The following is a 56586-nucleotide window of genomic DNA, read 5'->3' as shown; positions in this document are numbered from 1 at the left end:
GTGGGCCTCAGCCGTTGCGGGGGCCGGTCCTTCGGATCGCGACGGTGGCCGAGCGGGGGCGGGAGCCCCGCCCGTCCGGCCAGGTGCTGACGGCCCCGGGGTCGTCCGCCGTCGGCGCACCCCAGGCGGAGGTGCGCTGGCCGGGGTGCTGGACGTTGACGAACAGCGTGCGGCCGTCGGCCGAGGCGGCCACGCCGGTCACCTCGGCGCCGCGCGGTGCGGTGAGGAACCGGCGGACCGTTCCGGTGCGGGGGTCCGCCGCCAACAGGGCGTTGTTGCCGAGCGAACGGTAGGGCCCGTCGGGTCCGCCCAGATGGCGGCCGGGTATGCCGGTGGAGATCCACAGCCGCCCCTCGCCGTCGAACCACAGGCCCTTGGGGTGGGCGAAGGCCCCTTCCGGCGCCGCGTCCCGTGCACCGCCGGCGAGGAACCGTTCCCAGCGGAACTCGACCGCCGTCGGGTCGCCGTCCGCGCCGCGCCAGCGCAGGATCTCGCCGTGCGCACCGGTGCCCGGGGCGCCGGCGGCGCAGACCTCGCCACCGCAGACGGTGCCGCCGTCGCCGCCCACCAGGGCGAGGTAGACGTCGCCGTCGCGGGGGTCGACGGCGACCCGTTCGGGCCGCGCCAGCGGGGTCGCACCGAGCGCATCGGCCGCGAGCCGGGCCCGAAGGAGCACATCGCCCTGGTCCCGCCAACCGTTCTCGGACGTCAGCGGCCCCTGTCCGTACGTCAGCGGCAGCCAGGAACCCGTGCCGTCCGCGGCGAACCGGGCCACGTGGAGGGTGCCGTGGTCCAAGGGGTCCCGGCCGGCGGCGCGCAGCTCGCGCCAGGGCGCGGAGCCGACGAAGCGGTACGCGTACTCGCCGTCCTCGGCGTCCGTGCTGTGGACGACGATCCGTCCGGCCGCCTCGGACACCGTGGCGCTGCCGTGCGCGAAGCGCCCGAGCGCGGTCCGCTTGACCGGCTCCGCCGCGGGGTCACGGGCGTCGACCTCCACGATCCACCCGTAGTGCTCGGGGTGGGAGCGCCGGTCGGCCAGGTCGAACCGGGGGTCCTCGGTGTGCCAGGGGTGTCCGAAGCCGTCGGCGCTGAACCCGTGGCGGACGTCGCCCTCGGAGCGGCGCCAACTGCGGTCGTCGGTGCCGAAGAACGCGTTGGCGTTCTCCTCGGCGACCAGCACCGTGCCCCAGGGGGTGACGTCCACCGCGCCGGGGGCCAGTACGCCGCGGGCCGGGGTCCTGCCCGCGGCCGGGCCGGAGAGCCGGACCGGGGTGTGTGCGGTGATCCGTCGGTTGGCCCGGGAGTCCACGGTCCGCCAGGCGTCCGCCGCGGTGCGCCCGGCGGCCACGGCCACCACGGTCACGCCCTGGGCCGTCATGGCGGTGCGCGGTGCGCCCCGGGTGAGCGCGGCGTCGGCGGACTCGTGGGCCAGGACCAGCAGGCCGTGCGGGCGGCCGTCGCCGCCCGGGGCGGCGGGCAGGAACGCGACTCCGTGGTGGTGGCTGCCGACCTGGTGCGCCTGCTCGGTGGCGGCGGCGATGCGTCCGGGGCGCCACGGCGGGGCGGAGGTCGTCAGGGGTTCGCCCCAGCGGGCCACGGGGTCCGCCCGGAAGCCCTCGGGGACGACGAGCGCGTCGGCGTCCCCGGCCGGGACCGGGGTGAAGTCGGGCAGGACGCCCGGGCCGGCGGTCCCGGCGGGGAGCCGCCCGGTGGCCGCCGTGACGCTCGGGGCGGACGCGGCGACCAGACCGGCCGCGACGAGGGCGCCGCCGGCGAGGACGGTCCGCCGGGAAGCGGCGGTCGACGGCTCGACGGACGGCTCCGGACGCTGGTCCGCCGGCGGGTTCAGGTGCTGTCCCATCAGAACTTCTCCAGGTTGAGTGCGGTCTGTAGGGCTCGGTTGGTGGCGGGTCCCCAGGACCCGTCGAGGGGGAGTCCGGCGCGGATCATCGTGTTGAGGTGGGCTTGGAGGGCCTTGACGGTCCCGGGGCCGATGGAGCCGTCGACGACGAGGCCGGCGGCCGACCAGGTGTTGAGGTGGCGTTGGAGCGCCCGCTTGGACTCCGGACCCCAGACGCCGTCCGGGGTGACGCCGATCGCGCGCTGGGTGGCGGAGACGGTGGCCGGGCCGAAGCTGCCGTCCACGACGAGGCGTTCGCCGTCGGCCCACCTGCCGTAGGCGGCTTCGGTGTCCGGGCCCCAGGCGCCGTCGGCGTCCACTCCGATCTTCGTCTGGAGCCAGCGCACCCCGGCGAGGGTCAGCGGGCCGAAGGAGCCGTCCACGACGAGGGCCGGGGTGTGGCCGAGGCCGTTGACCGCGTGCTGTTGGAAGGTGACCGAGCGGATCGTGGTGACCCCGCCCGAGCTGGCGCCCCCGCCCGTGTGGGTGAGGTACGCCTTCTCCGTCGCCGGGCCCCAGTTCCCGTCGGCCGCGACACCGATCTTCGTCTGGAGCCAGCGCACCCCCGCGGAGGTGGCCGGGCCGAAGGAACCGTCGACCGCGAGCGCCGGGGTGTGGCCGAGCGCGTTGACGGCGCGCTGCTGGGCCGCGACGGACCGGTAGAGGGTCACCCCGCCGCCCGTGCCGCCGCCGATGTGGGCCACGTACGCCGCCTCGGTGAGCGGGCCCCAGTTCCCGTCGGCCGCCACGCCGACCTTCCGCTGGAGCCAGCGCACGCCGGCCAGGGTCAGCGGGCCCAGGGAACCGTCGACCACGAGCAGCGGCGTGTGACCGAGGAGGTTCACCGCGTGCTGCTGGGCGGAGGCGGAGCGGACGTGGGTGGTGCCGGCTCCGGTCCCGGGGGTCCCGCCGCCCTCGATGGGCACGTTGTCCCCGGCGAGGCCGCTGATCACCCAGTTGCGCAGATCGGCGCCGGGGCAGGCGGTCGATCCGATGGCACCGTGGTACGTGGCCTGGAGCGTGCGGCCGGTGTGCCGGTTGGCCGCGTGGTAGAGCGCGCGGATGGCGTTCTTGGCCGCCGGGGTGGCGTCCCCGTTGCTGCCGATGAAGCAGACTCCGATGTGCGTGGTGTTGTGGCCGGTGGCGTGGGCGCCGATGCTGAGCCAGCCGCGCCCCTCGTAGATCCGACCGAACCGGTCGACCAGGAAGTTGTAGCCGACGTCCGGCCAACCCCTGCCGTCCATGTGGTAGTTCTGGATGGCCCGCACGGACTGGGTGGGGGGACCGGCCGAGTAGTGCACCGCGAAGCCGGTGCGCTGGGAGAGCGGCACGGGGTACTCGCCCCGCGGCGGACGGGCGCCCCATCCCACGCGCGGGACGATCGACACCGCCTGTTGCGGCGCGGGCCGTCCGGGGTCGATGGCCGAGCCCAGTTTGGCGTACGGGGTGAGGTTGCCGGGGCACTCCGTGTGGTCCCCCTCGGAGTGCGGGAGGATGTGCCCGCCGGCCCGGACCTGGGAGCTGACGTCCCCCTGGAGGTGCCCGATCAGGTTCTTGATCGAGTTCAGCATGGGCTGGGTCGGCTGGTTCCACGCCCTGATCATCCCCAGGACGGAGTAGAAGCCGGCGTTGCGGCCGACCGCGCCGACCCCGTTGACCCAGATCTCGCCCCGCTTGGTGCGGGCGGTGGGGGGCGCGTCGCCGCCGTTCGCCTCGCCGCGGACCAAGCCGCGCCCCTCGTAGATCTTGCCGTGCGGGCAGACGAGGAAGTTGTAGGCGATGTCGCCGTAGCCCTCGCTCATGTGCTTGTGCCAGATCTCGGCGACCCCTTCGATGCAGTCGGCCTCCGAGTTCGGCGAGAAGGAGAGGGGGCCCATGTGGTGGATGAAGACCCCGCCCTTCCAGGGCGACCACTCGCGTCCCTGGACGGGCTCCCGGGTGGCCGCGATGCGTTGCCGCACGACCTCTCCGGCCGTGCGGTGGTCCATGCCGAGTCCGTTGATCAGTTCCAGAGCCTTCAGCTGCCCACTGTTCGTGGCAGCCGCACGCTCCGCCCACGTCGTGCGCGGCCTTATGTCGATCGCCATGGGAGCGACCCTCCTGTCAACGTGGTCCGTAGCCGCGGACAGTAAAGGTCTGGACCATTCAATGGCAAGAAATGACCGCTCGCTGGACGGAGTTGACCGGCACAACACGGGAGTGACCAGGGAGAACGAGACCTAGCGGACGGAGCGGACCCCTGTCCGGTCAGCCACTTGACGCCCACTCGACGGCCAACCGGGCGGGCTGCGCCGCGGAAACGGCCGCCGTGCGACACAGCGCGCTTGACCTGAAGTGGAGTTGAGGTCGGACGATGGAGTCATCCCGTTCGACTCCTGCGGAAGGAACACCCATGCGTGCCGTCGTGCTCCGCCAGTTCGGTCCCCCCGAGAACCTCCGTCTGGAGACCGTGCCCGACCCCGTGCCGGGCCCCGGTCAGGTCCGCATCGCCGTGCGGGCCGCGGGGGTGCACCAGATCGAGACGGCGATGCGGGAGGGACTGCCGATCGGTCCGCCGCTCCCCGAGCTCCCAGCGGTCTTCGGCGGCGAGGTGGCCGGCGTGGTGGAGTCGGTCGGGTCCGGGGTGGACCCGACCTGGGTGGGGGCCCGGGTGGTCACCGCGCACAGCTCGCCGGGGGGTTACGCCGAACTGACCGTCGCCGACGTCGCGGCCCTGCACCGCATCCCGGACGGGCTGGGCCACGAGGCCGCCGTCGCCATGGTCGTCACCGGCACCACCACCGTGGGCCTCCTCGACGCCGCCGCCCTCACCAGCGAGGACGTGCTCGTGGTCACCTCGGCCGCCGGCGGCGTCGGTTATCTGGCCCTCCAGTTCGCCCGCCGGATCGGCACCACCGTCATCGGCGCGGCCGGCGGACCGGCGAAGACGGCGACGGTACGGGAGCTGGGCGTCGACCTGGCCGTCGACTACGAACGTCCCGACTGGCCGGACGTCGTCCGCGAAGCCCTGGGCGATCGCGTCACCGTGGTGCTGGACGGGGTCGAGGGCGAGAAGGGCCGGGCCGCCTTCGGGCTCCTGGTGAAGGGCGGGCGGTACCTCAGCATCGGGGCCTCGTCACGTGAGGAGTTCCGGCCGGACGAGGCGGAACTGCGCGAGCGGGGAGTGAGTTTCACCGATGCCCTGGCGCTGATGCTGGAGGGCGGCCGGGACGCACGCACCGACCAGGCCCGTGCGCTGGCCGCCGCCGCCGACGGGACGGTGACGCCCTCCTTCCACACCTTCCCGCTGTCGCAGGCCGGCGCGGCGCACGCAGCGATCGCGGCGCGGGCGACGACCGGCAAGGTGGTCCTCGTCCCGGACGGCGTCTGAACGCGTCACGACCGTGGAGCCGCGCGGACGGGGGCGGCCGGGCGGGCCGTATGCTCGGCCGGACGCCCGCCCGAAACGCCCGCCAGCCCGCCAGCCCCGAGGAACAGGAGTGACCGCTGTGTCGTCACCGCAGGGAAGCGACGACCGCGGCCACACGCTGAACCTGTGGCGCCACGGGCTCGCGGAGGTGCCCGAGTCGATCTGGCGACGCACCGAACTGCGCGTGCTGATCCTCGCGGAGAACGGACTCAGCACCCTCTCTCCGCAGGTCGGCAGGCTGGACCGACTGCGGACCCTGGACCTGGGCCACAACGCGCTCACCACGGTGCCCGAGGAGCTGGGTGAGCTGTCGGGGCTCACCGACTGCCTCTACCTGCACGACAACCGGCTGTCCCGACTTCCGCAGTCGCTGGGCCGGTTGACCCGACTGCGCTACCTCAACGTCGGCGGGAACCGGCTGGACGCCCTGCCCGAAGCCCTCGGTTCGATGACCGGCCTCGTCGAACTGCGGGCCGAGCACAACCGACTCACCACGGTGCCCGACACGCTCGGCCGACTGCGCGACCTGCGGGAACTCCGGCTCCGCGGAAACGCCGTCGCCCATCTGCCGCCGTCGATCGCCGCACTCCGCTCCCTGCGCCACCTGGACCTCCGGGAGAACGCCCTCGTCGACGTACCGGCGTGTCTGGCCGGACTTCCGCTGCTGCGGCAGCTGGACCTACGGAGCAACCGGCTCGGCGCGCTGCCGGACTGGCTCGCCCAACTGCCCTCGTTGGAACGGCTGGACCTGCGGTGGAACGGGGTCGACCCCGCGCTGCCGCTGCTGTCCCGACTGGAGCGGCAGGGGTGCACCGTCTGGACCTGAGCGGGACTCAGCCGGCGCGCCACTCCGGTTCCGGGTTCCGGTGATCGCTGGGCCGGGTGCCGCGCAGCCGTTTGAAGGCCACGCTCAGGGCGAAGGCACCCGAGTAGCCGACCTTCCTCGCGACGGTGTCCACCGTGTGGTCGGTCTCCCGCAGCAGGTCCGCCGCCAGGGCGACCCGCCAGTTCGCGAGGTAGGACATCGGCGGTTCGCCGACCAGCGCGGTGAACCGCCGGGCGAGCAGCGCCCGTGACACTCCCGCCTCGGCCGCCAGGTCCGCCACCGTCCACGGGCGGGCGGGGGCGTCGTGCAGCGACCGCAGTGCGGTGCCCACGGTCGGGTCGTCCAGGGCGCGGCACCAGGCCGGCGGGCGGGCGTCCGGGTCGTCGAACCAGCTGCGCAGCGCGGAGACCAGCATCAGGTCCAACAGCCGGTCCAGTAGGAGTTGTTGACCCGGTCGGTCCCTGGTGACCTCCTCGGCCAGGGCGGCCACCGACGGGTAGGGGCCGGCGCCGGCCGGTACCACCAGCACGGGGGGCAGGGCCCGGAGCAGTCGTTCGCTGAGTTCCCCCCTGCGCTCGAACGCCCCGCTGACCAGGACGGCGGCCTCCGCGGCCGGTGTTCCGCAGGTCCGGTCGGGCCCGGGGGCGCGTTCCACGCCCGCGGCGCCCGGGCAGTAGTCGGCGCGGGTCACCGTCAGCTCCGGTGCGGTCCGGGGGTCGTCGGCCACCGTGTAGGGCACGTCGCCGCGGACGACGGCGATGTCCCCCACGCCGACGGGGACCGGCTCCTGCCGGTCGGGCACGATCCAGGCCCGGCCGCGCAGCATCGCGGCGAGCGTCAGCGGGGCGCCGCTGGTGATCCGCAGCGCCCAGGGCGGTCGCACGATCGTCCGCCGGAAGACGGCGCCGCGCGCCCGTACCCCCGCCAACACCTCCGACACGGCGTCCATCGCCTCACTGTAGACGCACGGACATCAGTGGGAGCTTTCTTGCCATGGATCGTCCCGGTGTCCGTCGGTTGACTGGGGTCATGTCTGAACAAACAACTCTGGTCACCGGGGCGACCGGCAAGTCCGGTCGCCGTGTCGTCGGTCAACTGCGGGCCGCGGGAGTGCCGGTGCGGGCGGCGGCCCGGCACGGGGAACACCCCTTCGATTGGACCGACCGCACCACCTGGGACCGCGCCTTGGAAGGAGTGCGGTCCGTCTACCTCGTGCCGCTGGACGGCACGAAGCTCGTGCGCCCGTTCGTCGAGCGGGCGGCGCGGCACGGGGTGCGGCGGGTGGTACTGGCCTCCGGGCGCGGCATCGACGATCCGCACTACGCGAAGGACGACAGCGGAATCCTGGACGGCATGCTGGACGGTGAGGCCGCCGTCCGGGAGAGCGGTCTGGAGTGGACGATCAGCAGGCCGGGGTGGTTCGCGCAGAACTTCAGCGAGGGGTTCTTCGCCGATGCGGTGCGCGGCGGTGAGCTGCGGTTGCCCGCCGGTGACGGGGCGGCCAGCTTCGTCGACGCCGAGGACATCGCCGCGGTGGTGGTGGCCGCGCTGACCGAGGACGGGCACGCGGGGCAGGTCTACGAACTGTCCGGGCCACGGGCGTTGACGCTCACCGAGGTGGTCGCCACGATCTCCGGGGCGACCGGCCGGGAGGTCCGTTACGTGCCGCTCTCGGTCGAGGAGCACGTGGCGGAACTCGTCCGGGAGGGGTGGTCGCCGGCGGACGCCGCGGGTTTCGCGGAGATCGTCGGACCGCTCAGGAGGGGCGCGGACGCGTATCTGTCCGACGGGGTGCAGCGTGCTCTCGGTCGTCCGCCGCGGACCTTCGCCGCATTCGCCGGCGCCACGGCCGCAGCGGGAGGTTGGCCGCGCTGAACCGCCGCGCGGCGGGCCCGGTCCGGCTCTGCTCGCCGCGGCGCCCGGTCCGGCACCGTACCCGCGGCGCCCGGTCCGGGGCCGCTCGGCCCCGCGCTCAGTCCGTTGCCGCTCCCCCGGTGCCCAGCCCGGCCGCGACGGAGGTCTCCGCCCCGCCCGGGCGGTCGCCGGCGGCCCGGACGAAGTCGAGGACCATGCCGTGCAGGACCTCGGGGGGGCCGAAGCTGCCGGCGATGTACCCGGCCCGGCCGAGTTGGGCCAGTCCGTGCATCTGGCAGAAGAGTTGGCGGACCAGGAGGTCGGGGTCACCGTCCGCGCGGAAGCGGCCCGCGGCGAGGCAGCGGCGGATGGCGTCCCGGGGCGGGCGCAGTACGTGGATGCCGAGCCTGCGGTCCTCCTCGGTGAGGGCGAACCCGGCGAACGCCGTACCGCCGAACATCACCGCGTAGACGTCGGGTTCGTCGTGCGCGAAGTCCTGGTAGGCGCGGCACAGGGCGGCCAGTTCGGCGACCGGGTCGTCGGGGTGGGCGGCGGCGGCCCGGGCGACCCGTCCGTGGAAGCGGTCGAAGCCCTCCGTCATCAGTGCGCGGACCAGACCGGGCATGGACCCGAAGTGGGTGTAGACGGCCATCGTCGAGGTGTTGACGGCCTTGACCAGGCGCCGCACGCTGAGCGCCGCCGCGCCTTCTTCGGCGAGCACCCGCGCGGCCTGGTCGAGGAGGCGGCGGCGTACGTCGAGGGGGGCCCGGCGATCGTCAGTTGACACAGCCGAACTATAACGCTGTTATGTGGATAACGGTGTTATGGGTGGAGGTGATCACCCGGGACCGGACACGGGCCTGCCCGGGTCCGGAACACCGGCACGTCCTGGACGACCGACACCACACGAGGGGTTTGTCATGCTGACGCGGAGTACGCGGGCCTTCCGCAAGCACCTGACCCGGCTGCCCGAGGCCGGTGGGGAGACCAGCGGGGTCATCGAGGCACCGGCCACCGGGTCCCCGGAACCCGCGCTGCGGATGGCGGTGGTCGGCGACTCCGTCGCCGCCGGCGTGGGCGCCCCCGTGCTGCGCGAGGCGCTGCCCGGTGAACTGGCCGCCGCACTGACGGCGATCACCGGACGGGCCGTTTCCTGGCGGGTGTCCGCCCGCTCGGGCGCCACGCTGTGCACGCTGCGCAAGCACCTGCTGTCCGGACTCACCGACCCGATGACCCGGTGGACACCGGATCTGGTGGTGGTCATGGCGGGCACCAACGACGCGATGCGGCTACGGAGCCCCTGGGCCCTGCGGCGGGAGGCGCAGCGACTGGTCCGGGACATCCGGCTGCGCCTCGGGCCCGAGGTGCCGGTGGTCTTCGCGGGGCTCCCCGACCTGCGGGGGGTCGACGTGCTGCCCCGGTGGGTCCGCGGGCCGCTGCGGCTGTACGTCACCCTGCTGGACCGGCAGCTGCGCGTGGTGGCGCGACGGGGCCGGCGCGTCCACCACCTGCACTCCGGTGGGATGCCCGAGTTCCCCGGGCCCTGGATGTCGTCCGACCGCTTCCACCCCTCGGCGCAGGGCTACCGGGCCTGGGCGCGGGTGCTCGCCGGGAGGCTGTCCACCCTGACCGACCCGCCGGCCGCACCGGCGCCGCCCCTCGGCGGCGCCGGACCGATCAGAATCCGAGCTTGCGCAGCTGGCGCGGGTCGCGCTGCCAGTCCTTGGCGACCTTGACGTGCAGGTCGAGGAAGACGGGCGTGCCGAGCAGCGCCTCGATCTGCTTGCGGGACTTGATGCCGACCTCCTTGAGCCGCTTGCCCTGGGGGCCGATGACGATGCCCTTCTGGCTGGGCCGCTCGATGTAGACGAAGGCGTGGATGTCCAGCAGCGGCTTGTCGGCGGGGCGGTCCTCGCGGGGCAGCATCTCCTCGACGACCACGGCGATGGAGTGCGGCAGCTCGTCGCGGACCCCTTCGAGCGCGGCCTCCCGGATCAGCTCGGCCACCATGACCTGCTCGGGCTCGTCGGTGAGGTCACCCTCCGGGTACAGCAGGGGGCCCTCGGGGAGCAGCGGGACCAGGAGGTCGGCGAGCAGGCCGACCTGCTGGTCCCCGACCGCCGAGACGGGCACGATCTCGGCCCACTCGAAGCCCAGCTCCTTGCCCAGCTGGTCCACGGCGATCAGCTGCTCGGCCAGGGTCTTGGAGTCGACCAGGTCGGTCTTGGTGATGATCGCGACCTTGGGGGTCCGCTTGATCGCCGCGAGCTCCTTGACGATGAAACGGTCGCCGGGGCCGAGCTTCTGGTCGGCGGGCAGGCAGAACCCGATCACGTCGACCTCGGCCCAGGTGGCGCGGACCACGTCGTTGAGCCGCTGTCCGAGGAGCGTCCGGGGCTTGTGCAGTCCCGGGGTGTCCACGAGCACCAGCTGCGCGTCGGGGCGGTGCACGATGCCCCGGACGGTGTGCCGGGTGGTCTGCGGCCGGTTGGAGGTGATCGCGATCTTCTGGCCGACGAGCGCGTTCGTGAGGGTGGACTTGCCCGCGTTGGGCCGCCCCACGAAGCAGGCGAAGCCAGACCGGTGGGTGGCCTCGGCGGGCTCGGATGACGGGGTACGGGCACTCATGACGCCCATTGTCCCCGATCGGCGGGGCGCCGCCGCACCGCACCCGTCCGGCGCGGGCCGACGGCCCCCGGCGGTCCGGGCCCGTGGGCGTCAGACGGTGACCGTGCTGCGCGGCGTCCCGTCCGGCGCGGCGAGGTGGACGGGGGTGCCGGTGCCGCCGAGGTCGCGCACCGCGGCCAGGTCCTCGTCGGGGGCGGTCAGCTCGCCGGTGACCACGGCGGCGGCCTCCAGCGAGGTGGCCCCGGAGGCGACGGCCATGGCGACGGCGGTGCGCAGGGCGCTGAGCCGCAGCGAGGGGAGGTCCACCGGCCCGGCGACGTAGGTCCGGCCGGTCTCGTCCCGTACGGCGGCCCCCTCGGCCACCCCGCCGCGCGCCCGCGCGGAGCGGGCGAGGGTCACGATCTTGCGGTCCTCGGCGCCCAGTTCACTCTCGCTCATGGGCCCCAGCTTAAGGGGCGGATCAAGAGGCCGTCCCGGGTGTCTCAGGGCCGGTCGAGCCGGAGTCGTTCGGCGCGCGGCAGACCCGCGACCACCAGGTCGTAGGAGTCCTCGACCAGCTCCCGCACCGCCGGCACGGGCAGCAGGCCGACGGTCACCGTGTTCCAGTGCCGCTTGTTCATGTGGTAGCCCGGCCGCACGGCCTCGGGGTGCTGCGCGCGCAGCCGCACCGCGTCCTCGGGGTCGCACTTCAGGTTCACGGTCAGCGGGAGCCCGTCGAGCCGGGACAGGGCGAACAGTTTGCCCCGCACCTTGAAGACGGAGGTCTCGGGGCCGAACGGGAACTCCTCGACGGCGGCGTTGAAGGAGAGGCAGAAGGTGCGCAGCTCCTCCGGGCTCACCGGCCGGACTCCCCGGCCGGGCCGACGGTGTCCCCGGGGCCCAGCGGCTCCACCAACACCGTCATGATCTTGTTCCGGCGGCCGGCCGCGGACTCCGCCGTCAACCGCAGGCGCCGCCCGTCCGGGAGGAGGACCGAGGCTTCGGCCCCGGCGATCGGGACCCGGCCGAGCGCCTTGGCGAGGAGCCCGCCGACCGTCTCGACGTCCTCGTCGTCGTACGCCTCCAGCCCGTACAGCTCGCCGAGGTCGCCGATGTCGAGCCGGGAGGTGACCCGGAAGCGGCCGTCGCCGAGCGGTTCCACCGGGGGCAGTTCGCGGTCGTACTCGTCGGTGATCTCCCCGACGATCTCCTCCAGGATGTCCTCGATGGTGACGATCCCGGCGGTGCCCCCGTACTCGTCGATGACGACGGCCACGTGGTTGCGGTCCTGCTGCATCTCGCGCAGCAGGTCGCCGGCGTTCTTCGTGTCGGGGACGAACGCCGCCGGCCGCATCGACGTGGACACCAGCTCCGACTCGGCGTCCCGGCTGATGTGGGTCTTGCGGGCCAGGTCCTTGAGGTAGACGATCCCGACGACGTCGTCCTCGTTCTCCCCGGTGACGGGGATGCGGGAGAACCCGGAGCGCAGGGCGAGCGTGAGGGCCTGCCGGATGGTCTTCCACCGCTCGATGGCGACGAGGTCGGTCCGCGGCACCATGACCTCGCGGACGAGGGTGTCGCCGAGTTCGAAGACGGAGTGCACCATCCGGCGCTCGTCGTCCTCGATCAGGGACTCCTGCTCGGCGAGGTCCACCAGCGCCCGCAGTTCCGCCTCGGAGGCGAACGGCCCGCGCCGGAAGCCCTTGCCGGGGGTGAGGGCGTTGCCGAGGAGGATCAGCAGCGAGGGGATCGGCCCCATGATCCGGGCGAGCGGCACCAGGACGTACGCGGCGACGGTGGCCGTGTTCAGCGGGTGCTGACGTCCGATGGTGCGCGGGGAGACGCCCACCGCGACGTACGAGACCAGGACCATCACGCCGATCGCGAGGAGCAGCGCCTCCCAGGTCTGGTGGAACTCGTTGAGGCAGGCGTAGGTGACGAGCGCCGCCGCGGCCATCTCGCAGGCCACCCGCACCAGCAGGGCGACGTTCAGGTACCGGGTGGGGTCCGCGGTGACCTGGGCGAGCTTCGCCGCGCCGCGCCGTCCGCTGCGGGTCGCCTCTTCGGCGCGGAAGCTGGACACCCGGGCGAGGCCCGCCTCGGCGCAGGCGGCGAGCCACGCCACGACCACCAGCAGGACCGCGCCGAGGATGAGGGGAACGCTCATCGGCTCAGGCGACCGTGGGCGCCGGGGAGGGGCCGGTCAGGCCCTTCTCCTGGCGCCAGCCGTCGACGATCGCGGCCTGGAGCCCGAACATCTCGGCCTTCTCGTCGGGCTCCTCGTGGTCGTAGCCCAGCAGGTGCAGCACTCCGTGGACGGTGAGGAGTTGCAGTTCCTCGTCCATGGTGTGCCCGGTGGGGGCCTCGCGGCCCTGTCGCTCGGCGACCTCGGGGCAGAGCACGATGTCCCCGAGCAGGCCCTGCGGGGGCTCCTCGTCGTCCTTGGACGGGGGTCGCAGCTCGTCCATCGGGAAGGACATGACGTCCGTGGGCCCCGGCAGGTCCATCCACTGGATGTGGAGTTGCTCCATGGCGTCGGCGTCGACGACGATCACGGACAGTTCGGAGAGCGGATGGATGCGCATCCTGGCCAGCGCGTAGCGCGCGATGTCGAGGACCGCATGCTCGTCCACTGCGGTGCCGGATTCGTTGTTGACGTCGATCGCCATGGCTGTGCTGGTCTACTTCCCTCGGCCGCCCCGGCTCGGGCGGGAGCCGCGGTCGGAACCGTTCTCGGTGCCGTTCGCTCGGTCGTACTTCTCGTACGCGTCGACGATACGGCCGACCAGCTTGTGCCGGACGACATCCTGCGAGGTGAGCCGGGAGAAGTGGACGTCGTCGACCCCTTCGAGGATGTCCTGCACCTGACGCAGCCCGGACTTGGTGCCGTTCGGCAGGTCGACCTGGGTCACGTCACCGGTGATGACGATCTTCGACTCGAATCCGAGCCGGGTGAGGAACATCTTCATCTGCTCGGGGCTCGTGTTCTGCGCCTCGTCCAGGATGATGAAGGCGTCATTGAGCGTGTTGTGTGTGAGCAGGTAGTTCTCAGTGACGTAGAGCGAGTCCTCGGCGGCCACCTGGATGCAGACGGCCTCCTCGCGGCCCGCCGGCTCGATCGAGTCGATGAATCGCATCGGGCGACCGCCGCCGGACACCCGGTACTTCTCGGCCTTGCGCTGGAGCCGGAAGGGTTCCATGCCCTCCGGCAGCCGGATGTCCACGATGTGAGCGTCGTGCCGGTGCTCGACGGGGCGACCACCGGCCCAGCCCGGCCGGCGGCCTGCGGCGGCCCGGCGCCGGGTGTAGGCGACCCCACCCAGCGACTGGACGAGGGCGATGACGTCGTCCCGCAACAGGATGGACGTGGTGACGTACTGGATCCGACAGGTGCGGTCGGCCTGCGTGACCGGGCCGCCGTCGGAGTCCAGGAGGCCCTGGAGGAGCGCGAGCCGCACCTCTGGGGTGTTCTGGAGGTAGTCGTCCGGCACCAGCTTCGTGTTCGATCGGCTCCCCCACAGCTCCAGCTTCCGGAGCGCGGCCGTGACCGGGTTCTCCGTGGTGATCACATCACCGGGAGAGGCGATCCGGTTCAGGACGTAGTCCGGGCCGCCCCGGTGGCGAACGGAGACTCCGGGCAGCGCCGCTTCGAGCGCCGTGACGAGTTCAGGGTCCCCGGTCGCAAACGACGGGGTGGTGGAACCGGTGAGGCACCCGTCGCCGAGGAGCAGGCCCAGAGCGTAGGGATCCATGGGCACCGGGCGCTCCGGGAACCGGACCGGGGCGGTGAGGAGCGGCAGTTCGTAGCGGCGGGCGTGCGCCGCGCGGAGGTTGCCGATCATCTCCTTGGTCTCCAGGACCCGCCAGGGCTTGTCGCGCCGACGATCCGACGCCGTGCGCACGGTCCACAGGTGCTCACCGCAGCACAGGGTCCAGGAGCCGTCCTGAGCGGTCACCCGGTAGATGTCCTTCTCCCCCTGGGGGTAGACACCCAGGACCGGGGTCGGCTCGCCGTTCGACCCCACGACGAGGTCTCCCACACGGAGGTCCCCGATGGGCCGCCAGCCGTCGGGGGTCAGCACCCTGGTGAACACTGGCTGCGCCCTACCGCGCATGTAGGCCAGGGGCGCGACCTCGATGGTTCCGGCGGCCATCAGCCGGGGGATCGAGTCGGGGTCGAGCATGTCGTGCAGCGCGTCGTACAGGGGCCGCAGGTACGGGTCGATCTTCTCGTACAGGGTGCCGGGCAGGAAGCCGAGGCGTTCGCCGGCCTCCACCGCGGGACGGGTCAGGATGATGCGGTTGACCTGCTTGGACTGGAGGGCCTGCACGGCCTTGGCCATGGCCAGGTAGGTCTTGCCGGTGCCCGCGGGGCCGATGCCGAAGACGATGGTGTGCTTGTCGATGGCGTCGACGTAGCGCTTCTGGTTGAGGGTCTTGGGGCGGATGGTGCGGCCCCGGGACGAGAGGATGTTCTGGGTCAGGACCTCGGCGGGGGTCTCCTCGCCGTCGCCCTCGCCGTTCTCACTCGCCCTGAGCATGGCGATCGAGCGTTCCACCGCGTCCTCCGTCATCGGCTGCCCGGTGCGGAGCACCAGCATCATCTCGTCGAACAGGCGCTGGATCAGGGCGACTTCACTGGCGTCGCCGACAGCGCTGATCTCGTTGCCCCGGGCGTGGATGTCGACGTCCGGGAATGCCTTCTCGATCACGCGCAGCAGCGAGTCCCCGGAACCGAGCACGGTGACCATCGGGTGCTTGGCCGGAACGGCGAACCGGGCGCGGGCCCGACCCTCCGTCGCTGCGTGGGCTGTGGGTGTCTGCGTCATGGGCCGGCTCTGTGGCCTGCTCGTCCTCCTCGGGCGGGACGCCTCGGGGCGAGGCGCCTCTGTTGCCCAGGGTACGACGCACCACGTGCGGGAACCGAGCCCTTTTCCCGGCACCCGCACCGGACCGTCAGACCGTGCTGCGGAACCCGATGGTGGGGACCGCCCGGCGCAGCGGCCAGGGCCGTGCGGTGGCGGGCAGCGGGGGTTCCAGGGCGTCGAGGAAGGCGTACCGGGCGAGGGCGGCCGGGTTCTGCGGGCCGTAACCGCGCACCTGGCGCCACCAGGCGGCGACCTCCGTCCAACCGGGCGCGGAGAGCGAGCCGCCGAAGTCCTGGACGGAGAGCGCGGCGGTGAGCCCCGCGAAGGCGACCCGGTCGGCGAGCGGCCAGCCGGCGAGGGTGCCGGTGACGAAGCCGGCGACGAACACGTCCCCGGCACCGGTCGGGTCCAGCGCCTCGACCTCGATGGCGGGCACCTCGGCGGTCTCCCCGGTGCGCCCGTCGACGGCGTAGGCCCCTTCGGCACCGAGGGTGACGACCGCTACGGGCACCCGTTCGGTCAGGGCGTGGGCGGCGGCGCGGGGGCAGTCGGTGCGGGTGTAGCGCATGGCCTCCTCGGCGTTGGGCAGGAACGCCTCGCAGTGCGCGAGGTCGGGCAGCGCGTCGAGGTCCCAGCGGCCCGTGTCGTCCCAGCCGACGTCACCGAACAGCCGGGTGCCGGTGCGGGCGGCGGCGCTGATCCACGGGTCCCGGATGCCGGGGGCGAGGGAGGCGACGGCGGCCCGGGCGCGGCACGCGGGGCCGGTGGCGCCAGTGGGGTCAGTGGGGTCAGCGGCGTCGGCGGCCGGGGGCGGCTCGTGGGCGTGCGACACCATGGTGCGCTCGCCCTCGTAGGCCATGGACACGGTGACCGGGGAGTGCCAGCCGGGGACCCGGCGGGAGGGGGTGAGGTCGATCCCCTCGCCTTGGGCGAGGGCGTCCCAGCAGTAGTCGCCGTAGTGGTCGTCGCCGAACGCGGCGGACAGCGAGGTGCGCAGGCCCAGTCGGGCCAGGGCGGTGGCCATGTTGGCGACGCCGCCGGGGCTGGAGCCCATGCCCCGGGCCCAGGACTCGGTGCCGCGCACGGGGGCGGAGCCGAGTCCGGTGAAGATGATGTCGAGGAAGACGGGTCCGGTGAGGTAGACGTCCCAGGGCGGGTCGTCGGGGGCGCGCAGCGCGGCGAGGGGGTCGTGCCGGGGCCGGGGGCGGGGGCGGGTCGCGTTGTCCCGGTGCTCCAGTGCGGCCTCGGCGGAGTCGGGCTCGGGGGTCGGGCCCGGGCTGCCGACCACGGCCGGGAGGGCCCCGGTGGTGCGGACGTCTTCGGCGGTGGCGGGCCGCGGTGCGGCGTTCGTACGGGGTCCCTGCGGCGGCTGTCCGGCGTGCGTGATCACGATGCGCTCCCCTGAATGGTGCGGGTTCAGGCCAGTGTGCCCGAAGGGGCGGCAGGGTCCAGACACCTCAGCGAAACAGCGGTAAATACCCGCGAGTCCTCCACTCAAACACCCAAACACCATGATGTGACCTAGATCACATCGGCTAGGTTTCCCCGCCTCCCCCACCGGCCCCGCACGAATTGATACACATGTCCGCGCGCACCGGCCCCGCACGCCCCGGCCGACCCCCCGCGCGCCCCCTTCCGGGCTCGCCCGCACGCCCACCGGAGCGCCCGTGCACCTGCGCCGCACCGCCCCCACCGCACCGCCGTTCGTCGCCCTGTACACCGCCGGACAGTTGACCTCGTACCTGTTGCCCACCGTCGTCGCCCGCCTCGGCGACGCCTTCGCGCTCTCCCCCGCCCGGGCCGGAGCCCTCGGCAGCGGACTCCTGCTGTGCTCGGCGGGCGCGGGTGTGCTCCTCGCCTCACGGGCCGGCCGGTACGGGCCGCGCCGGATCGCCCGGGCGGGACTCCTGCTGGCCCTGGCGGGTTACGGCACCGCCGCCCTCGCGGACTCCGTGGAGTACGCGGGGCTCGGCGCGCTGGCCGGTGGTCTCGGCTCGGGCACCGCCGCCGCGGTCGCCTCGGCCGGGATCGCCGGCCAGCGCGACCCCCACCGCACCTGCACGCTCGGCCTGCTGAGCCTGTCCGCGCTGGCCGCCGCCGCGTATCTGACGGTCCCGCGGCTCGGGCCCGGCCACACCCCGGTGTTCGCCGTGCTCGCGCTGACCGCCGCCCTGGTGCTGCCCGCCACGGCCCGCCTCACCGACGCGCCCGGCCTCGACTCCGCGCCGGGCGCGACGGACCCGGACCCCTTGCCCTACCGCCACTCGGGGCCGGTGTTGGCGGGCGCGATGGTGTTCTGGGCGATGGCGCAGAACGCGCTGTGGGGGGTCAGCGCCCGGATCGGCGCCGAACAAGCGGGGCTGGACGAGGTCGCGATCGGCGTGGTGTTCGCGGTGGCGCTGGGGGCGGGGCTGCTCGGCGTCGCCGGCGCCGGCGCACTGGGCGCGCGCCCGGGGCGGGCGCTGCCCATCGGGGTGGGCACGGCGCTGATCGCCTGCTGCATCGCCCTGGCCGCCCGGGCCGAGGGGCCGGTGGCCTTCGCGGTCGGGGAGATCGGCTGGAACGCCTGCTACCCGTTCGTCCTCGCCTACCTCACGGGGCTCGCCGCGGCCCTGGACGACCGGGGCCGGTGGGCCGTGCTGGTGGGGGCGGCGAGTTCGCTGGGCATCGCGTGCGGGCCGCTGACCGGGGGGCTGTTGGTGGAGCGGGCCGGGTTCCCCACGATGGGGCTGGTGCTCGGGGCGCTGCTGTTGCTGCTCGTCGTTCCGTTGATGGCGGTGGCGCTGCGGGTGGGCGGCCGGGCGGAGTTCGGCATGGCGCTACGGGTCCGGGCGGCCGACCTCCCGGACGCACCGCACGCAGCGCCCGCACCGCCCGGACCGGACACCCCGGAGGCGCCGGACGCGAGCGTGTCGGTGACCCGGTGAGGGTGCGCCGGAGCGGTGTCCGGTGCGGCGCGACCCTCACCCGCGATCGCGTGCACCGGACACCGCCGGCGGACCCGTGTGGCGCCGGACGGGTCCTACGGCAGCCCGGTGTGCAGGGCGTTCATCAGGGTGCCGTTCGGGGTGTCACCCGACATCTCCCAGACCATCGCCCCGAGCAGGCCCTTGGCTCTGATCCACTCGGCCTTCTTCCCGATCGACCAGGCGTCGTCGAAGGACCACCACTGACCGTTCGGCCCGGTGTACCCGTACGTCGAGACCGACTGTTCGTCGTGGTAGACGGTCATGTTCGGATAGTTGCTGATCAGGTTGTGGTAACCGCGGATTCCCGCCTCCTCCGGGAACTGCCCGGTCGCCGCGCCGTTCGCCGTCTGCCACTCGCCGTTGGTCCCGGCCGGTCCGCTGGCGACGTCCTTCCAGCCGCGACCGTAGAACGGGAACCCGACGGTGAGCTTGCGTGGACTGACCCCCGCGTCGAGATAGGTCTGGATCGCCTTCTCGATGCTGAAGTCGAAGGGGTACGGGTCCTGGGCGTCCTTGCGCAGGTTGGCCTGGTGCCCGGTGCGGCCCGGCTCCCAGGAGTTGTCGCTGCCCGCGCCGTGGAAGTCGTAACCCTGGACGTTGGCGAAGTCGAGGTGCTCGAAGATCTTCGACAGGTCCCAGCCCGCCTGGATCTTCGCCGGGTCGGCGGGCGTGAACGCGGTCAGCAGCCGGTGCTCGCCGCCGAGCGCGTCGAGCTGCTTGCGGAACTCGGCGATCAGCGCGGTGTTGTTTGCCTTGTCGGCGGCGCTCCAGTGGTTTCCGGGGTGCCCTTCGGCGCCCGGCCACTCCCAGTCGAGGTCGATGCCGTCGAAGATCCCGGCGCCGGTGCCGGGGCCGCCCGCGCCGTTGTAGACGGGCAGGTTGCCCTTGATCCAGACGTCGACGCAGGACCGTACGAACTTCTCCCGTGACGCCGGGGTGGCCGCCGCGTCCGCGAAGTACTTGGAGAACGTCCAGCCTCCGAGCGACACGACGAACTTCAGGTGCGGGTACTTGGCCTTCAGCTTCTTGATCTGGTTGAAGTTGCCGCGCAGCTTGCCCCAGCCGTCGTCCGCCACTCCGTCCACGGACTGGGCCGCGGACATGGGACGTGCGTAGTCGGCGTCCGCGTCACCCGCGCCGGTGCCCTCGTTGGGGTCCTGCGGGTTGCCGGAGACGCCCTTGGTCACGCCCGCCTGACAGGTGAAGTTCACCGGATCGATGTTCTGGAAGGCGTAGTTGACGACGTCCAGCTTGGCCGCGGCCCCGGAGGTGTCGAGGTTCTTGATGAAGAACTGACGTCCGTAGATCCCCCATTGGCTGAAGTAGCCGACCTTGTAGTAGTTCCCCGGCCCCGCCACGTCATCGGTGGTGACGCTGAGCGCGTTGGACGCCGGTGACGCGTTGTCCGCGGTGTCACGGGCCTTGACCGTGAAGGTGTACGAGGTGGCCGGCGACAGGCCCTCCACCGTCGCGGTCGTGCCGGCCACCGTCTTGACCAGGGTGGCGCCCCGGTAGACGTCGTACGCGGCGACGGCCACGTTGTCGGTGGAGGCGTTCCACGCGAGGAGCGCGGTGGACGAGGTCTTGCTCGTCAGCCGGAGGTTGCCCGGTGCGGTCGGTGGCGTCGGATCGGACGCCGGATCGACGGTGCGGAAGGTGAACGCCGGGCTGGGCGGCCCGGTGTTGCCCCGGCTGTCCTTCGCCCGGACGGTGACCGTGTAGCTCGCCGCCGGGGTCAGTCCGGTGAGGGTCGCGCTGACGCTGTCGGAGGTGGCGAGCACGGTGCCCCCGCTCACCACCTCGTACGAGGCCACCGGGTAGTCACCCGCGCTCGCGGCCGGCCAGGTCAGCGCGGCGGTGCGGGCGGTGATGGCGGTGGCCGACGGGGTTCCCGGCGCGGTGGGCGGTACGTCCGGGGTGCCGTCGCACTTGTCCCCGTTGACGGTGCACCCGGTGGGCGTGCTGACGGGGCCGCTGGCCACGAACCAGTAGCTCCACGGTTCGCTGGTGCCGCCGGCCGGGATGGTGGCGTTGTAGTACGCGTTCTTGACGGTGACCTTGTTGCCGTTGACCGTCGCGTCACCGTGGTAGTGACCGCTGACGGACACCCCGGCCGGCAGGTCGAAGGCGAGGGTCCACCCGGTGACCGGCGCGGTGCCGGTGTTGCGGATGACGTACGTGCCCTTCCACCAGGAACCGTTGTTCTGCGTGGTGAAGCTGGCGGTGAGGGTCCCGGCCGCCTGCGCGGGGCTGGCGAGTGCGGTCATCGACGCGAGCGGGAGGACCAGTACGGCGAGGACCGCGAGGAGCCGGCGCGGGGGCCGACGGGTGCTCGTACGGTGCGCCGGGCGGGTTCCCGGCCGGGCGGGGGTACAGGTGCGGACGGCCGCGTGCGCGGTGGCACGGAGGCGGCCGAGCACGCGTCTCCTGCCGAGGGCTCTCGTCGCGCCGGTGCGTCTGGGGCGTCTGGTGTGTGGGGTGTCTCCGGTGGGGGTTCGTCTGCGGAACATGTGGCTCTCCCTTGTCGATGTGGGAGGAATCGGGAGCAGCTGAACGTTCGACTCGGACGGGTGCGATGCCTGGCGGCGGTGCCGTGCCGCTGTGGGGTGACGCTGTGGGTAGCGCTGTGGGGTGGCGCTGTACGGGCCGGGTGCCGTGGGGGTCGCACCGCCGCTAGCGCGTGTACATGACACTTCGAAGCTACTTGGTCTGTACCACCTCGGGAACCCATCGCGACGGTACTGATTGCGCCACATGTGGTGCGGGGCCGCGCGGTCGAGTGGCCCCCTACCGGCGCGTCGCGTCGAGCAGATGCCGGAAGTGGGCGTTGCCGAGCAGCGCGTCCTTCTCCCCCACCCGCGCCGTCCAGCTGCGACAAGTCACGTTCACGAACGCTTCGACCGCCGTACGGTCCGCCTCCCGCCAGTGCGGGAGGCCGGACAGCCACGCCAACGCGTCCTCGGGCGCGTGCCCGTAGGTCATCAACCACGTGGCCAGGTACGCGGCGTCCACCCATGCGGGCCCGAGCGCCGGCATGGCCCAATCCACGACGTACGCGTCCCCGGACGCGCCGATCAGGACGTTGTGCGGGTTGGTGTCCGTGTGGAGCAGGTGCGTGCCCCGGAGCGCGTCCGCCTCGCCGGGACGCAGGTGCGCGGCGAACCGGTCCGCCAACCCCGGGAGCGCCACGCGCGGCGCCGGCAGCTCGTACATCCGGCGCGCGGTCCGGGTGAGCGCGTCCAGATCTCCCGTTCCGGGCTCGTAGTCGACGTGCCGCCCCTCGACGTGCGCGAACGCCAGGCACCGCCACCCGTCCGACTCGAAGCGGTGCCGGACGGCCGGGCCGACGCCGCGCACGAGCTCGTTGACCCGCTCCTCGCAGCGCAGCCCGTCCAGCCCGGCGGGGTCGGAGCTGCGGACGCCCTTCAGGAACAGGGGGCCGTCGCCGCGGGTGCGGATCACCACCGCGAGCGAACAGTTCAGCCCTTCGTCCACGGGTGCGATCCCGGTCACCTCACCGGCCCGTTCCTCCACCACTGCCCTCAGTTCGGCGGGCAGTTGGTCCCAGTGGAAGCGTTCGGACACGGTGCACCTCTCGTGGTGAGCAGGGGGCGCCACGGAACGGCGCCCCCCTCGGTTGACGGCTCAGGTGCGCTGCGTGACACCGCACTTACGGCAGCGAAGCTTGCCGCTCCAGCCCACCCACTGGTGGTCACATTCGCCCAGAATCCACGGATCCATCTCTGAACCTTCCTGTCAGGTGCACTGTCCGGGCCCGAGCGACCGACCGGAGTCACAGCGACGGGCCCTCGGGGTGGCTCCCACCGGCGGCACCTCCTGCGAACAGGCGCCGGTACGCGGGGTTGGCCGCCATGAACGCCTCGTGTTCCGGATCGACCAGGTCAAACGAGCACCTTCCCGGGTGGTCGACGAACAGGCCGCACCAGTCGTCCCTGCCGGACGGCACCCGCCTCTCCCCGGGACAATCTCCCAGAACCAGAACCCTGGCCGGAGCCCGCCAGTCCACCCACTGGGTCCACACCGTCTCGGGCCGGGAGCCGTAGAGCAGTCGCACGACGCCGGCGTGGAGCGCCGGGTGGTCCTTCTCGACCTCACAGCGGAGGTCGGTCATCACGTCGACCGGCTCGTCGCCCACGGACGCCGCGGTCAGGGCGTCCAGCACCAGGGTCGGGGGGAGCGACTGGACGGCGCCGCAGATCAGTGGCCGGTGCCGCCTCATGTGGTCACTCCCCCGAGGTTCGTCGGGTCGATGCCCTCGGGCGGATCGCACTGCACGGTGTCGAAGACGACCCGGTCGTACCGCCGGTGACCGGTGGCCCGCATGTGGTCCTCCGCCCATGCGTGGGCGTTGTCCGGGGTCCACTTCCCCGGCCTGATCGGTGGCTCCGCCCCACACTTCGGGGTCCCGGAGACACACTGGACGTGGGCCCGCGCACCGGGGGACTCCACCTGCTTCAGGGTCCACAGGACGTATCGGAACGGCCTGGTCAGCCCCATGTCGTGCCCTCTCGACTGCGCGCGTTCACCTCGGCCAGAGCGGGCCGGAGCTGGTCCGCAACGGTGGCTCGGCGTACGTGGGCGCCGTGGACGTCCCACTCGACACCGCCCCCAGGCGGACGGAGGGAGAAGCGAACCGGCTCCGCCGCCGCGTCCATGTCCATGACCACCCCCAGAGCACCCTTTCGCGTGTCGTAGGCAAGGTCACCGACGTTGAGTTCGTCACGCATCACGCCCTCCCCCTGCCGAATGTCCGCGTGGGCCGCGGCGGCGGTCTGGCGTTGCGAGTCATCGGTCATGACTGCTGTGAAGTCCCTTCCGGTCCCGTCTCACACACTGTGTTCGCTCTAGGCAACTGCCACGTCACGCAGAGCGGTACCGTTGACTCATCAGCAGGGCATTAGCGCGATAAGTACTACTCCGGGCAAGGGAGTTGACTCATGACGACCCGTACGCCGAACGAACGACTGGCGCGACTGCACGCAGAGGCGGGCTGGACGGCGCGCCAGTTCGCGCGGGCGGTCAACCGCGTAGGAACAGAGCGCGGCACTCCCACCAAGTACCAACAACCCTCCGTGAGCCAATGGATCGCCGGCACCAGCACGCCGAAGGAAGCCGCACGCCCCCTCGTCCTGGAAGCCCTGGCCCGAAAGCTACGACGCCCGATCACCCACACCGACGCGGGGTTTCCCCATCCGGGCAATCAATCTGCGCGCGCAGGTACCGTCGACGCCCTGATCGACCTGGGCACCGCCGACATGCTTCCCGGGCGCCGTAGCGTTCTCGGTGCCGTGAGTCTGTTCTCCGTCGCACTGACCATTCCCGGCTGGCCGGACGTCATAGGGAGAATGGAATCCGTACAGTCCGGCGCGACTACGCGCATCGGGATGTCGGATGTCGAGCTGGTCACCGAGATGACCGACCAATTGAACGCGATCTACAACAAGCGCGGCGGCCGACCCTCCCGTCCGATGGCAGCAGCGTTCTTGACCAATACCGTCGTCCCTTATCTTCGCGCAGACGCCCCCGAAGACGTCCGCAAGTCGATGATGACTGCTGCGGCATTCCTCTGTTACATCACCGGGTGGATGGCAGTGGACGAGGGCCTGCACGGACTCGCTCAGACGTATTACACCAAGGCACTGGAACTGGCAGGCGCGAGCAGCGATTACCTCACGTACTGCCATGTCCTCCGAGGAATGTCGGTTCAGGCAGCAGACCTAGGGCACGGATCTACTGCCATCCGGCTGGCGAATTCAGCAGCTGCCGCCGCGCCGAAATCGGGGCCGCTCATGCGTGCTTTCATGGCGGGCCAACAGGCGCACAGCTTCGCCCTCGCAGGGGACCGTTCCGCCGCGCTTCGCAGCATCAAAGAAACGGAAAAGGCAATGGACTCGGCCGGAAGCGGGCGAGTCCAGCTGGGAGGGTACACTCCGGCCACTTTGGCGTACCACACCGCTCAGGTTCGATACTCGTTGGGAGACTTGACCGGTAGCGTCGAATCCCTCAAGTTGCACTTTCAGCTGAGGGCACCGACCGACTCGCGAGTTACCGAACTGCGCTTCCAGTCCATGCTGGCCGAGAGGCAACTTGAGCTAGGTCATGTGGAACTTGCTTGCAGCACATGGAGTCAGGTGCTCTCGAAGCACCCCGAGCTCCAATCGGGTGCGGTGGACAAGTTCGTGGCAGACATCAGCCGTCGCCTCCGCCCCTACCGGACCAACGCGGTCGCTCGCGAGGTGTACGAAGGATCCTTGCGGAGCATCAGGTGAGCGGTACTCGCGCCGACTGAAAACAGACCGGGCGGACGGAGGCAAAGTGTCCGACTTCTCCGAGGAAGCACGTACCCGTAGGGCCCGATCAGGGCTTTCGCCCGCTGAGCTGGCGGCGCGGACGGACTACGACAGGACCCGTCTCTACGCTCTGGAGGAGCTGGACATAGGAGACCTCCACGCGGGCGCTGTGGAGACCGCCGTCAACTACCTCACCACGCCGCCCGCGCCCATGGCGGAGAGAGCTCACGTGCTGCGGGAAGCGACTTTGCAGCGCATCCGTGAAAACCGCTACCGACCCGACGAGTTGGCGGACCTCTACTCGACGGTGGGGCGTCTCTCCGGCGTGCTGGCCTACGCGCTACTCGACCTCGGCGCACCGGCCGAGGCCATGCGACACGCCGAGGCCACCGTCCGCTGTGCCGAGCGGGCCGGAGACCTCGACCTCGCCGCCTGGGCAGCCGGTATGCAGTCGCTCATCGCCCGGTTCCAAGGTGACTACCCGCTGGCCTTGCAGCACGCGCGGCGCGGGTTGCGGTGGACCGGCTCCGGGCACGGTACGGGAGAGGCGCGATTGCGGTGCGGTGAGGCGCAGTGCCTCGCCAACCTGGGCGACGCCCGGGGGCGCGTACGCGTCGCTGAACCTGGCGGAGCACGCACGCGAACACGTGGGCGCGGACGCCCCCGGGCTGTTCGGGTTCAGCGTCGCGAAGCAGTCGTACTACACCGGGTCGTCGCTCATCTGGCTCGACGGCGACCAGGACGCCCGACGCGCCATCGTCTCCGCGACGAGCGCCATCACCGCATGGCGAGCAGCGCCACCCGAAGAACGGGCCCTGAAGGACGAGCGGTTGGCCCAGGTGTACGTGGCCACGGCCCATGCGTTGCTCAGGGACGTGGAGGGCGCGGCGGAGACGGTCCGGCCGCTGCTGTCGCTGTCCGGGGAGGAGCGGATCTCGTGGATCGGCAAACGCATGGGCCGCCTCGCCGACCTGCTCTCCGATCCGCACTACCGCGGCAACCACACCGCCGCAGAGCTGATCGTCGCGATCCGGGACCTGAGCGGAGGAGTGTGACCGTGGCAGAGGCACTGTCCGAGGAACAGATCGAGGCCGGACTCACGGGGTTGGCGGGCTGGTCGACGGACGGCCGCAAGATCGAGCGCACGTACGCGATTCCCCATGTGCCGGGTGCCGCGTTCATCATGCACATCGCTGCGATCCAGGACGACCTCGGGCACCACTCCGAGGTTACACTCGGCTACCGCAGAGTCCACGTCACCATCAGCAGCAGCGACCTGGGCGGATTCGTCGCCGAGCACGACATCGAACTGGCCCGCCGCATCGAAGCCGCCGCCGAGGGCCACGGCGCCCGGTAGCGGAGGTAGACGACCTGTGAGCTAACGCAGAGCCAATCGTCGCGATCCGGGACCTGGGCGGAACGTCCGGATGACCCGTGGGTGGCAGGGCGCGCCCGCTGATCCTCGAAACCCGGCCCGGAAGCTACGGCGCCCGATCACCCACCTTGGAGGGTGCGCGGCCTTCACCGGTGGGGAGTCACACCGGGCCGGGCAGGTCCATGAGCGCGAGTTCGGCCGGGTCGACCAAGGCGGTGATCTCGGTGATGTGACCGTCGGTGACGGTGAAGGCGAGGAGGGAGAGGGGGGTGCCGTCTTCGCGCCAGGAGATGACGCCGGGGCGGCCGTTGACGGTCGCCGCACGTCCTCGTGCCGCGCTGGCGGCCACGCGCGCGCGGGTGGCGACTTCGGTGGCCCCGAGCGTGACGAACGTGCCGTTCGCGGTGTGGGCGGTGAGCTTCACTTCGGGGTGGAGAAGCTGCAACAGCCGCTCGAACCGGCCGTCGCGGGCTGCGGCCAGGAAGGCTTGCACCACCTCGCGTTGTTGTCCTCCGGCGCTTGCCGGCTGCTGGGCGGCCCGTACCTTCCTGCGGGCGCGGCTGGCGAGCATTTTGCTCGCGTCGGCGGATTTGCCGAGAACGGTGCCGATCTCCGCGAAGGGCACGGCGAACACGTCGTGCAGCACGAACGCCAGTCGTTCGTCGGGGCGCAGCGAGTCGAGGACCGTGCGGAGCGCGAGGCCGACGGAGTCCCCGACCACCACGAGGTCTTCCGGAGCGGGAGCGTCGTCGAGCGTCACGGTGAACTCGGCCGGCTGGTCGTCGAAGGAGACCTCTGGACGCGTCCGGCCCGACCGTAGGACATCGAGGCTGATGCGGCCGACCACGGTGGTCAACCAGCCGCCGAGGTTGTCGATGGTGTCGATGTCCTGGCGGGAGAGACGCAGCCACGCCTCTTGGACCACGTCTTCCGCATCGGCATGTGATCCGAGCACGCGGTGGGCGACGGCGCGGAGCCGGGCACGGTGGGACTCGAAGGCCTCGACGATCGGGTCCGCGGGATGGGTGCCGGCCATGTTGTTACCTCCGTGGAAGCTGCTCCGTCATGGGGATGACGCGCACAGGCGCTGCAACGTAACCCGATGAAGGAGAGCACGCCCACATGGAGAACCGGCTCAAGAACAAGAACACGAACAACCGCGAGACGTGGACCGCGGTCCAGCACCTCCAGAAGGCGATCGCCGCCGGGGGCGTCGACCCGAAGCTGCTGGCGCTGGTCCACCTGCGCGTGAGCCAGATCAACGGCTGCTCGGCGTGCGTCTACGCCAGCGTCTCCGGAGGGAAGAAGGCAGGCGACACCGACGAGCGGCTGCACCACGTCGCAGCGTGGCGCGAGGCGCCGTTCTACACCGATGCGGAGCGCGCGGCCCTGGCGCTGGCCGAGGCCGCCACCCGACTCCAGGACGGTGCGCCGGGCGTCACCGACGAGATCTGGGAAGAGGTCAACGCCCACTTCACCGAGGAGCAGATCGGCGCGATCAACCTGGAGATCGCGTTGACCAACTTCTTCAACCGGATCAACCGCACGATCAAGGAACCGGCTGGCAGGACTTGGGGCTGAGCTCAGCGCGGCTCTCACCGCCGGGGCTCGGCAGTGTGCGGACGGCTGCGTGACAACGGCCGCCGGGCGCAGGGATCATGAGGGCATGGCGCGACTTCACGACATCGTCTTCGACAGCGCTCGGCCCGCGGCCACGGCTCGTTTCTGGGCGGCGGCTCTGGACGGTTACGCCGTCGCCCCCTATGACGAGGCGGAACTCGCCCGCTTGCGGTCCGAAGGCATCACCAGCACCGAAGACGACCCCACCGTGCTCGTGGAGACGGTCGACGGAGGGCCTCGTCTGTGGTTCCAGCTCGTGCCGGAGGCCAAGAGGGTGAAGAACCGTGTGCACTTGGACCTGCGCGCCGCGGACCCGGAGGCGGAGGTCCGACGCCTGACCGCTCTCGGAGCGACCGTCCGGGCCCGGCACCCGGACAGCGACAACATCGTGCTGACCGATCCCGAAGGGAACGAGTTCTGTCTGTCTCCGGCGGACCGATGAGCGCGGTCAGCCCGTTCGCGGACGCCGGGTGCGAACCCGGCGTCCGCGTCGGTCACCTCCGCCGGGGACGGCGCGGCTCATGCGCGCCCCCCGCGGGCCACCCGGTACCGGAGGTAGACGAACCGTGAGCTGAAGGTGCGGGTCTCGACCAGTTCGAGGTCCACGCGGCGTTCGTGCCGGGGGAAGAACGGAACGCCGCCGCCGACCAGCACCGGGTAGACCATGGCCCGGTACTCGTCGATCAGGCCCGCCCCGGCGGCTTCCGCCGCGAGCGTCGCGCCGCCGATCGCGATCTCGCCCGCCCCCGGCTCGGCGCGCAACCGTTCGATCTCCGCCACCAGGCCGCCGGTGGCCAAGCGGGCGTTGCCCTGCACCGTGGACAGCGTGCGGGAGAACACCACCTTGGGGAGCGGGTTCCAGAGCGCGATCCATTCGCGCTGCGCGTCGTCGAGCGACGGGTCCTGGTCGGCGGTCTCCCAGTACAGCATCGTCTCGTACAGCCGTCGCCCCAGCAGATGGACGTCGACCCCGCGGATCTCGTCGATCCAGAAGCGGAAGACGTCCGGGTCGGGGGCCGTCCAGTCGAAGGTGCCGTCCGGCCCCACGATGTAGCCGTCCAGGGAGACGCTCATCGAGTAGGTCACGCTGCGCATCGGAAGTCCTCCTCGGTCACGGGATCCGACCCTACGACCGGGAGCCGACACGGAACCCGCCGCGACGCGCGCGATCCGCTGGGGTCTCGCGGATCTCCCCGCGCCTCACTCCACGGTGAGGACCAGCTTGCCGAACTGGCTGCCGCCGGCCAGTTCGGCCAGCGCCTGTGCCCCCTCGGCCAGCGGGAAGGCCCGGTGCACGAGGGGGCGGAGACGGTGTTCGGCGACGAACGCCAGCATCGCGTGGAACTCCTCCGCGCTGCCCATCGAGGTCCCCAACAGGCTGATCTGCCGGAAGAACAGTTCGCGCAGCGACAGCGTGACGTCCGCGCCGGTCGTCGCGCCCAGCGTCACGAACCTGCCGCCCGGGCGCAGCGCGGCGAGCGCGGCTGCGAACGTCGCCGATCCGATGCTGTCGACCACCAGGTCGGCCGGTCGCACCAGTGCGGCGGCCCAGTCCGCGTCGCTGCGCAGGGCGTGGTCCGCGCCCAGTTCCCGTGCCCGGCGGAGCTTGTCCTCGCTGCGGGAGGTGACGCTGACGGTCGCGCCCGCCGCCTTGGCCATGGCGAGGGCGATCGTCGCCACCCCGCCGCCGATGCCGGGCAGCAGCACGTGTTCGCCCGGGGCGAGGGCGCCGCGGGTGAAGAGCGCCCGGTACGCGGTGACGGCGGAGAGCGGGAGGGCGGCGGCCTCCGCCCAGTCCAGGTGTCCGGGCTTGGGGAGCGCGTTGCGTGCCGGTACGGCCACGTACTGCGCGAACGTGCCCTGGGTCGGGCCGCCCAGGATGCCGGGCACCTCCGGGACCTCCACGGCGCGGTCCCAGTCCAGCGTGGGGTTGATGATCACCTCGTCGCCCGGGACGAGGCCGGTGACCCCGGCTCCGGTCTCGGCGACGAGGCCCGCGCCGTCCGCCCCCAGGACCAGCGGGGCGTCGGCCGGTGTCCGGGCACCGGCGACGAAGAGGTCCCGGTGGTTGAGTCCGGCCGCCTTCAGCTCGATGAGGACGTCACCGGGGCCCGCGCGCTGCACTGCGGTCTCGTTCACGGCGACACCGGCGAGCCCGGCGGGTCCCTCGTGCGTCACGGCCTTCATGCGGTCCATCACCACTCCATCGGTCAGTTGGGTGCCCCGTCCAGCTCCCTCTTCACCCTGTCACGGCACCGGTCCGCAGCCAGGTGGCGGCCCGGGTCCCCCGGAGGGCGGGGAGCGGGAACGTGGCTGGTCACAGCGGTACATCCAAGGGGACCCCTCGTAGGTCTGGATCTTGGTACCAGCACTGTTGCGCCGCCGGGCCCACCACTCGGCGGGCGCCACGAGAGGGACCGAGGCACGCGACGGCATCCGCGTGTACGTGGACGGGGTCCGCAAGGTCGACCTCTGGCGGGACGTGTCCCGGACCGTGAAGAAGACGGTGAACGTCACCGTGCTACGAGGTCCGCGCCCATGACAAGGCGGGCAACCAGTCAGCCGGTACCGCCGATCAGAAGGTCGTCGCCGTGGACGAGGTCGCGCCGGCCCCCGTCACCGGGCTGACGGGCACCGGGAGCACGGCGGGCAACCGGGTGTCCTGGAAGGCGTCCGCGTCCCGCGACACCGTGCGCTACCAGGTCCACGTCTCGCCGGTCGGGTCACCGGACCCGGACGGCCCGACGGTCGTCACCGGCACCTCGTTCCACGACGGCGGTGCGGTGCTCGGGCAGCCGACCCAGTACCGGGTGCTCGCCGTGGACGCGGCGGGGAACGTCTCGGCGGCGGCGAGCACGACGGCCGTGCGGTCCGCCCCGGGCGACGTGCCGGTCCCCGAGGCGCTGACCGGCAAGCCCGAGGACGGGGCCAGCGTGCTCGCGTTCGACCTGCCCGCGGACGCGGACGACACCGCGGGCGGCTGGACGGCCGCCGCGGACATCGAGACGTACGAGCAGAGCGGGCGGCACACCGGCGCGAAGGCGGGGCGGACCCAGTACTACCTCGTGGCGCTGGACGGTCAGGGCCGGGAAGGTGCGCCCTCCCGGACCGCCACCGTCAACCGGGTGACCCCCGTGTACGGGACGGAACCGGGCCGCCCGCAGCTGACCGTGGACCGCGAGGGCAGCCCCCGCACCGGCAGCTTCGTCGTCAAGGTCAAGCCCGCCCCTGCCGACGAGGACCGCAAACTGGGCGGGTACGTCTGGGAGTTCTACGACACCAGGGCCGGAGCGGAGGCCGTCCGGGAGTTCATGATCCGCTGATCCGGTCGGGTGCGCTCATGTCCCCCGTGGCGGGCGTGCCGTCGGCGAGCCCGTAGCGCAGGTGCACGGTGCCCTTCGGGGTGGCGGCCGGCGGGGCGAGGAGGGTGACGTTGGTGGGCACCGCGCCGTCGGCGAACACCTTCTTGCCGACGCCGAGCACGATCGGGTGCAGCCACAGGTCGAGGCGGTCGAAGAGCTTCTCGCGCAGGAGGGTCTGCACGAGGTCCAGGCTTCCGACGACCTTCACGTTCTCGTGGCGGTCGCGGACCTCGCGCACCGCGTGGGCCAGGTCCGGGCCGAGCAGCTCGGACCCGGCCCACGGGAGGTCGGGCCGGCCGCGGGAGGCCACGTACTTCGGGACGGCGTTGAACAGGGCGGCGAACTCGTCGCCGTCCTGGTGCGGCCAGTAGGCGGCGAAGATGTCGTACGTCCGCCGGCCGAGCAGCAGTGCGTCGGTGCCTTGGTACGCGGCGCTGATCTGTGCCCCGGCGACCTCGTCGATCAGGGGCGCCTGCCAGCCGCCGAACGGGAACCCCTCCGGGTCCTCGTCGGGGCCGCCGGGCGCCTGCCCGACGAGGTCCAGGGTCGTGAACAGCTCGATGTGGATGAGGCCCATGGGCTACTCCCGGTGCGTCGGTTCGTTCTCCGTCAAGAGATAGCCCCGCGGACGCCCACGGGCGCCCGTCGCCGCGCCGGGACGCGGCCTGACGCAGTCGGGTGGAGCAGTCGTTTCGTCCGGCCGGCCCCGTGGTGCTACGGCGGGGCGTCGTTCACCGCTTCGCGGTCCACGTCGGCATCCGCCACACCGTGACCGCCCTCAGGGCCCATTCGGCGGGTCCGTAGCGGTGGGTGCGCAACCACCAGTGGCTCAGGAGGAGTTGGGCCACGTAGATCAGCGGGACGACGGCGACCACCGTCAACGGGCTGAGACGGTTGACCAGTCCGAAGCCGTAGCCGGTGAACAGGACGCCCAGGGTGGCGGATTGGAGGAGGTAGTTCGTCAGGGCGGTCTTGCCGAGCGGGGCGAGCGCCCGTTCCACCGCACCGCCCCGCCGGGTGCGGAACAGGGCGAGCCCGAGGACCACGTACGAGGCGGTGAGCAGCGGGGCGGTCAGTTGGCCCACGCCGAAGGCGAGGGTCTCCAGGGCGGAACCCTGGGCGTAGGCGGCGCTGGTCGCGTAGAAGACGGCGCCCGCGAGGCCGATGGGGCCGCCGATCAGTAGGGTGCGGCGGAGCAGCGTGCGGTACTGGTCGGGCCGGGCGAAGAGCTCGCGGCGGCCCGCCGCGTACCCCAGGAAGAACATGGCGAGTGCGTTGGCGCCCTGGACCAGGACGAGGATCAGGAAGGTCTCCGCGAGGTGGCCCGAGTGGAAGCCCGCGGTCGCCGCGGCGTCCCCGCCGAACGCGGCGAGCTTGTCGGCGGCTTCGGAGTCCTCCGGGGCGTTCGAGGTGCCGTCCGCGAGGACGGCGGCGCCCAGCATGAGCCAGCCGACGCTGATCGTGAGGAGGAGGAAGGCCGCCACCTTGACCGCGCGTGCCGGTGTCGTGGAGCGGCAGGCCAGCAGGATCAGTCCGAGCAGCGAGTACAGGGCCAGGATCTCGGCGTAGTAGAGCAGGGCGCCGTGCAGCAGGCCGAGTACGAGCAGGCCGGCCTGGCGGCGCAGCATGCGGGGGCGGAAGGAGGCGCCCGCCCGTTCGGCGGCGCCCATCTGGAGGGTGAAGCTGTAGCCGAAGAGGAACGAGAACAGCAGGTAGAACTTGGTCTCGAAGAGCAGGGACATCGTGAACCTGACGGCGTGGTCGAGTCCCGAGTCGTAGGTCGGATTGCTGGTGGTGCCGGCGTAGTACGGGTCGGCGAACGCCCAGATGTTGACGATGAGGATGCCGAAGAGGGCGAAGCCCCGTAGGGCGTCCACGTTGAGGAGCCGCACGGCTGCCGCTCCCCCGCCGGCGCCCGCGTCCGCGCCTAATCCCGCTCCCGGACTCGCGTGCGTGCGCGCGTGTCGCGCTCCGGTGACGGTGACGCTCTCGCCGTCGTGGATGTCCGTCACGGTGTCTCCCCCTCTTCGTGCTCCTCGCGGAGCAGTGTGGTGACCAGGCGGCGCAGGACCGGTGCCTGTTCGCGCGGCTGGAACTCCGGGTCGGCGGCGACCCGGGCGAACACCCCGTCGACCAGGGCGGCGAGCCAGGTGGCCGCCGCGTCCGGGGTCAGGGGGGTGCGCAGCTGTCCGGCTTCGTCGGCGGCGCGGACCAGGGCGGCGAGGCCGTCGCGGAAGGAGCGGTCGTTGGCCTTGAAGCGGGTGGCCACGTCCTCGTCGCGGTGGGCCTGGGCGGCGATCTCCAGGGCCAGGCCCGCGAAGACGGGGTCGGCGGCCAGCGCGCACACCTCCTCCAGGAAGGCCAGCAGTGCGGCGAACGGGTCGTCCGCCAGGGCCAGTTCGGCCACCGAGGCGGCGGTTTCCGCGCCGTCGCGCTCCACCAGGGCGAGCAGGACCTCGTGTTTGGACCGGAAGTAGTGGAAGAGGTTGCCGGAGCTCATGCCGACGGCCGCGCAGATGTCGGCGGTGCGGGTCGCCTCGTATCCGCGTTCGGCGAAGCAGACGGCCGCGGCGTCGAGCAGCGCCTTGCGCTTGGCGGCGCGCTGGGCCGGGTTCACGGTTCGCATGGATCGAATCATACATTGACCGGTCACTTAATTAATATACCCGTCGGAGGCCATCGGGGACCGTCCACGGACCGTGACGGACGCCCCCGCTCCCGTCACTACCTTGATTGCGGGTGCTTGCCGGCCCGTCGTCCCGCACGGGACCGTGGAAGGCACACCACCCCGTCACGCCGATCACGACGCGTCCGGGACCTGCTTTCACGGCCCGACCGCCGCATGCGTGTCGCGACGGCCGGTGAAGGCCGCGAGCGCCGTCGAAAGGAGGAGTCCGATGCGCACGGTCGGTGCGGGGACGACACGGAGGGGACCGCGCCGGACGACGGTCTCGGCTCGATCCGGTCCCCGTCGTCCCGGAGGTGGTGACCGTTCGTGGGTGCTCCGCGGCCTGCGCGGCGGAAGGGGGCGCGTACCGTGCTGTGTGGGTGGATGCGGTCGCGAACCCTCACCGACGGGCAGGCCCTCGCCGTTGCGGCGAGGGCACTCACCGCGGTGGATGACGCGGTCGTCAACGCCGGCAAGCTCGAACGACCGCGGCACCGGGGTCCGGCCGCCGATCGGCGGTCGGACCCCGTACCTGTTCTCCGTACGGCCCTTCCAGGTAACCGCATCCGGCGGCAAAGGCCAAGGAATGTCCGTACACGGTTTCCGACCAGCAGCACGAAACGTGTTTCGTGCCGGGTGAGAGGGGTCATCAGCAGTGTCCGCACCAGTGGGTTCGTGCCGCACCTGTGGTGGCGTCCTGCCCCCGGCGCGCACCTCGGGGCGTCCCCGCCAGTACTGCTCCAGCACCTGCCGCTCGGCGGGACGCCGGGCCCGCGCCCGCGAGGCCGCCCTCCGACTCCAGGACGGCGGGCCCTGCACGGCGGAGTTGGCCGGCCGACGCTGCCCGCGACCGGCCGAGCACACGCTGATCGTCAGCGGGACGCCGTTCCGGTTCTGCTCCGCGTGCCACTCCGTGACGGCCCAGTACCTGATGGACCAACAGGTGCCGGCCTCCGAACTCGTGACGACTCCCCGGCCCGTCTCCACCGAGCCGCCCCGTCCGCGCCCCGAGCCGCCCGCCCGGTCCGGGGCGGGGCCGTCCCGCCCGTCCCGCGTACTGCTGATCGAGGACGACGACGCGGTCCGCGAGGCGCTGCGCATCTCGCTGAAGCGCCAGGGGTACGAGGTCCTGGCCGAGGGCACCGGCCGCGCCGGGCTGCGCAGCGCCTACTTGCAGAGCCCCGACCTGGTCCTGCTCGACGTCATGCTGCCGGACCTGGACGGGTTCGAAGTACTGCGCCGGCTGCGTGCGGTCAGTGACGTCCCGGTCATCCATCTGACGGCCCGCAGCGACCCCGTCGACGTGGTGGTCGGCCTGGAGAACGGCGCGGACGACTACATCGTCAAGCCGTGTCACGGCAGGGAGATCGGCGCCCGCATCAGACGGGTGCTGTACCGCTACCGGGCGACGGAGCGCCGGCAGGGGGACGTGTTCGACGACGGGCTGCTCCGGCTGGACTCGCCGCGGCTCCAGGCGTGGACCGCGGGCTCCCCCCTGGCCCTGTCCGGGAGCGAGTTCCGGGTGCTCGACCGGCTGGTGCGCCACGCGGGGACCGTGCAGCGCTTCGCGACGCTGCTCGAAGCGGGCTGGGGCACCGCGGACCCGGGCGCCCGCGACCGGGTCAAGTTCGCCGTCTCCCGGTTGCGCGGCAAGCTCGACGCGACACCGGTGGGGGGCGATTCCCTCGTCTCGGTCCGCGGCACGGGCTACCTCTACCGCTCCCCCGCCCTGCCCGCTCCGCCGGCCGCCGGGCCCGCCTCCGCGCCCGCCGGCTACGGGCACGCCCGCACGGTGCAGGGCGCGACCCGCAAGCCGGACCGGGGGCCGGCGGGAACGGACGCCCCCGGCTGACCGGCCCCCGGCGGGACCCGAGCCGGGAGCCGGTCAGCCGGGGCCGGTCAACCAGGAGCCGGTCAGTCGGGGCGGGTCAGCCGGACCGGCGTCAGATGACGCCCTGTGCCAGCATCGCGTCGGCGACCCGCTCGAAGCCCGCGATGTTCGCGCCCGTCACGTAGTCGCCGGGGGCGCCGTACCGCTCGGCGGTCTCGTGGCAGGTGGCGTGGATGTCGTTCATGATGTGCGTCAACTCGTCCTCGACCCGCCGCGCCGACCAGGACGTACGGGCGTGGTTCTGCGCCATCTCCAGCGCACTGACCGCGACGCCGCCCGCATTGGCCGCCTTGCCGGGGCCGAAGGCGACGCCCGCCTGCTGGAACAGGTGGACGGCCGCGGGCGTCGTCGGCATGTTCGCGCCCTCGGAGACCGCCTTCACGCCGTTGCGGACCAGTACGGCCGCCGCGGCGTCGTCCAACTCGTTCTGGGTGGCCGAGGGCAGCGCGACGTCGGCGGGCACGTCCCAGACGCGTCCACCGGGCACGAAACGGGCCGAGGCGCCCCGGCGCGCGGCGTACGCGTCGACGCGGCCCCGCTCGACCTCCTTGACCTGCTTCAGCAGTTCCAGGTCGATGCCCTTGTCGTCGACGACGTACCCGGAGGAGTCCGAGCAGGTCACCGGGTTCGCCCCGAGGGCGTGCAGCTTCTCGATGGTGTAGATCGCGACGTTGCCGGAGCCCGAGACCACCGCGGTCTGGCCCTCCAGGTCCTCGCCGCGTTCGCGCAGCATCGCCCCGGCGAACAGCACGTTGCCGTACCCGGTGGCCTCCGGGCGGATCAGCGAGCCGCCCCAGCCGCGGCCCTTGCCGGTGAGGACGCCGGCCTCCCAGCGGTTGGTGATGCGGCGGTACTGGCCGAAGAGGTACCCGATCTCCCGGCCGCCGACGCCGATGTCACCCGCCGGCACGTCGGTGTGTTCGCCGATGTGCCGGTACAGCTCCGTCATGAAGGACTGGCAGAACCGCATGACCTCGGCGTCGCTGCGCCCGTGCGGGTCGAAGTCGCTGCCGCCCTTGCCGCCGCCGATGCCGAGGCCGGTCAGCGCGTTCTTGAAGACCTGCTCGAAGCCCAGGAACTTGACGACCCCCAGGTTGACCGAGGAGTGGAAGCGCAGCCCGCCCTTGTAGGGGCCCAGCGCGCTGTTGAACTCGACGCGGAAGCCGCGGTTGACCCGGACCCGCCCGCGGTCGTCCTGCCACGGCACCCGGAACACGATCTGCCGCTCCGGCTCGCACAGCCGCTCCACGATGCCCGCCTCGGCGTACTCGGGGCGCACCGCGAGGACCGGTGCCAGGGTCTCCAGGACCTCGTGGGCGGCCTGGTGGAACTCGGGCTGGGCGGGGTTGCGCTGTTCGATCCCGGTGAGGATGTCGCCGAGTACGTTCTGCATGTCGGATCGCGTCGTCACAGAGGGGCCTTCCTTGCGCGGCTGTCACCGGATCGGTGGGAATGCGGCTCGCCCGGTCCGGTGCGTCCATGAGCGCTCGGCGCCGTTGCCGTGCTCGGGGCAAGGTAAGTGTGACGTGCAGGTAAACGTCTTGACCAGTACCCGGGGGTCGGGCGGCTCAGCATGTGAGACGGGCCCGGGGGGCCGGGCGTTGCCTACCGCTTCGGCAGCGCCACCCTGGTCAGGTCCGCGGCGACGGTCAGCTCCCCGGTGAACCCGGCGGCGCGCGCCTCCGCCTCGAACGCGGCGGGATCGGCGTAACGCTGGCTGAAGTGGGTGAGGACCAGGTGCCGGACGCCCGCCGCGGCGGCGACCCGGGCGGCCTGCGCCGCGGTCAGGTGGCCGTGCTCCACCGCCAGGGACTCCTCGCTCGTGAGGAACGTCGACTCGATGACGAGCAGGTCGCACCCCTCGGCCAGGGCGTACACCCCGTCACACAGCCGGGTGTCCATGACGAACGCGAACCGTTGGCCGCGCCGCACCTCGCTGACCTCGTCCAGGTGGACGCCCCGCAGTTCGCCGTCGCGTTGCAGTCGGCCCACGTCCGGGCCGCCGATCCCGTGTGCGGCGAGGAGCGCGGGCAGCATCCGACGGCCGTCCGGTTCGACGAGGCGGTAGCCGAAGGACTCGACGGGGTGGGAGAGCCTCGCGGTCTCCAGACGGTACGGGCCGGGGTCCGCGAGCACGCCGTCGGCGGCGGCGGGCGCCTCGGTCAGCTGCACGGTCTCGCGGTAGGCGGTGGCGTGGCGCAGCCGGTCGAAGAAGCGTTGCCCCGAGGCGGGGTAGTGGCAGGTGACGGGGTGCGGGACCCGGTCGAGGTTGATGCGTTGGATCACCCCGGCGAGGCCGAGCGAGTGGTCGCCGTGGAAGTGCGTGACGCAGATCCGGTTGATGTCGTGCGCGGCGACCCCGGCCCGCAGCATCTGCCGCTGGGTGCCCTCGCCCGGGTCGAACAGGATGCCCTCGCCGTCCCAGCGCAGCAGGTAGCCGTTGTGGTTGCGGTGTCGCGTGGGCACTTGGCTGGCCGTGCCGAGGACGACGAGTTCACGGGCGGACACGGTTCAGCCGGGGGGCCACTGGAGGCCGCGGCCCGCCAGGACGTGCGCATGGGCGTGGAAGACGGTCTGCCCGGCGCCGGAGCCGGTGTTGAAGACGATGCGGTAGCTCTGCGTGTCGTGCGCGGCGGCGACCCGTCCGGCCTCCCGCAGCACGTCCGCGGCGACCTCGGGTGCGGCGGCGGCGAGCGAGGCCGCGTCCGGGTAGTGGACCCGCGGGATGACCAGGACGTGGGTCGGTGCCTGGGGGTTGATGTCCTGGAAGGCGACCGTGGTCTCGGTCTCCCGGACGATCGTCGCGGGCACCTCGCCGGCCACGATCTTGCAGAACAGACAGTCGTCCTGCGGCTGTCCAGCCACGTCGGTCACGTCGCTCACGTCTCCTCACGGGTCGGGTTCGGGCGTGCGCCCCGGCGGTGCCGGGTACGGGGGCATGCTATCGGTGGCCGGCCCGCCGCCGGGGCGCCGGAGTGCTACGGCAGGGGCGGGGGCGTCTTCGCGGGGTGCCGTGCGAGGGCGTCGAGGGCGATCCGGACGGCCTCGTCCAACTGCCGGTCGCGGCCCGCCGCGTGGTCCTGCGGGGCCTGGACGACCTCCACGTCCGGGTCGACGCCGTGGTTCTCGACGTCCCAGCCGTGCCCCTCCAACCAGAAGGCGTACTTGGGTTGGGTGACGAGGGTGCCGTCGACGAGCCGGTAGCGGCTGTCGATGCCGACGACGCCTCCCCAGGTGCGGGTGCCGACGACCGGGCCGATGTCGAGGGCCTTGATCGCGGCGTTCACGATGTCGCCGTCGGAGCCGGAGAACTCGTCGGCGACGGCCACCACCGGGCCGCGCGGGGCGTCCTGCGGGTAGCTCACCGGGCGCTGACCGCGGGGCAGGTCCCAGCCGACGATCCGGCGGGCCAGCTTCTCCACGACGAGTTGCGAGGTGTGGCCGCCCCGGTTCTCGCGGACGTCCACGATCAGGCCCTCGCGGATGACCTCCAGCCGCAGGTCGCGGTGGATCTGGGCCCAGCCGGGGGCCATCATGTCCGGGACGTGGAGGTAGCCGAGGCGCCCGCCGGACCGTTCCAGGACGTGGGCACGGCGGTCGGCGACCCAGGCGTGGTAGCGCAGCGGCCCCTCGTCGTCCAACGGGACGACCACGACGTGCCGCGGGGCGCCGCCCGCGGCGGGGAGCACGGTGAGTTCCACGGGTTTGCCCGCGGTGCCGGCGAGCAGCGGGGCGGGGCCGGTGACCGGGTCCACCGGGTGTCCGCCGACGGCGAGGACGGCGTCCCCGCCGCGGACGGCCACCCCGGGTGCGGCGAGCGGGGAGCGGGCCCGCGGGTCGGAGGTCTCGGAGGGCAGCACCCGGTCGATGCGCCACCGCCCGTCGGGGTGCCGGGAGAGGTCGGCGCCGAGCAGGCCCTGGGCGCCGTCGCCGTGGCCCCAGCCGCCGCCCGGGATGACGTAGGCGTGGGAGGTGCCGAGTTCGCCGTGCACCTCCCACAGCAGGTCGACCAGGTCGTCGTGGGTGGCGACCCGGTCGAGGACGGGCCGGTAGCGGTCGAGGACGGCGTCCCAGTCGACGCCGCCGAGGTCGGCCCGCCAGAAGTGGTCGCGCATCAACCGGCCGGTCTCCGCGTACATCTGGCGCCACTCGGCTGCCGGGTCGATCTGGTGGCGCACCCGGGAGAGGTCCACGGTGAGGTGGGCGTCGCCGTCCTCGTCGGAGGGGGCGCGCCGGTCGCTGGGGACGACCTTCAGCTTGCCGTCCGTCCACAGCAGCACGCGTTTGCCGTCGCCGGTGACGGCGAAGTGGTCGGCGTCGGACGCGAGGTGTTCCATCCGGCGTTGGACCAGGTCGTAGCGCTCCAGGTCGGCCTTGGGGTGCGGGTCGTCCGGGGTGGCGCGGGCCGTGCCGAGGACGCCCACCACGGGGTGGCGCAGCCACAGGACGCCGTCCTTCGCCGCGCGGAGGGTGGAGTAGCGGCCGGACTCCACGGGGAAGGGGACGATGCGGTCGGCGAGCCCTTCGAGGTCGATGCGGGTGGTGGGGGCGCCTTCGCTGTCCGGGGTCTCGTCCTTGTCGGGCGTCTCGAAGGGGCGGCCGTGGCGCTGCGGTCCGAACGGGGACGGGGTGGTGGCGGCGAGGGTGATCAGGTGCGGGCGGGAGCCGTCGACGAAGACGAGGTCGAAGACGTGCTCGTCGTAAACGGGGTCGAAGGCCCGGGCGGAGAGGAAGGCGAGGTGTTTGCCGTCGGCGGTGAACGCCGGCGCGTAGTCGCGGAACCGCAGCGGGGTGGCCTCGGTGACGGTTCCGTCGGCGGTGTGGGCGAGTTTCAGCTGCCGCAGCGGGCCGGGACCGGCGTGCGACCAGACCAGCCAGGCCGAGTCCGGGGAGAAGGCGAGGCCGGAGGCGTCGCCGTGTGCGCCGCGGTCGATCTCCCGGACCTCGCCGCTGGTCCGCTCCACCAGCAGGACGCGGCCGTCGTGCGCGGCGACCGCGGCGCGGGAGCCGTCGGGGGCCACGGCCAGGCCCACGACCCGGCCGAGTTCACCGGAGCCGACGCGACGGGGCGGGTGCGCGGTGGCGGTGCTGCCGGTGGTGGTGTCGTCCGCGGGTACGGGGTCCGCCGGGTCGAGGGGAGCCGGGCCGCCGGGCAGGGGGGCGCCGGTGGCGGGGGCGAACTCCAGTGCGTCCTCGCCCGTCGCGTCGGTGACCCAGACGACGTGTTCCTCGCCGTCCGCCCGGAAGGTGCGCGGCATCCTGGCCCGGACGCCCGGCTCGGCGGCGAGGGCGCGGGCCGGTCCTTCGCGGTGGGTCACCCAGTGGACCGAGCCGCGCACCGACACCGCGCTGCCGCGTCCGGTGTGGTCGGGGGAGGCGGCGCCGAACCAGCGTTCGGCGCTGACGGGGTGCGGCTGGAGGTCGGTGCGCTGGCCGCCGAGGCGGATGTCGAGGCGGCGGGGCGCGGCGCCCGACAGGTCGTCCAGGAGCAGGAGTTCACCGGCGCTGGCGTAGACGAGCCGGGTGCCGTCGCCGGCGGCGTGCCGGGCGTAGAAGCCGTCGAGGGGGGTGTGGCGGCGCAGTTCGGAGCCGTCGACGAGGGAGGAGTACACGGCGCCGACGCCCTCGTGGTCGGAGAGGAACGCGATCCGCTCGCCCACCCGGACGGGGTACTCGATGTTGCCGTCGAGGTCGGCGTGGAGGCGGACGAAGGTGCCGTCGCCGGTGCGGTCGATCCACAACTTGCCCGCGGTGCCGCCCCGGTACCGCTTCCACCAGGCCGCTTCGCGGTTCATCCCCGCGGAGAGGAGCACGGTCCGGCCGCCGGGTCCGGTCACGACGTCGCCGACGGGGCCGTGCGGCAGGGTTTCGGCGGGGCCGCCGTCGAGCGGGACGGCGCGGGCCCAACTGCGGCGGAAGCTCGCCTGGTCGTGGGAGCCGAGGACGAGGACCCGGCCGTCGTCGGTCCAGCCGCGGACGGTGGTGCGGGAGCCGCCCCAGTGGGTGAGCCGGCGGGACGGGCCGCCGTCGACGGGCGCCAGATGGACTTCGGGGGCGCCGTCGCGGGTGGAGGTCCAGGCGACCGTGGTGCCGTCCGGGGAGATCCGCGGATGGTTCACGGGCACGTTGTCGGCGCTTACCCGCCAGGCACGCCCACCGTCGAGTGGTGCGATCCAGACGTCGTCCTCTGCCGTGAAGGCGACCAACTCGCCGTGGACATGCGGGTACCGGAAGTACGCAGACTGAGTCACCCGATCACCCTAGGCAGCGGTGGCTTCCCAGGTCACCGGTTTCGATCACATTCAAAGGCACGGACAGCGCGTCGCGCTTCCGCACCGAGACGCACGAAGATCAGGGGCGCGAGGAACCGCGCAATCCCCCAGCGCACCGCGCACAACAACGCACCGCGCCCGGACGCACGAAGATCAGGGGCGCGGGGAACTGCGCAAAACCCCAGCGCACCGCACGGAACAACGCACGCGCAGCGGGACGTACGGGTCGGGGCCGCGCCCCTCAGGCCCAGCGCCCGGTGCGAGCCAGCACCAGCCCCGCGGCCACCGTACCCGCAGTGGAGGTCCGCAACACGCTCGCCCCGAGCCGATACGCACCCGCCCCCGCCTCGGCGAAAGCCGCCAACTCCTCGGGCGAGACGCCGCCTTCGGGACCGACCACGAGGACGATCTCCCCGGCGCCGGGGAGTTCAGCAGTGGCGAAGGGCGCACTGCCATGGTGCTGATCCTCGTGCAGGACGCCCGCGAAGTCAGCCGAGGCCAGCAGCGCGGCGACCTGCTTCGTGGTCATGGCGTCCGCCACCTCGGGAAACCGCACCCGCCGGGACTGCTTGCCCGACTCGCGGGCGGTGGCCCGCCACTTGGCGAGGGCCCGGGCGCCCCGGTCCCCGCGCCACTGGGTGACGCAACGGGCCGCGGCCCACGGGACGATCGCGTCGACGCCGGTCTCCGTCATGGTCTCCACCGCGAGTTCGCCCCGGTCGCCCTTGGGCAGGGCCTGGACGACGGTGAGCCGCGGTGCCGGGGGCGGTTCCTCCTGGGAGGAGGTGACGTGCACGAGCAGTCGGTCCTTGCCCTCGGAGCCGGTGACGACGCAGTCCGCCCAGCGACCCTGCCCGTCGGTGAGGACGATGTCCTCACCGGCCCGCAGCCGCTTCACGGACACGGCGTGCCGTCCTTCGGGGCCGTCGAGGACGAAACGCCCACCGGGGGCGTCGAGGCCGTCGAGGTGGGGGACGACGAAAACGGGTGCGGTCACGAGGCCCTCCCGACGGCCAGGGTGTCGACGGCGTCCGCGGCTTCCGCCCACAGCACCTCGACCAGGTCCCCCGCGGGCATCTCCCGGGCGAGCCGGTGGCCCTGGCCCGCCCACAGGGCCATGCCCTGCGGGTCCGCGGCCTTGGCGGCGGCCTTGCGCAGCGGGCCGGTGAGGTGGTGGACCTGGGGGTACGCGGCGGGGGCGTAGCGGCCGTGTTCGCGCAGGAAGCGGTTGACCAGGCCGCGCGCGGGGCGCCCGGTGAACGCGCGGGTGATCTCGGTGCGGGTGAACAGGGGGTTGGTGAGCGCCTGCTTGTGCATCAGGTGGGCGCCGGACTCGGGGGTGGGCAGGAAGGCCGTGCCGAGTTGCGCGGCATCGGCCCCGGCGGCGAGCACGGCGGCGATCTGGGCGCCGCGCATCAGCCCCCCGGCGGCGATGACGGGGATCTCCACGTCCTCCCGGACCTGGGTGACGAGGGCGAGCAGCCCGAGTCCGGTGCCGTCGTTGTCGAGGCTGTCCCGGTGGGTGCCCTGGTGTCCGCCCGCCTCGATGCCCTGGGCGATCACCCCGTCGGCGCCGGACCAGGCGACGGTCCGCGCCTCCTCGGGGGTGGTCGCGGTGACGAGGGTGAGGGTGCCCGCCTTGCGGAGGGCGGCGATGACCTCGCGGGTCGGACAGCCGAAGTGGAAGGAGACCACGGGTACGGGGTCGTCGAGGAGGATCGCGAGCTTGGCGTCGTAGCCGTCGTCCCGGCCGCTGTCGGGGTCCCCCAGCTCGGTGTCGTACCAGCCGGACTCACCGGCGAGTTGGTGTCCGTAGACGTCGACGACCGCCGGGTCCGCGTACTCGGGTTGGGGCATGAAGACGTTCACGCCGAAGGGGTGGGACGTCAGGCTCCGCACCTGCTTGATCTCCTGGTACATGCCGTCGGCCGTCTTGTAGCCGGCGGCGAGGAACCCCAGTCCGCCCGCTTCGGACACGGCTGCGGCCAGCTGCGGCCGGGACACCCCGCCCGCCATCGGGGCCTGCACGATCGGGCACGGAAGGAGATCGGTCAGTGCGGAGGACATGACGGCATGTTGTCACGTCCTCCACACAAGTCCGAATCCAGCCGTACATCTGGCATATTCCGGCCGTGTGTGGATACGGGTGGATCATCGACGGGAGCACACCTGCGCTGGTCAGCGCGGTGCTTGAGGGTTGCACCAGCTCGGGAGCGGCGATTGTTCGCCAATTCCCCGACAGCCCTAGCGTTTTCGCACCGATGCATGGCCGACCCCCGCCCGGACGAGAACCGGGACGGGGGTCGGCCACTACGGAGGGTGGCGGTCCGGCCGCCGGGACGCATCGCGTCAGCGACCGTTGAACGCGTCCTTCAACCGGGAGAACAGTCCCTGCTGACCTGGCTGGAACTGACCGATGGGGCGCTCCTCACCGCGCAGCTTCGCCAGCTCCCGCAACAACCGCTCCTGCTCGGCGTCGAGCTTGGACGGGGTCTGCACCTCGACGTGGACGATCAGGTCACCCCGGCCGCCGCCCCGCAGATGCGTCACGCCCCGACCGTGCAACGGGATCGACTGGCCGGACTGGGTACCGGGCCGGATGTCGATCTCCTCCATGCCGTCCAGGGTCTCCAACGGCACCTTGGTGCCCAGCGAGGCCGCCGTCATCGGCAGCGTCACCGTGCAGTGCAGATCGTCACCGCGCCGCTGGAAGACCGCGTGCGGCAGCTCGTGGATCTCGACGTAGAGGTCACCGGCGGGGCCGCCGCCGGGGCCGACCTCGCCCTCGCCCGCGAGCTGGATGCGGGTGCCGTTGTCGACACCGGCCGGGATCTTCACCGTCAGGGTGCGACGGGAACGGACCCGGCCGTCGCCCGCGCACTCCGGGCACGGGGTGGGCACGACCGTGCCGAAACCCTGGCACTGGGGACACGGACGCGAGGTCATGACCTGGCCGAGGAACGACCGGGTCATCTGCGACACCTCGCCCCGACCGCGACACATGTCACAGGTCTGGGCACTGGTGCCGGGCGCCGCGCCCTCGCCGTTGCAGGTGTTGCAGACGACGGCGGTGTCGACCTGGATGTCCTTGGTGGTCCCGAAGGCCGCCTCGTCCAGCTCCACCTCCAGCCGGATCATCGCGTCCTGACCGCGCCGGGTGCGGGAGCGGGGGCCGCGCTGGGACGCCGTTCCGAAGAAGGCGTCCATGATGTCGGAGAAGTTGCCGAAGCCACCGGCGCCGAAGCCGCCGGGTCCACCGCCCGCCTGGGACAGCGGATCGCCGCCGAGGTCGTAGACCTGCTTCTTCTGCGGGTCCGACAACACCTCGTAGGCGGCGTTGATCTCCTTGAACCGCTCCTGGGTCTTCGGATCGGGGTTGACGTCCGGATGCAGCTCGCGCGCGAGCCTCCGGAACGCCTTCTTGATCTCGTCCTGGGACGCATCGCGGCGCACGCCTAGTACGGCGTAGTAGTCCGTGGCCACTTACGACTCCGCCAGGATCTGTCCGACGTAACGTGCCACTGCGCGTACTGCTCCCATCGTTCCCGGGTAGTCCATGCGGGTCGGTCCGACCACGCCGAGCTTGGCGACTGCCTCGCCGCCCGAACCGTAGCCCACCGACACGACGGACGTGGAGTTGAGCCCCTCATGGGCGTTCTCGTGACCGATCCTTACGGTCATGCCCGAATATTCCGCCTCGCCGAGGAGCTTGAGGAGGACGACCTGCTCCTCCAACGCCTCCAGGACGGGCCGGATCACGAGGGGAAAGTCATGTCCGAAGCGGGTGAGGTTGGCGGTACCGCCGATCATCAGCCGCTCCTCCGTCTCCTCGACCAGTGTCTCCAACAGAGTGGAGAGGATGGTCGAGACACTGCCCCGGTCCTCGCTGTCGAACACCTCGGGCAGGTCCTGCACCAGCTGCGGAACGTCGGCGAACCGACGGCCCGCGACCCGGCTGTTGAGCCGCGCCCGCAGATCCGCGAGCGAGGTCTCGCCGAACGGAGCCGGGCAGTCCACCATCCGCTGCTCGACCCGACCGGTGTCGGTGATCAGGACGAGCATCACCCGGGCCGGGGCCAGTGACAGCAGTTCCACGTGCCGCACCGTCGAACGGGTCAGCGACGGGTACTGCACCACGGCGACCTGCCGGGTCAGCTGCGCCAGCAGCCGGACCGTGCGGCCCACGACGTCGTCGAGGTCCACCGCCCCGTCGAGGAAGTTCTGGATGGCCCGCCGTTCGGGGGCCGTCATCGGCTTGACCCCGGCCAGCTTGTCCACGAACAGGCGGTACCCCTTGTCGGTGGGGATGCGCCCCGCACTGGTGTGCGGCTGGGCGATGAACCCCTCCTCCTCCAGCGCCGCCATGTCGTTACGGACCGTAGCCGGGGAGACGCCGAGACGGTGCCGTTCGGTCAGCGCCTTGGAGCCGACCGGCTCCTCCGTGCCGACGTAGTCCTGGACGATGGCGCGCAACACTTCCAGCCTGCGTTCACTGAGCATCGCGCACCTCCCGTTCCTCTGGTTCCCGCTGCGTCGGCGCGGGCCCTAACCGGCCCCGCGGAACGGTGCCTGGCACTCATGACAGTCGAGTGCCAGCGTTCCCAGCCAAGTGTACGGCCGGTGGGTACGCACGTAGCAAGGCCGTGTCACGAGCCACTGCGCCGCGCCGTCCGGCCAGGCTCCCCGGCCGGCCGCCCGACCGCGGACCCAGCGGGTCGGGGCGGCGCCGCGCGCCCACCCGGAATGACCTAGCGTCACGGTATGCGGACGACACGGGACATCCCCTGGGCGGCGGAGGGCTGGGAGCGGATCGGGCCCCGGACGGGACGGCGACGGCTGCCCGGCTGGGACTGCACGGTCGGGCTGGTCGCGGGCGAACGGGCGGCCCTGCTGGTGGACGCGGGCTCCACCCTGCGGGAGGGCGCCGAGCTGCGGGAGCAGTCCGAGCGGCTGCTCGGCGGCGGGCGCGTCACGCACCTCGCACTGACCCATCCGCACTTCGACCACGTCCTCGGCGCGCCGGCGTTCCCCGGGGCGACGGTGTACGGGGCTGCCGGCCTCGGTGCGCTGCTGGTCGCGGGGCGGGAGGAACTGCGGGACGACGCGGTGCGGTACGGGGTCGGCCCCGGCGAGGCCGCGGCGGCGGCCGGGGCGCTGCGCGCGCCCGGGGTGGAGGTGACGGGGACGCTGGCCCTGGACCTGGGGGGCGTGTCGGTCGTCCTCGCGGACGTGGGGCCCGGGCACACCGGGCAGGACCTGGTCGTGGTCGTCGCCGGGGAACCGCCGGTGGTGTTCTGCGGCGATCTCGTCGAGGAGTCCGGGGCGCCGCAGGCGGGGCCCGACGCACACCCGGCGGCGTGGCCGGACGCGTTGGACCGGGTGCTCGCGCTCGGCGGGCCGAGCGGGCGGTACGTGCCGGGGCACGGGGCCGTGGTGGGGGCGGCGTTCGTCACGGCCCAGCGGGACGTGCTGCGCACGGCGGCGGGCGGCTGAGGCACGCGCGGGGGGCGGGGTCGGGCGTTCTATCGTCGCGGGATGCGTCAGTACTCAGCGGATCTGACTCCGCCCTGGAAGAAGCAGAGCGCCGCGCCCGAGGTCCCCGCGGAGGTGGACCTCGTGGTGGAGGAGGTCGCGACGGGGTTCTGCGGTGCCGTGGTCCAGGTGGAGGCGGGCGCCGTCACCCTGGAGGACCGGTTCGGCAAGCACCGGGTCTTCCCGATGGAACCGCGCGGGTTCCTGATCGACGGCAAGCCGGTCACCCTGGTCCGCCCCGGGCGCCCGGCCCCCGACCGTCCCCAGCGCACCGCCTCCGGCTCGGTGGCCGTACCGGGGGCGCGGGCGCGGGTCGCACGCGCCGGGCGCATCTACGTCGAGGGCCGTCACGACGCCGAACTCGTCGAGAAGGTGTGGGGCGACGACCTGCGGGTGGAGGGCGTGGTCGTGGAGTACCTGGAAGGCGTGGACGACCTGCCGGCGATCGTCGCGGAGTTCGCCCCGGGCCCCGACGCCCGGCTCGGCGTCCTGGTGGACCATCTGGTGCCCGGCAGCAAGGAGTCCCGGATCGCGGTCTCGATCACGGACCCGCACACCCTGGTCGTCGGCCACCCGTTCGTCGACGTCTGGCAGGCGGTGCGGCCCGCCGCGCTCGGCATCGCCGCCTGGCCGCGGGTGCCGCGGGGGCAGGACTGGAAGACGGGGGTGTGCACCGCCCTGGGCTGGCCCCCGCACACGGGCGCCGCCTGGCAGCACGTCCTGTCCCGGGTACACAGCTACAAGGACCTGGAACCGGAGTTGCTCGGGCCGGTCGAGCACCTCATCGACCATGTGACCGTCGGTTTCAGCTGACCGCTCGACCGCACCGGAAACGCGTGCCCCATCCAGGCAAAAAACAGACAACAAGCCTACAAAAAAGGCTAGTTGGCGGATCGCGGGACCTATACCATCGCCTGCCCGGGGAGCCCCCTGCGCACCCCGGAGGGGGAGGGGGACGTCATGACGCGTCCAGGGGGAAGAACCACCCGCACGGCTGCCCGGTCCGGACGCGTACGACTGCCGGTCGGGGTGGGCGCCGCCCTGCTGGCGGCGGCGCTCCTGGCCGGTTGCTCCGCGGGCGGGGGCGCATCGGGCGGGGGCGCATCGGATCGGGGCTCCGCGACTTCCGGGGAGGCCGCGTCCGCCAGCGGGCCGCCGCCCACCGCACCCCGGGCGTCCGTCTCGACCGCCGCTCCCCCACCGGCCGCCTCCGCAGCACCGACCACCGCCGCCCCGGCCGCCCCGACAGCCCCGACCGGGGACACCGTCGCGCCCCCGTCGCCGCCCCCCGCCACCCCGTCGACGCCGAGCGGGCCGACGGGGGCCGCCGCGCTCTGGGGCCGGGAGTACCGCGGGACGGCGAAGGTGTCGGTCGACGTCTACGACCACTGCGGCGCGGGCGGGGCGCGCCGGCTCGCGGACAGCCGGACGTACTCCCTCCCCGGCACCCTCAGCCTGAGCCGGCCCCGGACCGGGGGAGGCTTCACCGAGGACAACCCGTTCTCCCTGGTCCTCGCGGTCGGGCAGCCCTCCGACACGGGGGCGTTGTCGATGTGGTCGGCCGCGGTCAGCACCACCTCGGGCCAGGACCTCACCGGGAACCCCCGGGACCCGAACCTGCTGCTCACGTACTGGGACCTGGACTGGTCGGCCGGCCAGCTGAGCGGGCGGCTCACCGACCCCCACACACGGGAGGCCGTGGCGCTGAACCTGGTCAACTGGCCCACCCCGCTCGCCGCCTGCCGCCCCGAACTCGGCCAGCTGCCGGGGGGCCATCCGCACGCCCTCGGCGCGGGCACCACGCTCGGCGGGCGGCTCGACACCGGCGGCCTGTCCCTGACCGCGCAGGGCAGCACGCAGAGCGGCAACCTCACCTTCCGCTTCGCGTTCACCGGGGGTTCCTGATGCCGGACACCGCACCGCCCGATCCGCCGGGGCAGGACGCACCCGCGGTGGGCCTCGACGCGCTCGACCGCTGGGGCGCGCACGTCGCGGGGTGGGCGGCCCCGGACGAGACCGTGCTGGCCGCCCAGACCATCCGGGCCTACGCCGCCGGCGGCCGGGCCCGCCGGGACCTGTTCCGCACCGGGGCGCACGCGCCGGGCGCACTCGACGGCACCCTCGCCACCGTGCTGCCGCAGTTGTTGGACGCGCTGGCGTACGCGGCGGACGCGCTGAAGACGGCCCTGGGCAGTCAGTACTTCAGCAACGGCGTCGCCGTGACCACGCTCGCCGTCGCCCTGCGGGAACGCTCCGCACGGTCCCCGCGGGCCGTGGACACCCCGCACGGTTCCGACGAGGGCGAGGGCGAAGCCGCAGCCGCAGCCGCAGCCGCCCCGAACGCCGAGGCCGTGGCGGCGGCGCTGCGCATGTACGAGCGGCTGCGGGCGCGCCGGGTCGACGACGCGACGGCCGAGGAGCTGACCGCCGCGTTGGTCTCCCGGCTGCTGACCACCGGACGGCCGCAGGAGGTGGCCGCCTTCCTCGACGCCCTGGTGGCGGCGGAACCGCCCTCGCCCGCTCCCGGGCGCCGCGGCCCCCTGCGCCGGTTCGCCGAAGCGCTGCGCCGCCGCCCCGGAAGCCGGGCCGGCGACCGCCCGGACCGGAGCGGCGACACATGAGCGCCGCTCACCCGACCCGTCCGGCACCGGCCCTGTGCGGCCCGCCGCCCTGGCTGTGGCTGACCCTGGTACTGCTCGCCGTGCAAACGCCCGGGGCCGTCGCCGCGGTCCGGCGGGCGGAGGGTCCGTTCGCCCAGTGGCGGGACGGTCTGGGGGACGGGCTCCTGGTCGTCTCGGGCCTGACGCTGGCCCAGTCGCTGCCCCTGGTGCTCCTGTTCGCCGGCGCCCTCGCCCTGGCCCTGCCGCACCTGAGGCGGCGGTTCGTCGAGCGGCGGCACGGGCTGATGGCACCGGACGATCCACTGGTGCCGCCCGCCACCGCGGCCGTCTACGCACAGGTGCGGCGGTTCCTCGCCGAACGCGCACCCGGCACCGTACTGCGGGTCAGCAACCAGCCGCGGCCCCTCGCCCGGGTCTACCCCGACGGCTGGCGGACCACCCGGGTCGGCGTCTTCCGCCCGCTGGTCCTGCTGTGGGACACGGACCGGGAGGCGGCCGAAGCCGTCCTGCTGCACGAGCTGGGGCACCTCCGCTCCGGCGAACAGCACGTCGCCGGGCTCGGCAGTCCGTTCACCTCCCTGGTGCGCGCCTGGCCCTACCTGCTGGCCGGCTTCGGCGCGCTGCCGGTGACGCTGCTGTTCCTCTCCGGGAACGCGACCGCTCCCCTGATGCTCGCCCAGGTCGTCCTGGTCGTGCTGGCCGTGCCCAAGCTGCTGCTGATCATGGTCGGCGCGCTGTGGTCGTCCGAACTGGCCGCCGACCGGTACGCGGGGCAGACCGGCGGATGGCCCGCCCTGCTCCGGGTGTTCGACCGGGTGGAACGGCGCGCCCCCGGCCGGGCCGCCCGGCTGTACCACCCGCCGGTCCGGGTGCGGCGCTGGTTCGCCGCACGGGGCGAACGGCGAAGCGGCCGGCTGCTGTTGCTCCTGCTGTGGCCGACCGCGCTGCTCGCCGAGGCCCTGCTCGACCTGCTCGGCGGTGCCCTGGCCTACCGGCTGCTCGGCGCCGAGTGGGACACCTGGGGCGCCGCCGCGCGGGCCGCCCTCGCACTCGCCCACGAACAACTCGCCGGCGGACCCCTGTGGTGGGCGGTGCTGGCCGCCCTCCTCGGATGGCCCCTGATCGCCCGCCGGTGGTCACGGCTGTGGGGGTGGCGCGGACCGGAGCGCGGGGTCCGCCCGCTCGCCGCGCACGCCACGGCGGCGCTGTTCCCGGCGGCGGCGCTGCTCGTCGGTCTGCTGGCCGCCCCCGGGGAGTCCGGGACCGCGTCGCGCACCCCGCACGTCACGGCCACCCCCTCGGCGGGACCCGGGGACCTCCCCTCGCCCTGCCCCAGCCGCTCCGTCCCGGCCGCACCGCCCCGGCCCACGGGCCTGCCGACCTTCGGAGCCGCGGGGGCGACGGGCACCACGCCCACCGCCGCTCGGACCTTCCGCACGGTGCGGGTCAGCGGGGTGCAGCCGTTGGGGGACACGCGCGCCGACTGGGCCCGGGACTCGGCCGACCGGATCGCCCGCGCACGATGGCGCCTGGGCACCGACGGGACGCTGACCGCGGACCTCGACGAGGTCCCGGCGCTGCGCACCACCTCCGCGGACGGGGACACCCGGGTGCTGAGCGGGGAACGGACCCGCACCAGCGACACGAACGCCACCACCACCTGGGCCGAGGCCGAACTGCGCACGTCCGCCGGCCGACCGCCGGAACTGCACCTGATCCGGGCGACGACCTCGGTCAACCACGCCGTGCTCGCCTGCCGGGCCTTCGACTCCACCACGACGTCGGCCGCCCGGCTCGTCCTGGAACTGGGCGAGCCCTGAGCCGGGCGGGGCGGGGCGGTCAGTCCACGAGGTCCCGGACCACCCCGTCCGCGAGCAGCCGGCCGCGCAGGGTCAGCACGGCCAGGCCCCGGTCGAAGGGGGCGGCTTCGAGGAGTCCGTCGGCGAGGGCGCGGCGGGCCGCCGCCAGCCCCTGCGGCCTCAGGAGGTCAAGCGGGCAGCCGTCGCGCAGGCGCAGTTCCAGCAGGACGCGCTCCACCCGCCGGTCCTCCGCCGCCAGGACCTCCCGGCCGGCGCCGGGCGACCGGCCCTCGGCGAGCGCCGCCGCGTAGGCGCCCGGGTGCTTGACGTTCCACCAGCGCACCCCGCCGACGTGGCTGTGCGCGCCGGGGCCCGCGCCCCACCAGTCGGCGCCCCGCCAGTACAGCTCGTTGTGGAGGCACCGCCCGGCGGCCGACTTGGCCCAGTTGGACACCTCGTACCAGGCGTAGCCGGCGGCGGCGAGCCGCTCCTCGGCGATCAGGTAGCGGTCGGCGTGCACGTCGTCGTCGGTCATCGGGACCTCGCCGCGCCGGATCTGCCGGGCCAGCCGGGTGCCCTCCTCCACGATCAGCGCGTACGCCGACACGTGGTCGGGGTCCGCGCCGATCGCGGCGTCCAGGGAGGCCCGCCAGTCGTCGTCGGACTCCCCTGGGGTCCCGTAGATCAGGTCCAGGTTGACGTGCTCGAACCCGGCGGCCCGTGCCTCGGCGACACAGCGCTCGGGGCGCCCCGGGGTGTGCGTGCGGTCGAGGATCTTCAGGACGTGCGGGCGGGCGCTCTGCATGCCGAACGAGATCCGGGTGAAGCCGCCCTCGCGCAGCGCGGCCAGGTACGCCGGGTCGACCGAGTCGGGGTTGGCCTCGGTGGTGATCTCCGCGTCGGGCGCGAACCCGAACTCGTCCCGGACCGCGCCGAGCATCCGCACCAGGTCGTCCGCGGGGAGCAGGGTGGGCGTGCCGCCGCCGACGAAGACGGTCCGCACCTGGCGGGGGTCGTCCCCGAGCACCTTGCGGGCGAGCCGGACCTCGTCGACGAGGGTGGTCGCGTAGTTGTCGCGGGACGCGAGCACCCCGCCGCTGCCGCGGAGCTCGCTGGCGGTGTAGGTGTTGAAGTCGCAGTACCCGCAGCGGGTGGCGCAGTAGGGGACGTGGAGATAGAACCCGAGGGGGCGGTCGGCCGCCCCGGCGAGCGCGTCGGCGGGCAGCGCCCCGCTTTCGGGCACGGCCTCGCCCTCGGGAAGTACGGAAGGCATGCCCCCATTGTCCCCCGTCGCCGCGCGTTCCCCCGCCGGGCGGCCCACCGGGGCGGACGAGGGGCCCCGCCGGCCCCTCAGGTGGCCTGGAGGACGAGGATCGCGAGGTCGTCCTCCGGGGGCGCGTCGCCGAAGGCGTGCACCTGTTGCCGCAGCCGCTCCGCCAGCGCGCCGGCGGAGAGCCCCGCACATCCGGAGAGGGCCACCGCGAGCCCCTCGCCGTCGTCGAACTGGCGGCGCCCCGCCCTGCGCTCGGTGACCCCGTCGGTCACGCACAGCAGGGTGTCCCCCGGCGCCAGGTCGAAGGACTCGGCGCGGTACGTGACGTCCTCGACCACGCCCAGCAGCATCTGGGACCCGGCGACGACGCACACCTCCCCGTCGGGCCGCAGCACCAGCGGCAGCGGGTGGCCGGCCGAGGCGAGGGTGCACCGGACCCCGTCCGCCGTCGGCACCAGCTCCCCGTACAGCGTGGAGAGGAACCGGGGCATGAAGCCCTCCGCCGACAGCGGGCCGCCCTCCGCCCCGGCGAGCGCCCGCGCCCCGGCCTCGGCGGCTTCCGTCGCATCGTCCAGGAGCAGCTGGTTGAGCCGGTCGAGCACCTCGCCCACCGCGTACCCCTCGCGGGCCAGCAGACGCAGCCAGGGCCGGGCGAGCCCGACCACGACCGCCGCCTCGGGGCCCTTGCCCTGGACGTCGCCCAACGCGAAGCACCAGCGGCCCCGCCCGGCCGGGAACACGTCGTAGAAGTCGCCGCCGGGCCCGCCCCGCTCCCGGGGTTCGTAGACCAGGGCGCTGCGCATCCCGGGGATCTCCGCGACCGAGCTGGGCAGCAGTCCGCGTTGGAGGACCCGGCTGATGGTGGCCTGCCGGGCGTACTGGCGGGCCGCCCCGATCGCCAGTGCGACCCGGCGGCAGAAGTCCTCGACGAGCCCGGTCACCTCATCGGGGAACCTCAGCAGTCCGGAGCGCCCGATCAGCAGGGTGCCCAGCGGTCTACCGCCCGCGACCAGCGGGAACGCCACACAGGCCCCCGACGGTTCGTCCGCCCCGAAGGAGGCGCCGGGCCAGCGCACGGGGACCGCACCGGAGCGCGCCGGGTCCTCGGCGGGCAGCGGCGGTTCCTTCTCCAGGACGCGGCGCAGCTCCTCGATCCGCTCCTCGCTGCCGTGCCACACCCGGGCCAGCCGGGGGCCGCCGCCCGGCGGGGTGCCGGTGCCGGGTCCGGAGCCGTCGGCCTCGTCGCCGAGCCAGACCGCGCACCAGTCGGCGAGCCGGGGCACCAGCAGTTGGCCCGCGAGCGTCGCCACCAGGTCCTCGTCCAGTTGCCCGGCGAGCAGTTCGGACGCCTCGGCCAGGAAGGAGAGGGCGCCCCGGCCCACCCAGTCCGAGTCGCCGCCCGGAATCCAGGGCGCAGCGGAATCCGCGCCGGGGGCGCGCGCCGGTAGGTCGGGCGCCGGTCCGGAGGGCAGGGGGCCCGCCGGACCGGGGGCGTCCGCCCCGCCCGGCACCGGCCAGCCGGGTCCGGTGGGGCGGGTGCCGTCGGGCGCCGCGCCGGCCATCACGCCGTAGCCGGCGACCGCCTCGTAGCCGGGCATGACCACCTCGTCCGGGCCGCCCCACGCGTCCGGCACCGCACCCGGGGCCCCGGTCCCCCGCGGGTGTACGGGAATCCGTGCCCACACCGTCTTGGTGCCGGGCCGGTAGGTGACGCCCCAGGCGGTGGCGAGCCGGGCGACGAGTTGCAGTCCCCGGCCGTACTCGGGCGCGTCGCTGCTGCGGGCGGCGGGGGCGCCGTTGATGGGGCGGGCGGGGTGCTGGTCGGAGACCTCGATGACGAGGGCACCGGAGTCCGTGGCGGAATCGGGGGCGGGTCCGGGCGCGGGTTCCGTTTCCGGGTGGGGCGCCGTGGCGACGCCGTCCGTCGCGCACTCGGGGGCGTACGCCGGGTGGTGCGGCTCGAACGGCTGCTCTGCGGGATCGGCGGGGCCGATGGGGTCTACGGGGTCAGTGGGATCGGTGAGGTGGGCGAACTCGATGACGGCCACCTCACCGTGTACCTCCGCCCAGCCCGCTGCCTCGTCCTCCGGAGGCTGCTGTTCCTCCCACCGGCAGAGCAGCCCCACATCCGTCCCCGCATGCACCACCGCATTCGTCACCAGCTCGCTGACCAGCAGGGACGCATCCTGCACCAGACGGTCGGATATGCGGGCCGCGACCGGCCGCGCCCCCTGGGCGCCCTCGCGGGCCCACTCCCCGAGGACCCGTCGGGCGAAGACCCGAGCGGCCGAGGGGGCCAGCGAGTTGCCGGGCAAGGAGGTGCGCGCCACGCGTGCGCCCGCGCGCCCCCGCGCTCGTCGTACTCCGGCACGAACTGTGTTCTCCCGGTTCTCCCGTCGCATCGGAACGGACTCCACTCCTCGACTGCTGGGAACTTCGGGCGAATGCGCCTCGGGCGACAGGGACAGAGTGACAGACTGACCGCGCCCGTACGCACCGAGTGACCGAAGTGGGTCATCCCGAACGGCGGAGCGGCCCGCACCCTTCGGGATGAGGGTTCTCACGCGCACCGGGTACGCCGCCCTACGACGAACGGCGTACCCGGATACGCGCACATGCCGGCGGCGAGCGCAACGGGCACGGACCACGACGACAGCGGCCCGCCCCCGACCCGGTTCCGGATCGACGGGCCGGGGAACCACGGACGACGGACGACGAGGCACGGTCACGATGAGCGGTGGGGCAGTGGACGACGACCGGGCGGGCATCCTGCTGGTCGACGACATGGAAGACAATCTGACGGCCCTGGAGGCCGTGCTCGGCTCCCTCAACGCGCCTTTGGTGCGGGCCCGTTCGGGCGAGGAGGCGTTGAAGGCGCTGTTGCGCCGGAGATTCGCGGTGGTGCTCCTGGACGTCCACATGCCGGGGATGGACGGCTTCGAGACGGCCGCCCAGATCCGACGGCTCGACCCGGCGAAGGACGTGCCGATCATCTTCCTGACCGGCCTGGAACCCGATGCGGGCTTCGCGTTCCGCGGTTACGCCACGGGGGCGGCGGACTACCTCACCAAGCCCTTCGACCCCTGGGTGCTGCGCGCCAAGGTGACCGTCTTCCTGGACCTGCACCGCAAGAACCGGCTGCTGGAGCGGATGCTCGCCCGGGAGGAGCGGCAGTTCGACGCGCTGGTGGACCGGCTCACGGCGATCGAGCGCCGGATGGCGCAGGCGCCGCCGTGCCGGGACCACGCCGCGACCGACCTCCGCGCGGACATCAACGACCTGGGGCGGATGCTCCGGGAGATGCGGCGCGGCCGGGTCGCGCTGTGAACCGCGGGCCCGCAGGACGGACCGCCCGTGGGGGTGAGGCGGGAGCGAGCAGCGCGGGCAGGGCGGGAGCGAGCAGCGCGCGTGCGCCGGTCGCCGATCCGC

At 73.0% G+C, this 56586-nt stretch carries 51 protein-coding genes; 19 read left to right on the top strand and 32 right to left on the bottom strand.

Annotation, left to right across the window (positions count from 1 at the left end; all coding sequences use genetic code 11):
* Positions 1–7: 7 nt before the first annotated feature.
* Together ACFWIA_RS24810 and ACFWIA_RS24805 are read right to left on the bottom strand one after the other, a co-directional pair.
* Entirely contained in the window at positions 8–1861 is a 1854-nt protein-coding gene (locus ACFWIA_RS24810) for a PhoX family protein (protein WP_387008641.1), read from the bottom strand.
* Complete coding sequence (locus tag ACFWIA_RS24805; protein ID WP_387008639.1) at positions 1861–3987, bottom strand: peptidoglycan-binding protein; 2127 nt, start codon at positions 3985–3987, stop codon at positions 1861–1863. Before ACFWIA_RS24805 ends, ACFWIA_RS24810 begins: the two co-directional genes overlap by 1 nt.
* 305 nt (positions 3988–4292) lie before the next feature.
* Here ACFWIA_RS24805 and ACFWIA_RS24800 point away from each other — a divergent pair, with 305 nt between their 5' ends.
* Positions 4293–5270 carry a zinc-binding dehydrogenase gene (locus ACFWIA_RS24800; protein ID WP_387008637.1) on the top strand — a complete coding sequence of 326 codons (978 nt, stop codon included), beginning with the start codon at positions 4293–4295 and terminating at the stop codon, positions 5268–5270.
* A 109-nt stretch (positions 5271–5379) separates the two neighbouring features.
* A complete protein-coding gene (locus tag ACFWIA_RS24795; protein WP_387008635.1) occupies positions 5380–6135 on the top strand; it encodes a leucine-rich repeat domain-containing protein in 756 nt (251 codons plus the stop codon).
* Between the two features lie 7 nt (positions 6136–6142).
* On the opposite strand, the gene ACFWIA_RS24790 is transcribed toward ACFWIA_RS24795, so the two are convergent.
* Entirely contained in the window at positions 6143–7084 is a 942-nt protein-coding gene (locus tag ACFWIA_RS24790; RefSeq protein ID WP_387008633.1) for an AraC family transcriptional regulator, read from the bottom strand.
* 80 nt (positions 7085–7164) lie between these two features.
* On the opposite strand from ACFWIA_RS24790, the gene ACFWIA_RS24785 reads away from it, so the two are divergent.
* The gene (locus ACFWIA_RS24785; RefSeq protein ID WP_387008631.1) at positions 7165–8010 is read left to right on the top strand and encodes an NAD(P)H-binding protein; all 846 of its coding nucleotides are present in this window, start codon (positions 7165–7167) and stop codon (positions 8008–8010) included.
* Between the two features lie 97 nt (positions 8011–8107).
* Here ACFWIA_RS24785 and ACFWIA_RS24780 read toward each other — a convergent pair whose 3' ends face one another.
* Positions 8108–8776, bottom strand: coding sequence for a TetR/AcrR family transcriptional regulator (locus ACFWIA_RS24780; protein WP_387008629.1), 669 nt, complete (start codon positions 8774–8776; stop codon positions 8108–8110).
* 133 nt (positions 8777–8909) lie between these two features.
* Between ACFWIA_RS24780 and ACFWIA_RS24775 the strand changes: the two genes are divergently transcribed.
* Complete coding sequence (locus ACFWIA_RS24775) at positions 8910–9725, top strand: SGNH/GDSL hydrolase family protein (protein ID WP_387008628.1); 816 nt, start codon at positions 8910–8912, stop codon at positions 9723–9725.
* Here ACFWIA_RS24775 and era read toward each other — a convergent pair.
* The 7 genes from era to ACFWIA_RS24740 form a co-directional block, all read right to left on the bottom strand.
* Complete coding sequence (era, locus tag ACFWIA_RS24770; RefSeq protein WP_387008626.1) at positions 9667–10617, bottom strand: GTPase Era; 951 nt, start codon at positions 10615–10617, stop codon at positions 9667–9669. The two genes, ACFWIA_RS24775 and era, sit on opposite strands and share 59 nt — an antisense overlap.
* Positions 10618–10707: 90 nt before the next feature.
* Positions 10708–11055 (bottom strand): cytidine deaminase, encoded by a 348-nt coding sequence (locus ACFWIA_RS24765; protein ID WP_387008624.1) that lies wholly within the window; start codon positions 11053–11055, stop codon positions 10708–10710.
* 44 nt (positions 11056–11099) lie between these two features.
* Positions 11100–11456 carry an MmcQ/YjbR family DNA-binding protein gene (locus ACFWIA_RS24760; protein ID WP_387008622.1) on the bottom strand — a complete coding sequence of 119 codons (357 nt, stop codon included), beginning with the start codon at positions 11454–11456 and terminating at the stop codon, positions 11100–11102.
* Positions 11453–12763, bottom strand: coding sequence for a hemolysin family protein (locus ACFWIA_RS24755; protein ID WP_387008620.1), 1311 nt, complete (start codon positions 12761–12763; stop codon positions 11453–11455). The genes ACFWIA_RS24760 and ACFWIA_RS24755 overlap by 4 nt, the downstream gene beginning before the upstream one ends.
* 4 nt (positions 12764–12767) lie before the next feature.
* Positions 12768–13265 carry an rRNA maturation RNase YbeY gene (gene ybeY / locus ACFWIA_RS24750; protein ID WP_387008619.1) on the bottom strand — a complete coding sequence of 166 codons (498 nt, stop codon included), beginning with the start codon at positions 13263–13265 and terminating at the stop codon, positions 12768–12770.
* A gap of 12 nt (positions 13266–13277) precedes the next feature.
* Positions 13278–15425, bottom strand: a complete 2148-nt coding sequence (locus ACFWIA_RS24745; protein WP_387008617.1) for a PhoH family protein — start codon at positions 15423–15425, stop codon at positions 13278–13280.
* Between the two features lie 127 nt (positions 15426–15552).
* The gene (locus ACFWIA_RS24740) at positions 15553–16701 is read right to left on the bottom strand and encodes a carbohydrate kinase family protein (RefSeq protein ID WP_387008680.1); all 1149 of its coding nucleotides are present in this window, start codon (positions 16699–16701) and stop codon (positions 15553–15555) included.
* 430 nt (positions 16702–17131) lie between these two features.
* Between ACFWIA_RS24740 and ACFWIA_RS24735 the strand changes: the two genes are divergently transcribed.
* A complete protein-coding gene (locus ACFWIA_RS24735) occupies positions 17132–18391 on the top strand; it encodes an MFS transporter (protein ID WP_387008616.1) in 1260 nt (419 codons plus the stop codon).
* Between the two features lie 95 nt (positions 18392–18486).
* On the opposite strand, the gene ACFWIA_RS24730 is transcribed toward ACFWIA_RS24735, so the two are convergent.
* The 5 genes from ACFWIA_RS24730 to ACFWIA_RS24710 form a co-directional block, all read right to left on the bottom strand.
* Positions 18487–20700, bottom strand: coding sequence for a glycosyl hydrolase family 18 protein (locus tag ACFWIA_RS24730; protein WP_387008678.1), 2214 nt, complete (start codon positions 20698–20700; stop codon positions 18487–18489).
* Positions 20701–21220: 520 nt separating this feature from the next.
* The gene (locus ACFWIA_RS24725) at positions 21221–22018 is read right to left on the bottom strand and encodes a phosphotransferase (RefSeq protein ID WP_387008614.1); all 798 of its coding nucleotides are present in this window, start codon (positions 22016–22018) and stop codon (positions 21221–21223) included.
* Between the two features lie 208 nt (positions 22019–22226).
* Complete coding sequence (locus tag ACFWIA_RS24720) at positions 22227–22673, bottom strand: hypothetical protein (RefSeq protein ID WP_387008612.1); 447 nt, start codon at positions 22671–22673, stop codon at positions 22227–22229.
* Complete coding sequence (locus ACFWIA_RS24715) at positions 22670–22951, bottom strand: hypothetical protein (protein ID WP_387008611.1); 282 nt, start codon at positions 22949–22951, stop codon at positions 22670–22672. The genes ACFWIA_RS24720 and ACFWIA_RS24715 overlap by 4 nt, the downstream gene beginning before the upstream one ends.
* The gene (locus ACFWIA_RS24710) at positions 22942–23250 is read right to left on the bottom strand and encodes a hypothetical protein (protein ID WP_387008609.1); all 309 of its coding nucleotides are present in this window, start codon (positions 23248–23250) and stop codon (positions 22942–22944) included. Before ACFWIA_RS24710 ends, ACFWIA_RS24715 begins: the two co-directional genes overlap by 10 nt.
* Before the next feature lie 141 nt (positions 23251–23391).
* Between ACFWIA_RS24710 and ACFWIA_RS24705 the strand changes: the two genes are divergently transcribed.
* From ACFWIA_RS24705 to ACFWIA_RS24695, 3 genes are all read left to right on the top strand, one after another.
* Positions 23392–24723, top strand: a complete 1332-nt coding sequence (locus ACFWIA_RS24705) for a tetratricopeptide repeat protein (RefSeq protein ID WP_387008607.1) — start codon at positions 23392–23394, stop codon at positions 24721–24723.
* 584 nt (positions 24724–25307) lie between these two features.
* Positions 25308–25799, top strand: a complete 492-nt coding sequence (locus ACFWIA_RS24700) for a hypothetical protein (RefSeq protein ID WP_387008605.1) — start codon at positions 25308–25310, stop codon at positions 25797–25799.
* Positions 25800–25801: 2 nt separating this feature from the next.
* Positions 25802–26101, top strand: coding sequence for a 4a-hydroxytetrahydrobiopterin dehydratase (locus tag ACFWIA_RS24695; RefSeq protein WP_387008604.1), 300 nt, complete (start codon positions 25802–25804; stop codon positions 26099–26101).
* A 178-nt stretch (positions 26102–26279) separates the two neighbouring features.
* Here the strand turns inward: ACFWIA_RS24695 and ACFWIA_RS24690 are convergent, their stop codons facing one another.
* The gene (locus tag ACFWIA_RS24690; protein WP_387008603.1) at positions 26280–27155 is read right to left on the bottom strand and encodes a sigma-70 family RNA polymerase sigma factor; all 876 of its coding nucleotides are present in this window, start codon (positions 27153–27155) and stop codon (positions 26280–26282) included.
* Positions 27156–27241: 86 nt separating this feature from the next.
* On the opposite strand from ACFWIA_RS24690, the gene ACFWIA_RS24685 reads away from it, so the two are divergent.
* Together ACFWIA_RS24685 and ACFWIA_RS24680 are read left to right on the top strand one after the other, a co-directional pair.
* Positions 27242–27700 carry a carboxymuconolactone decarboxylase family protein gene (locus ACFWIA_RS24685; protein ID WP_387008601.1) on the top strand — a complete coding sequence of 153 codons (459 nt, stop codon included), beginning with the start codon at positions 27242–27244 and terminating at the stop codon, positions 27698–27700.
* Between the two features lie 85 nt (positions 27701–27785).
* Entirely contained in the window at positions 27786–28181 is a 396-nt protein-coding gene (locus ACFWIA_RS24680; RefSeq protein ID WP_387008599.1) for a VOC family protein, read from the top strand.
* A 77-nt stretch (positions 28182–28258) separates the two neighbouring features.
* Here the strand turns inward: ACFWIA_RS24680 and ACFWIA_RS24675 are convergent, their stop codons facing one another.
* Positions 28259–28834, bottom strand: coding sequence for a dihydrofolate reductase family protein (locus ACFWIA_RS24675; protein ID WP_387008597.1), 576 nt, complete (start codon positions 28832–28834; stop codon positions 28259–28261).
* 105 nt (positions 28835–28939) lie between these two features.
* Positions 28940–29935, bottom strand: a complete 996-nt coding sequence (locus ACFWIA_RS24670) for a zinc-binding dehydrogenase (protein WP_387008595.1) — start codon at positions 29933–29935, stop codon at positions 28940–28942.
* A gap of 163 nt (positions 29936–30098) precedes the next feature.
* Between ACFWIA_RS24670 and ACFWIA_RS24665 the strand changes: the two genes are divergently transcribed.
* Together ACFWIA_RS24665 and ACFWIA_RS24660 are read left to right on the top strand one after the other, a co-directional pair.
* On the top strand, positions 30099–30281 hold the full coding sequence (locus tag ACFWIA_RS24665; RefSeq protein WP_387008593.1) for a hypothetical protein: 183 nt from the start codon (positions 30099–30101) through the stop codon (positions 30279–30281).
* A gap of 49 nt (positions 30282–30330) precedes the next feature.
* On the top strand, positions 30331–31062 hold the full coding sequence (locus ACFWIA_RS24660; RefSeq protein ID WP_387008591.1) for a hypothetical protein: 732 nt from the start codon (positions 30331–30333) through the stop codon (positions 31060–31062).
* Here the strand turns inward: ACFWIA_RS24660 and ACFWIA_RS24655 are convergent.
* The 3 genes from ACFWIA_RS24655 to ACFWIA_RS24645 all read right to left on the bottom strand — a co-directional run bounded on the left by ACFWIA_RS24655 (position 31049) and on the right by ACFWIA_RS24645 (position 33727).
* Complete coding sequence (locus ACFWIA_RS24655) at positions 31049–31678, bottom strand: dihydrofolate reductase family protein (protein ID WP_387008589.1); 630 nt, start codon at positions 31676–31678, stop codon at positions 31049–31051. The genes ACFWIA_RS24660 and ACFWIA_RS24655 overlap by 14 nt on opposite strands.
* A gap of 154 nt (positions 31679–31832) precedes the next feature.
* On the bottom strand, positions 31833–32993 hold the full coding sequence (locus ACFWIA_RS24650; RefSeq protein WP_387008587.1) for a DUF418 domain-containing protein: 1161 nt from the start codon (positions 32991–32993) through the stop codon (positions 31833–31835).
* Positions 32994–33109: 116 nt separating this feature from the next.
* Positions 33110–33727, bottom strand: a complete 618-nt coding sequence (locus ACFWIA_RS24645; RefSeq protein WP_387008585.1) for a TetR/AcrR family transcriptional regulator — start codon at positions 33725–33727, stop codon at positions 33110–33112.
* A 697-nt stretch (positions 33728–34424) separates the two neighbouring features.
* Here ACFWIA_RS24645 and ACFWIA_RS24640 point away from each other — a divergent pair.
* A complete protein-coding gene (locus tag ACFWIA_RS24640) occupies positions 34425–35621 on the top strand; it encodes a response regulator transcription factor (protein ID WP_387008583.1) in 1197 nt (398 codons plus the stop codon).
* Positions 35622–35712: 91 nt separating this feature from the next.
* Here the strand turns inward: ACFWIA_RS24640 and gdhA are convergent, their stop codons facing one another.
* The 8 genes from gdhA to hrcA all read right to left on the bottom strand — a co-directional run bounded on the left by gdhA (position 35713) and on the right by hrcA (position 46432).
* A complete protein-coding gene (gene gdhA, locus ACFWIA_RS24635) occupies positions 35713–37071 on the bottom strand; it encodes an NADP-specific glutamate dehydrogenase (RefSeq protein WP_387008581.1) in 1359 nt (452 codons plus the stop codon).
* A gap of 194 nt (positions 37072–37265) precedes the next feature.
* Positions 37266–38168: a ribonuclease Z gene (locus tag ACFWIA_RS24630; RefSeq protein ID WP_387008579.1), complete on the bottom strand. Its 903-nt coding sequence runs from the start codon at positions 38166–38168 to the stop codon at positions 37266–37268.
* A 3-nt stretch (positions 38169–38171) separates the two neighbouring features.
* Entirely contained in the window at positions 38172–38525 is a 354-nt protein-coding gene (locus ACFWIA_RS24625; protein WP_385487992.1) for a histidine triad nucleotide-binding protein, read from the bottom strand.
* Positions 38526–38638: 113 nt separating this feature from the next.
* On the bottom strand, positions 38639–41911 hold the full coding sequence (locus tag ACFWIA_RS24620) for a S41 family peptidase (protein ID WP_387008577.1): 3273 nt from the start codon (positions 41909–41911) through the stop codon (positions 38639–38641).
* Between the two features lie 262 nt (positions 41912–42173).
* Positions 42174–42929: a 16S rRNA (uracil(1498)-N(3))-methyltransferase gene (locus ACFWIA_RS24615; protein WP_387008575.1), complete on the bottom strand. Its 756-nt coding sequence runs from the start codon at positions 42927–42929 to the stop codon at positions 42174–42176.
* On the bottom strand, positions 42926–43999 hold the full coding sequence (locus ACFWIA_RS24610) for a nitronate monooxygenase (protein WP_387008573.1): 1074 nt from the start codon (positions 43997–43999) through the stop codon (positions 42926–42928). Before ACFWIA_RS24610 ends, ACFWIA_RS24615 begins: the two co-directional genes overlap by 4 nt.
* Positions 44000–44281: 282 nt before the next feature.
* Positions 44282–45415, bottom strand: a complete 1134-nt coding sequence (gene dnaJ / locus ACFWIA_RS24605) for a molecular chaperone DnaJ (protein WP_385487599.1) — start codon at positions 45413–45415, stop codon at positions 44282–44284.
* Entirely contained in the window at positions 45416–46432 is a 1017-nt protein-coding gene (gene hrcA, locus ACFWIA_RS24600) for a heat-inducible transcriptional repressor HrcA (RefSeq protein ID WP_387008571.1), read from the bottom strand.
* A gap of 261 nt (positions 46433–46693) precedes the next feature.
* Here hrcA and ACFWIA_RS24595 point away from each other — a divergent pair, with 261 nt between their 5' ends.
* The 5 genes from ACFWIA_RS24595 to ACFWIA_RS24575 all read left to right on the top strand — a co-directional run bounded on the left by ACFWIA_RS24595 (position 46694) and on the right by ACFWIA_RS24575 (position 51905).
* Positions 46694–47425 carry an MBL fold metallo-hydrolase gene (locus ACFWIA_RS24595; protein WP_387008569.1) on the top strand — a complete coding sequence of 244 codons (732 nt, stop codon included), beginning with the start codon at positions 46694–46696 and terminating at the stop codon, positions 47423–47425.
* A gap of 42 nt (positions 47426–47467) precedes the next feature.
* A complete protein-coding gene (locus tag ACFWIA_RS24590; RefSeq protein WP_387008567.1) occupies positions 47468–48277 on the top strand; it encodes a DUF3097 domain-containing protein in 810 nt (269 codons plus the stop codon).
* Positions 48278–48424: 147 nt separating this feature from the next.
* The gene (locus ACFWIA_RS24585; RefSeq protein WP_387008565.1) at positions 48425–49369 is read left to right on the top strand and encodes a hypothetical protein; all 945 of its coding nucleotides are present in this window, start codon (positions 48425–48427) and stop codon (positions 49367–49369) included.
* On the top strand, positions 49369–50085 hold the full coding sequence (locus tag ACFWIA_RS24580; RefSeq protein ID WP_387008563.1) for a hypothetical protein: 717 nt from the start codon (positions 49369–49371) through the stop codon (positions 50083–50085). Before ACFWIA_RS24585 ends, ACFWIA_RS24580 begins: the two co-directional genes overlap by 1 nt.
* A complete protein-coding gene (locus tag ACFWIA_RS24575; protein WP_387008561.1) occupies positions 50082–51905 on the top strand; it encodes a hypothetical protein in 1824 nt (607 codons plus the stop codon). Before ACFWIA_RS24580 ends, ACFWIA_RS24575 begins: the two co-directional genes overlap by 4 nt.
* A 19-nt stretch (positions 51906–51924) precedes the next feature.
* Here the strand turns inward: ACFWIA_RS24575 and hemW are convergent, their stop codons facing one another.
* Together hemW and ACFWIA_RS24565 are read right to left on the bottom strand one after the other, a co-directional pair.
* Entirely contained in the window at positions 51925–53157 is a 1233-nt protein-coding gene (gene hemW / locus ACFWIA_RS24570) for a radical SAM family heme chaperone HemW (protein ID WP_387008559.1), read from the bottom strand.
* 77 nt (positions 53158–53234) lie between these two features.
* The gene (locus ACFWIA_RS24565) at positions 53235–55487 is read right to left on the bottom strand and encodes a SpoIIE family protein phosphatase (RefSeq protein WP_387008557.1); all 2253 of its coding nucleotides are present in this window, start codon (positions 55485–55487) and stop codon (positions 53235–53237) included.
* 400 nt (positions 55488–55887) lie between these two features.
* On the opposite strand from ACFWIA_RS24565, the gene ACFWIA_RS24560 reads away from it, so the two are divergent.
* Positions 55888–56484 (top strand): two-component system response regulator, encoded by a 597-nt coding sequence (locus ACFWIA_RS24560; protein ID WP_387008555.1) that lies wholly within the window; start codon positions 55888–55890, stop codon positions 56482–56484.
* Positions 56485–56586: the final 102 nt, after the last annotated feature.

Origin of the sequence: Streptomyces sp. NPDC127068 (assembly GCF_042724695.1) — a bacterium.
Classification (GTDB): domain Bacteria; phylum Actinomycetota; class Actinomycetes; order Streptomycetales; family Streptomycetaceae; genus Streptomyces.
Note: the sequence above shows the minus strand (reverse complement) of the source record. Positions and strands in the feature narration are given on the sequence as shown.

Coding starts and splice junctions, on each gene's coding strand:
- ACFWIA_RS24810 (WP_387008641.1), bottom strand. CDS start 1,861: ATGGGACAGCACCTGAACCCGCCGGCGGACCAGCGTCCGGAGCCGTCC.
- ACFWIA_RS24805 (WP_387008639.1), bottom strand. CDS start 3,987: ATGGCGATCGACATAAGGCCGCGCACGACGTGGGCGGAGCGTGCGGCT.
- ACFWIA_RS24800 (WP_387008637.1), top strand. CDS start 4,293: ATGCGTGCCGTCGTGCTCCGCCAGTTCGGTCCCCCCGAGAACCTCCGT.
- ACFWIA_RS24790 (WP_387008633.1), bottom strand. CDS start 7,084: ATGGACGCCGTGTCGGAGGTGTTGGCGGGGGTACGGGCGCGCGGCGCC.
- ACFWIA_RS24785 (WP_387008631.1), top strand. CDS start 7,165: ATGTCTGAACAAACAACTCTGGTCACCGGGGCGACCGGCAAGTCCGGT.
- ACFWIA_RS24775 (WP_387008628.1), top strand. CDS start 8,910: ATGCTGACGCGGAGTACGCGGGCCTTCCGCAAGCACCTGACCCGGCTG.
- era (WP_387008626.1), bottom strand. CDS start 10,617: ATGAGTGCCCGTACCCCGTCATCCGAGCCCGCCGAGGCCACCCACCGG.
- ACFWIA_RS24765 (WP_387008624.1), bottom strand. CDS start 11,055: ATGAGCGAGAGTGAACTGGGCGCCGAGGACCGCAAGATCGTGACCCTC.
- ACFWIA_RS24755 (WP_387008620.1), bottom strand. CDS start 12,763: ATGAGCGTTCCCCTCATCCTCGGCGCGGTCCTGCTGGTGGTCGTGGCG.
- ybeY (WP_387008619.1), bottom strand. CDS start 13,265: ATGGCGATCGACGTCAACAACGAATCCGGCACCGCAGTGGACGAGCAT.
- ACFWIA_RS24745 (WP_387008617.1), bottom strand. CDS start 15,425: ATGACGCAGACACCCACAGCCCACGCAGCGACGGAGGGTCGGGCCCGC.
- ACFWIA_RS24730 (WP_387008678.1), bottom strand. CDS start 20,700: ATGACCGCACTCGCCAGCCCCGCGCAGGCGGCCGGGACCCTCACCGCC.
- ACFWIA_RS24720 (WP_387008612.1), bottom strand. CDS start 22,673: ATGAGGCGGCACCGGCCACTGATCTGCGGCGCCGTCCAGTCGCTCCCC.
- ACFWIA_RS24715 (WP_387008611.1), bottom strand. CDS start 22,951: ATGGGGCTGACCAGGCCGTTCCGATACGTCCTGTGGACCCTGAAGCAG.
- ACFWIA_RS24710 (WP_387008609.1), bottom strand. CDS start 23,250: ATGACCGATGACTCGCAACGCCAGACCGCCGCCGCGGCCCACGCGGAC.
- ACFWIA_RS24705 (WP_387008607.1), top strand. CDS start 23,392: ATGACGACCCGTACGCCGAACGAACGACTGGCGCGACTGCACGCAGAG.
- ACFWIA_RS24690 (WP_387008603.1), bottom strand. CDS start 27,155: ATGGCCGGCACCCATCCCGCGGACCCGATCGTCGAGGCCTTCGAGTCC.
- ACFWIA_RS24685 (WP_387008601.1), top strand. CDS start 27,242: ATGGAGAACCGGCTCAAGAACAAGAACACGAACAACCGCGAGACGTGG.
- ACFWIA_RS24680 (WP_387008599.1), top strand. CDS start 27,786: ATGGCGCGACTTCACGACATCGTCTTCGACAGCGCTCGGCCCGCGGCC.
- ACFWIA_RS24675 (WP_387008597.1), bottom strand. CDS start 28,834: ATGCGCAGCGTGACCTACTCGATGAGCGTCTCCCTGGACGGCTACATC.
- ACFWIA_RS24670 (WP_387008595.1), bottom strand. CDS start 29,935: ATGGACCGCATGAAGGCCGTGACGCACGAGGGACCCGCCGGGCTCGCC.
- ACFWIA_RS24655 (WP_387008589.1), bottom strand. CDS start 31,678: ATGGGCCTCATCCACATCGAGCTGTTCACGACCCTGGACCTCGTCGGG.
- ACFWIA_RS24645 (WP_387008585.1), bottom strand. CDS start 33,727: ATGCGAACCGTGAACCCGGCCCAGCGCGCCGCCAAGCGCAAGGCGCTG.
- ACFWIA_RS24610 (WP_387008573.1), bottom strand. CDS start 43,999: ATGTCCTCCGCACTGACCGATCTCCTTCCGTGCCCGATCGTGCAGGCC.
- hrcA (WP_387008571.1), bottom strand. CDS start 46,432: ATGCTCAGTGAACGCAGGCTGGAAGTGTTGCGCGCCATCGTCCAGGAC.
- ACFWIA_RS24595 (WP_387008569.1), top strand. CDS start 46,694: ATGCGGACGACACGGGACATCCCCTGGGCGGCGGAGGGCTGGGAGCGG.
- ACFWIA_RS24590 (WP_387008567.1), top strand. CDS start 47,468: ATGCGTCAGTACTCAGCGGATCTGACTCCGCCCTGGAAGAAGCAGAGC.
- ACFWIA_RS24585 (WP_387008565.1), top strand. CDS start 48,425: ATGACGCGTCCAGGGGGAAGAACCACCCGCACGGCTGCCCGGTCCGGA.
- ACFWIA_RS24580 (WP_387008563.1), top strand. CDS start 49,369: ATGCCGGACACCGCACCGCCCGATCCGCCGGGGCAGGACGCACCCGCG.
- ACFWIA_RS24575 (WP_387008561.1), top strand. CDS start 50,082: ATGAGCGCCGCTCACCCGACCCGTCCGGCACCGGCCCTGTGCGGCCCG.
- hemW (WP_387008559.1), bottom strand. CDS start 53,157: ATGCCTTCCGTACTTCCCGAGGGCGAGGCCGTGCCCGAAAGCGGGGCG.
- ACFWIA_RS24560 (WP_387008555.1), top strand. CDS start 55,888: ATGAGCGGTGGGGCAGTGGACGACGACCGGGCGGGCATCCTGCTGGTC.